Source organism: Labilibaculum euxinicum (assembly GCF_963678175.1).
Taxonomy (GTDB): domain Bacteria; phylum Bacteroidota; class Bacteroidia; order Bacteroidales; family Marinifilaceae; genus Labilibaculum; species Labilibaculum euxinus.
Window position 1 is genome coordinate 4,036,999 of the sequence record NZ_OY782756.1, and the last position, 57,671, is coordinate 4,094,669.

At 36.4% G+C, this 57,671-nt stretch carries 46 protein-coding genes, 1 other RNA gene and 2 pseudogenes (2 of these 49 only partly in view); 15 read left to right on the forward strand and 34 right to left on the reverse strand.

The annotated features are described in order from the left end of the window. Both ACY0M5_RS16190 and ACY0M5_RS16195 read left to right on the forward strand, forming a co-directional pair. A protein-coding gene (locus tag ACY0M5_RS16190) for a DUF3857 domain-containing protein (RefSeq protein ID WP_461629844.1) crosses the window boundary here: on the forward strand, positions 1-235 show its end. 1,382 nt of this gene lie to the left of the window's left edge; only the last 235 of its 1,617 coding nucleotides appear in the window; the start codon falls outside the window, past its left edge; it ends in the stop codon at positions 233-235. A 108-nt stretch (positions 236-343) separates the two neighbouring features. Further along, positions 344-697: a four helix bundle protein gene (locus ACY0M5_RS16195; RefSeq protein ID WP_461629845.1), complete on the forward strand. Its 354-nt coding sequence runs from the start codon at positions 344-346 to the stop codon at positions 695-697. A gap of 125 nt (positions 698-822) precedes the next feature. Here ACY0M5_RS16195 and ACY0M5_RS16200 read toward each other — a convergent pair whose 3' ends face one another. Continuing rightward, entirely contained in the window at positions 823-1,992 is a 1,170-nt protein-coding gene (locus tag ACY0M5_RS16200; protein WP_160463523.1) for a hybrid sensor histidine kinase/response regulator, read from the reverse strand. Between the two features lie 689 nt (positions 1,993-2,681). Between ACY0M5_RS16200 and ACY0M5_RS16205 the strand changes: the two genes are divergently transcribed. Both ACY0M5_RS16205 and ACY0M5_RS16210 read left to right on the forward strand, forming a co-directional pair. Beyond that, entirely contained in the window at positions 2,682-2,819 is a 138-nt protein-coding gene (locus tag ACY0M5_RS16205; protein WP_154675814.1) for a hypothetical protein, read from the forward strand. A gap of 1,791 nt (positions 2,820-4,610) precedes the next feature. Further along, entirely contained in the window at positions 4,611-5,525 is a 915-nt protein-coding gene (locus tag ACY0M5_RS16210; RefSeq protein WP_461629846.1) for a carboxypeptidase-like regulatory domain-containing protein, read from the forward strand. An 896-nt stretch (positions 5,526-6,421) separates the two neighbouring features. On the opposite strand, the gene ACY0M5_RS16215 is transcribed toward ACY0M5_RS16210, so the two are convergent. The 24 genes and pseudogenes from ACY0M5_RS16215 to ACY0M5_RS16330 form a co-directional block, all read right to left on the reverse strand. After that, a complete protein-coding gene (locus ACY0M5_RS16215; RefSeq protein WP_461629847.1) occupies positions 6,422-7,678 on the reverse strand; it encodes a mannose-1-phosphate guanylyltransferase in 1,257 nt (418 codons plus the stop codon). Between the two features lie 325 nt (positions 7,679-8,003). Further along, positions 8,004-9,113 carry a GDP-L-fucose synthase family protein gene (locus tag ACY0M5_RS16220; protein ID WP_461629848.1) on the reverse strand — a complete coding sequence of 370 codons (1,110 nt, stop codon included), beginning with the start codon at positions 9,111-9,113 and terminating at the stop codon, positions 8,004-8,006. An 82-nt stretch (positions 9,114-9,195) separates the two neighbouring features. Continuing rightward, positions 9,196-9,615 carry a GxxExxY protein gene (locus ACY0M5_RS16225; protein ID WP_461629849.1) on the reverse strand — a complete coding sequence of 140 codons (420 nt, stop codon included), beginning with the start codon at positions 9,613-9,615 and terminating at the stop codon, positions 9,196-9,198. Between the two features lie 10 nt (positions 9,616-9,625). Beyond that, positions 9,626-10,786, reverse strand: coding sequence for a GDP-mannose 4,6-dehydratase (gene gmd / locus ACY0M5_RS16230; protein ID WP_461629850.1), 1,161 nt, complete (start codon positions 10,784-10,786; stop codon positions 9,626-9,628). 13 nt (positions 10,787-10,799) lie between these two features. Further along, positions 10,800-11,681: a hypothetical protein gene (locus ACY0M5_RS16235; RefSeq protein WP_461629851.1), complete on the reverse strand. Its 882-nt coding sequence runs from the start codon at positions 11,679-11,681 to the stop codon at positions 10,800-10,802. Positions 11,682-11,683: 2 nt separating this feature from the next. After that, positions 11,684-12,727, reverse strand: a complete 1,044-nt coding sequence (locus ACY0M5_RS16240; RefSeq protein ID WP_461629852.1) for a Gfo/Idh/MocA family protein — start codon at positions 12,725-12,727, stop codon at positions 11,684-11,686. Next, positions 12,714-13,460: a WecB/TagA/CpsF family glycosyltransferase gene (locus ACY0M5_RS16245; protein ID WP_461629853.1), complete on the reverse strand. Its 747-nt coding sequence runs from the start codon at positions 13,458-13,460 to the stop codon at positions 12,714-12,716. Before ACY0M5_RS16245 ends, ACY0M5_RS16240 begins: the two co-directional genes overlap by 14 nt. Before the next feature lie 279 nt (positions 13,461-13,739). Beyond that, positions 13,740-13,940 (reverse strand): annotated as a pseudogene (locus tag ACY0M5_RS16250) (DapH/DapD/GlmU-related protein); the annotation flags it as partial. A 126-nt stretch (positions 13,941-14,066) separates the two neighbouring features. Further along, positions 14,067-14,276, reverse strand: a pseudogene (locus ACY0M5_RS16255) (hypothetical protein); the annotation flags it as partial. A 1-nt stretch (position 14,277) separates the two neighbouring features. After that, positions 14,278-15,453 carry a glycosyltransferase family 4 protein gene (locus tag ACY0M5_RS16260; RefSeq protein WP_461629854.1) on the reverse strand — a complete coding sequence of 392 codons (1,176 nt, stop codon included), beginning with the start codon at positions 15,451-15,453 and terminating at the stop codon, positions 14,278-14,280. 38 nt (positions 15,454-15,491) lie between these two features. After that, on the reverse strand, positions 15,492-16,736 hold the full coding sequence (locus ACY0M5_RS16265; protein ID WP_461629855.1) for an O-antigen ligase family protein: 1,245 nt from the start codon (positions 16,734-16,736) through the stop codon (positions 15,492-15,494). A 48-nt stretch (positions 16,737-16,784) separates the two neighbouring features. After that, positions 16,785-17,831, reverse strand: coding sequence for a glycosyltransferase family 2 protein (locus tag ACY0M5_RS16270; RefSeq protein WP_461629856.1), 1,047 nt, complete (start codon positions 17,829-17,831; stop codon positions 16,785-16,787). A 15-nt stretch (positions 17,832-17,846) separates the two neighbouring features. After that, complete coding sequence (locus ACY0M5_RS16275) at positions 17,847-18,653, reverse strand: alpha-1,2-fucosyltransferase (protein WP_461629857.1); 807 nt, start codon at positions 18,651-18,653, stop codon at positions 17,847-17,849. 42 nt (positions 18,654-18,695) lie between these two features. Next, positions 18,696-19,979: a lipopolysaccharide biosynthesis protein gene (locus ACY0M5_RS16280; protein ID WP_461629858.1), complete on the reverse strand. Its 1,284-nt coding sequence runs from the start codon at positions 19,977-19,979 to the stop codon at positions 18,696-18,698. Beyond that, a complete protein-coding gene (locus tag ACY0M5_RS16285; RefSeq protein WP_461629859.1) occupies positions 19,972-20,550 on the reverse strand; it encodes a CatB-related O-acetyltransferase in 579 nt (192 codons plus the stop codon). Before ACY0M5_RS16285 ends, ACY0M5_RS16280 begins: the two co-directional genes overlap by 8 nt. A 20-nt stretch (positions 20,551-20,570) precedes the next feature. Then, positions 20,571-21,242, reverse strand: a complete 672-nt coding sequence (locus tag ACY0M5_RS16290; protein WP_461629860.1) for a CatB-related O-acetyltransferase — start codon at positions 21,240-21,242, stop codon at positions 20,571-20,573. A 61-nt stretch (positions 21,243-21,303) separates the two neighbouring features. After that, on the reverse strand, positions 21,304-22,350 hold the full coding sequence (locus tag ACY0M5_RS16295; RefSeq protein ID WP_461629861.1) for an NAD-dependent epimerase: 1,047 nt from the start codon (positions 22,348-22,350) through the stop codon (positions 21,304-21,306). A gap of 4 nt (positions 22,351-22,354) precedes the next feature. Continuing rightward, the gene (locus ACY0M5_RS16300) at positions 22,355-23,644 is read right to left on the reverse strand and encodes a nucleotide sugar dehydrogenase (protein WP_461629862.1); all 1,290 of its coding nucleotides are present in this window, start codon (positions 23,642-23,644) and stop codon (positions 22,355-22,357) included. Between the two features lie 7 nt (positions 23,645-23,651). Then, entirely contained in the window at positions 23,652-25,106 is a 1,455-nt protein-coding gene (locus ACY0M5_RS16305; protein ID WP_461629863.1) for a UDP-glucose 6-dehydrogenase, read from the reverse strand. A gap of 242 nt (positions 25,107-25,348) precedes the next feature. Further along, positions 25,349-26,542, reverse strand: coding sequence for a GNVR domain-containing protein (locus ACY0M5_RS16310; protein WP_461629864.1), 1,194 nt, complete (start codon positions 26,540-26,542; stop codon positions 25,349-25,351). A 304-nt stretch (positions 26,543-26,846) separates the two neighbouring features. Further along, entirely contained in the window at positions 26,847-27,143 is a 297-nt protein-coding gene (locus tag ACY0M5_RS16315; protein ID WP_461629865.1) for a GIY-YIG nuclease family protein, read from the reverse strand. A 337-nt stretch (positions 27,144-27,480) separates the two neighbouring features. Beyond that, the gene (locus ACY0M5_RS16320; protein WP_218972163.1) at positions 27,481-27,750 is read right to left on the reverse strand and encodes a nucleotidyltransferase domain-containing protein; all 270 of its coding nucleotides are present in this window, start codon (positions 27,748-27,750) and stop codon (positions 27,481-27,483) included. 202 nt (positions 27,751-27,952) lie between these two features. Further along, on the reverse strand, positions 27,953-28,366 hold the full coding sequence (locus tag ACY0M5_RS16325; protein ID WP_461629866.1) for a nucleotidyltransferase substrate binding protein: 414 nt from the start codon (positions 28,364-28,366) through the stop codon (positions 27,953-27,955). Between the two features lie 125 nt (positions 28,367-28,491). Continuing rightward, entirely contained in the window at positions 28,492-31,041 is a 2,550-nt protein-coding gene (locus ACY0M5_RS16330) for an SLBB domain-containing protein (protein ID WP_461629867.1), read from the reverse strand. A gap of 530 nt (positions 31,042-31,571) precedes the next feature. On the opposite strand from ACY0M5_RS16330, the gene ACY0M5_RS16335 reads away from it, so the two are divergent. Further along, positions 31,572-32,660 carry an MraY family glycosyltransferase gene (locus ACY0M5_RS16335; protein ID WP_461629868.1) on the forward strand — a complete coding sequence of 363 codons (1,089 nt, stop codon included), beginning with the start codon at positions 31,572-31,574 and terminating at the stop codon, positions 32,658-32,660. A gap of 411 nt (positions 32,661-33,071) precedes the next feature. Here the strand turns inward: ACY0M5_RS16335 and rnpB are convergent. The 5 genes from rnpB to ACY0M5_RS16360 all read right to left on the reverse strand — a co-directional run bounded on the left by rnpB (position 33,072) and on the right by ACY0M5_RS16360 (position 39,438). Next, an RNA gene (gene rnpB, locus ACY0M5_RS16340) (RNase P RNA component class A) lies at positions 33,072-33,421 on the reverse strand. Positions 33,422-33,582: 161 nt separating this feature from the next. After that, positions 33,583-33,930, reverse strand: coding sequence for a four helix bundle protein (locus ACY0M5_RS16345; RefSeq protein ID WP_461629869.1), 348 nt, complete (start codon positions 33,928-33,930; stop codon positions 33,583-33,585). A 72-nt stretch (positions 33,931-34,002) separates the two neighbouring features. Next, complete coding sequence (locus ACY0M5_RS16350) at positions 34,003-35,190, reverse strand: SPOR domain-containing protein (RefSeq protein WP_461629870.1); 1,188 nt, start codon at positions 35,188-35,190, stop codon at positions 34,003-34,005. A gap of 519 nt (positions 35,191-35,709) precedes the next feature. Next, complete coding sequence (locus ACY0M5_RS16355; protein ID WP_461629871.1) at positions 35,710-37,596, reverse strand: OmpA family protein; 1,887 nt, start codon at positions 37,594-37,596, stop codon at positions 35,710-35,712. Between the two features lie 606 nt (positions 37,597-38,202). Continuing rightward, positions 38,203-39,438: an S-adenosylmethionine:tRNA ribosyltransferase-isomerase gene (locus ACY0M5_RS16360; protein ID WP_461629872.1), complete on the reverse strand. Its 1,236-nt coding sequence runs from the start codon at positions 39,436-39,438 to the stop codon at positions 38,203-38,205. Between the two features lie 162 nt (positions 39,439-39,600). On the opposite strand from ACY0M5_RS16360, the gene ACY0M5_RS16365 reads away from it, so the two are divergent. Further along, positions 39,601-40,629 (forward strand): Smr/MutS family protein, encoded by a 1,029-nt coding sequence (locus tag ACY0M5_RS16365; protein WP_124992886.1) that lies wholly within the window; start codon positions 39,601-39,603, stop codon positions 40,627-40,629. Between the two features lie 215 nt (positions 40,630-40,844). Here ACY0M5_RS16365 and ACY0M5_RS16370 read toward each other — a convergent pair whose 3' ends face one another. The 3 genes from ACY0M5_RS16370 to ACY0M5_RS16380 all read right to left on the reverse strand — a co-directional run bounded on the left by ACY0M5_RS16370 (position 40,845) and on the right by ACY0M5_RS16380 (position 44,461). Beyond that, entirely contained in the window at positions 40,845-41,495 is a 651-nt protein-coding gene (locus ACY0M5_RS16370; RefSeq protein ID WP_197092799.1) for a LysE family translocator, read from the reverse strand. A gap of 54 nt (positions 41,496-41,549) precedes the next feature. After that, positions 41,550-43,355 carry a lysophospholipid acyltransferase family protein gene (locus ACY0M5_RS16375; RefSeq protein ID WP_124992887.1) on the reverse strand — a complete coding sequence of 602 codons (1,806 nt, stop codon included), beginning with the start codon at positions 43,353-43,355 and terminating at the stop codon, positions 41,550-41,552. Between the two features lie 266 nt (positions 43,356-43,621). Further along, a complete protein-coding gene (locus ACY0M5_RS16380; RefSeq protein WP_461629873.1) occupies positions 43,622-44,461 on the reverse strand; it encodes a histidinol-phosphatase in 840 nt (279 codons plus the stop codon). Positions 44,462-44,661: 200 nt separating this feature from the next. Between ACY0M5_RS16380 and ACY0M5_RS16385 the strand changes: the two genes are divergently transcribed. After that, a complete protein-coding gene (locus tag ACY0M5_RS16385) occupies positions 44,662-46,497 on the forward strand; it encodes a YgiQ family radical SAM protein (RefSeq protein ID WP_461629874.1) in 1,836 nt (611 codons plus the stop codon). A 101-nt stretch (positions 46,498-46,598) separates the two neighbouring features. Then, on the forward strand, positions 46,599-47,327 hold the full coding sequence (locus ACY0M5_RS16390; protein WP_124992889.1) for a tetratricopeptide repeat protein: 729 nt from the start codon (positions 46,599-46,601) through the stop codon (positions 47,325-47,327). Here the strand turns inward: ACY0M5_RS16390 and mnmL are convergent, their stop codons facing one another. Beyond that, complete coding sequence (gene mnmL / locus ACY0M5_RS16395) at positions 47,328-48,281, reverse strand: tRNA modification radical SAM protein MnmL/YtqA (RefSeq protein ID WP_461629875.1); 954 nt, start codon at positions 48,279-48,281, stop codon at positions 47,328-47,330. Positions 48,282-48,589: 308 nt separating this feature from the next. On the opposite strand from mnmL, the gene ACY0M5_RS16400 reads away from it, so the two are divergent. The 7 genes from ACY0M5_RS16400 to ACY0M5_RS16430 all read left to right on the forward strand — a co-directional run. Continuing rightward, positions 48,590-50,146 carry a DUF4301 family protein gene (locus tag ACY0M5_RS16400; protein WP_461629876.1) on the forward strand — a complete coding sequence of 519 codons (1,557 nt, stop codon included), beginning with the start codon at positions 48,590-48,592 and terminating at the stop codon, positions 50,144-50,146. 150 nt (positions 50,147-50,296) lie between these two features. Then, positions 50,297-51,700, forward strand: a complete 1,404-nt coding sequence (locus ACY0M5_RS16405; protein ID WP_124992892.1) for a tetratricopeptide repeat protein — start codon at positions 50,297-50,299, stop codon at positions 51,698-51,700. 42 nt (positions 51,701-51,742) lie between these two features. Then, positions 51,743-52,681 (forward strand): polyprenyl-phosphate transporter, encoded by a 939-nt coding sequence (locus ACY0M5_RS16410; RefSeq protein ID WP_461629877.1) that lies wholly within the window; start codon positions 51,743-51,745, stop codon positions 52,679-52,681. Between the two features lies 1 nt (position 52,682). Then, positions 52,683-53,423 (forward strand): shikimate dehydrogenase family protein, encoded by a 741-nt coding sequence (locus tag ACY0M5_RS16415; protein WP_461629878.1) that lies wholly within the window; start codon positions 52,683-52,685, stop codon positions 53,421-53,423. A 251-nt stretch (positions 53,424-53,674) separates the two neighbouring features. Next, positions 53,675-56,035, forward strand: coding sequence for a DUF2339 domain-containing protein (locus ACY0M5_RS16420; RefSeq protein WP_461629879.1), 2,361 nt, complete (start codon positions 53,675-53,677; stop codon positions 56,033-56,035). A 60-nt stretch (positions 56,036-56,095) separates the two neighbouring features. After that, positions 56,096-57,337, forward strand: a complete 1,242-nt coding sequence (locus ACY0M5_RS16425) for a DUF3999 family protein (RefSeq protein ID WP_461629880.1) — start codon at positions 56,096-56,098, stop codon at positions 57,335-57,337. 88 nt (positions 57,338-57,425) lie between these two features. Next, positions 57,426-57,671: the beginning of a helix-turn-helix domain-containing protein gene (locus ACY0M5_RS16430; RefSeq protein ID WP_461629881.1), read on the forward strand. 330 nt of this gene lie beyond the right edge of the window; only the first 246 of its 576 coding nucleotides appear in the window; its start codon is at positions 57,426-57,428; its stop codon lies off the right edge, out of view.

The window sequence follows — 57,671 nt, forward strand, 5'->3', positions numbered from 1 at the left end:
GCCGGAAGGTTACAAAATAGAAAGCCTTCCTGAGGGAAAAATTATCGAATCGGACTTCGGATACTATCAAAGCAATGCTGAATTGGTTGGCAATAAAGTTTACTACACACGAATTTTCCGCAAAAACAAAAACACATTCAATGCATCCCGCTACGAAGAGTTTCGGTCATTTAGGAAAAAACTCGCAAAAGCTGATAAAGCAAGTTTGGTACTAAAAAAGATTACAAAGTCTTAAGGTCGAAAAAGTCTTGAAGAGTCTGGAAGGGTCTTGAAAAGTCAGAATAGTCCAAGAGGCTGGAAAAATCCAGAAGTTTAAAAGAGTAAAAAAATACGAAATAATTATATGAGTACAATTAAAAAATTTGAAGAACTGGTGATTTGGCAAAATGCCCGGAAATTGATTAATGAGATATACAAAGAAATGAATGGGATTAAAGATTTTGGATTCAAAGACCAAATTCAACGAGCTTCAGTTTCTATCATGAATAATATTGCCGAAGGTTTTGAAAGATATTCAGACACTGAATTCAGACGTTTTTTGGACATTTCGAAAGCATCATGCGGTGAGGTTCGAAGTATGCTTTATCTAGCCGAAGATCTCCATTATCTTAATAATTATACAGCTGAAAATTTACGGAAAGACTGCAGGCTGATATCAGGTAGTATTCAGAATTCAATTAACAGCTTAAAATCCTAATCAGTCAATCATAAGCCACTTCCATACTATTTTAACCTTTCGACCTTCGGACTGTTCAAAACTGTTTGACATTTCGACTTTTCAAGACCCTTCCAGACTCTTCGATACTTTTCCAGACTTTCAAATCAGTACACCGGAAGCTGAAATGAAACCCGAACACCGCCTTCGCTAAGATTCTCCACATCAACAATGGCCTTGTGCAAATCCATAACCAATTTCACAACTACCAAACCAGCGGTAAAACGTTTAAAATCCTGTCTTCGGTCTTCTTTGTTTAGTTCAAAAAAGTGGAATGTGTAATTCACTTCGGATGGAGTAAATTGCACTCCTAAATCCTGAACAAAAACCTTGACACTTTGACCTTCCAACGAAGCGCCAACCAAAACTTCGGAACGCGAAGGTGCATTGGTAACAGCATTTTCAATAACTTTCTCCATGCTGATGCCAAACAATTTCTCATCACCACGAATAATATAATTCTTAGGGATCTCTACCTTTACTTTAATCTTTCGTTCAGCGATCAATGGTTTCAATTTTTCGATGCTGTCTTTGACCACCTCGTAAACAGAAATTCCCAAAATTTTCATTTCGTAACGATCGAAACGCAAAGCGGAAAGAAGTAAGGCCATATCCGAAACACCAGTCAGTTTTTCACAAGCCTGAATAATGTAACGCACATATTTTAAATTGGTTTTATTTTTAATGGAAAATTCCAACATTTCAGCAAACCCCACAATACCATTTAGCGGCTCTCTCAGTTCTGTTGACATGAGTGACAGAAAATCGTTTTTAGCATCCTCGAGAGTTGAAAGCTGATGGTTTGCATGCTCAAGACTTTGGTTTGACTCAACCAACTCCATGGTTCGGGCAGCAACCCTCTCCTCCAATTCCAGATTCATCATTTTCAGCTTCTGATTTTTACTTTTTAAATCAAGATGCGTATTCACTCTGGCAACTAATTCCTGAGGGTTGAATGGTTTAGTGACATAATCCTGAGCCCCTGCTTCAAAACCTTTAATTATGGATTCTTCATCAACTCTGGCAGTAAGGAAAATTACAGGTATATCTTTTGTTTTTTCTTTTGATTTAAAATACTCACAAACCTCATAACCATCCATCTCAGGCATCATGATGTCCAGCAAAATCAAATCAAAACTTTTTGCAACACACAGCATTATGGCATCTTTGCCATTTAATGCGTAACTAATTTCGTAGGAGTCGTCGGAAAGAATGGATTGTAATACTTTAATGTTATCTGGTATATCATCAACGATTAAAATCTGGTATTTCTTCATTTCCGGCAAATTATATAAGTAGTCAGTAGTCATTGAAACAGAAAATGTAAGAATCAGAATATTTAACATTCACATACCCTCACAATATTAACGCATAAATATAACACATAATTCTTTACATAGAAACCTAAAAACTGTTTTTTTTTGAATGCTTGTTTATTAGATTGGATCATCGAACATTCTAAATGTAGAAAGTCTAAAAGTCTGGAAAGGTTGAATGGTCAAAACAAATACCTTTTTTGACTATTGGATCTTGTGGCACAGAAGAAGGTTTACTTTTTAAAGACACTTCCAGACTTTTGTCCCTTTCAACTGTTAATTCACTGGCTAAAGCCAAGTGGCAATGAATTCACCATCTCTTTAAGCTCAGACAAATCAGCCTTACATCGATAAAAAACAAAATAATGAATATTTCGACTGTTCAAGACTTTTAGACTTTTCAAGACCTTTCCAGACCTTTCACCTTCAAACACCCCTCTGCCTGTCGGCATCTCCCTTAAAATGGGAGAATCATTAGAATAAATATGGAATCTTCGACTCCTCTCTCATTCCACGAACGAAGCCAAATTCATATTCAAAGCTCGTGAAATAAAGACAAACAAATTAACTTGACAAGTTTGACAGCTTGGTTTTTCAATTTTTTGTTTAATTTTACAGCGAAATTATACACTACTACAAATTTTTTACCAATGGACAATTTACCAAAGGAAATCGCCGATGCGATTAAAAATGGCATGGAAGAAAACCAACTGATTAAAATAGCAACCCGCCTTTTGGAAAAAGGAGATCAGGAAAATGCCGCTAAAGTATTGGATTTTTGCATCTAAGAATCCACGACATGCAAAAAGCTCCAAAAGATTATTTCTTTTGGAGCTTTTGTATTTATGCTTTTACTACCCCTAAATCCCCTAAAGGGGACTTTTACATCTTTCAAGACTCTTCAAGACTTTTGTCTTTCTATTTTTAATCCACTGGCTGAAGCCAAGTGGCAAAACAAATCCATCTTTATTTATACCATGGGCTAAACATGTCGGAATTCACGATTTTTCTTTTTTAGACTATTGATTCCTGCAGCGCAGAAGAAGATGCTCTTTTTAAAGAAACCTATTCACCTGCGCCAATTTGTAATGTCCCATTCTTAGCCCAGGGTGACATTCGCTTCGCTCATTTACCCCGGGCTATTCATATTTGAGTCCTTACGACTCAGACAAATCAGCCTTATATCCATAAAAAACAAAATAATGAATATTTCGACTTTGAATCCACTGGCTAAAGCCAAGTGGCAAAACAAATCCATCTCTATTTATACCATGGACTAAACTAAACATGTCGAAATTCAAGATTCTCTTTTTTAGACTATTGGTTCCTGCAGCGCAGAAGATGATGCTCTTTTTAAAGAAACCTATTCACCTGCGCCAATTTGTAATGTCCCATTCTTATCCCAGGGTGACATTCGCTTCGCTCATTTACCCAGGGCTATTCATATTTGAGTCCTTCAGACTCAGACAAATCAGCCTTACATCCATAAAAAACAAAATAATGAATATTTCGACTTTTCAAGACTTTTGGACTTTTAGACTTTTCAAGATTTTCAAGACCTTTCAAGACTTTTGGACTTTTGGACTTTCGACTTTTTGACCCTTCAAGACTTTCGACTTTCGACCACACCAACAATGGATGAACAGATCAATTATCCTGACAAATAAGTGATTTTTAACGATTATTCACATTTGTTTTGGTTTTTTATTAAACATTGGACGGGATTATATAAATAATTTTATTTACATTTATTTTACAATTATGTTACAGCTGTTTTAATTCTTTGTTTGCAGATTGATATGTCAAAGAAAAATATCAATTTGAATGTGATGCCGTATCGAAAGAAAAGCTTTCCGGTATAAATCCGGACAACCAGCGTCTCCTGATCAGCATGGAAAATCAGGACTCAATCGGATGTCTCCCGATACAAGACCCAATTATTCTCTGGGTTATTTGCCAACTAATTTGTGCAAATCAACCCGCATCATCTGCACGAAGCTTTTTCTGCAAATGACTTACTTTCAGCAATTGTCTTTATCATTAAACACTCAAAACTATTTTTTCAACAATTAAAACAGCTTCGTTTCATTTATTTTCAGTTAAAAATTCTTTATAAATCATTGTTAGATTACAGGAACGGAAGTGTTCCGGACAAGGATGAATCTCCCGCAAGGAATAATGCTTCCTTGTAGCTCCATTTCTGATCAGTGAATAAACAAAAGCATATTCCGGCATCATTTGATGACCTGATGAAGTTTAAGAACAGCTTTGTGTTTTCATTTGATCAGTTGATGAAGTTTAAGAATCACCTGGTAAAGTTCAGGAACCACATTGTATTTTCATTTGATCACCTGATGAAGTTCAAAAAGCACTTTGTTTTTTCATTTGATCAGTTGATGAAGTTCAGGAATCACTTGGTGAAATCCGGGAATCACATTGTATTTTCATTTGATCACCTGGTGAAGTTCTGGATTGACTTTGTTTTTTCATTGAATCAAGCCCTGTTTCATTTTTGAGCTGTACTTCGCTCAAGTGCCCGGAGTCCTGTTCCTGTTTTCTAACATTTAAAACAAAAAATCATGCAAAAATTATTAGAAACTCAAAAAGAAATGCAAAGAACATTTCGAGGTTTTATAAGTGATAATCAAGGTAAACTGGATGCAGTCCCTGTTGTGAAAGAAATCATTGATCTGCAGATCGATAAAATGGATCGGTTCGATGTTCTGTGGGAGCTTACCCAAACGAATTACAGTGGTACCACCATCACCAAACGCAACACGAAGGCATTGGCAGCCAATTATCTCAACCGCATTAATCTTCTTTTCTACAATTATTGCCTGAAAAGCAACAAACTGGAAGATCTTCCCAATTTAAAGGGCAGTGTTTCGTTTTACCTGAGCCTGTCCGATGAAAAATTCATCAGCAAACTGGACTTTACCTGCAGATTTGGTGACAACTTGGGCGATCAACTGGCCGAAACAGCTGTGAGTACAGAAGAATTGGCAGATATTAAGGTGCTGCGTTCTAGCTATATCGATCTGGCTCCAAGGCCGAGAGAAGTAAAGAGCAATACAAAAATTTCGAATCAGGAACTGAAAGATGTGGGGGCAGAAATTCTCAACATCAACAAAACCAGACTGGACAATGTGATGCAATCTCTCTTTGCCAATTCCGATCCTGAATTTTATCAAAGTTATCTGGAAGCTACAAATATGGTGAAAGTTGGCCATCGAAAAACGGCTGTATCCGGAAGCATTATCGATAAGGAAAGCAAACTAGCGGTTCTTCAGGCACACATCCTGATTCCTGAAGCGGGAATTGACCATTTGTGTACCAGTAAAAAAGGAGGATTCCGAATTGATAAACTGAACCCGGGCACCTATCAAATTCAAATTAAAGCCGTAACCTATAAAACCATTAGCATGGAATTGGTGCACCGTTACGGTGAAACCAATGTGCTTCAGGTGGAAATGGAAACTAAGAACGGGCAATGAACAAACGGCCTGTGGCAGAAGTGCCGCAGGCCTGAGTTTTATACCGTATTTGTTAAACACCTCACCCCTGCCTTTCCTCTATTAAACACCTCACCCCAACCCTCTCCTGAAGGTGAGGGAGTTTTTTGGATAAACCCTTAGTAAAACCAAATGCAAACAATTAAAAGTGCATCCATTAAAATAGCCCAAAGAATTCAATTTCTTTGTTTTTGTTTATGCTGTTAATTCCTCATAAATAGTTTAGACCAAATGGAAATACTGCACTTATGGTCATCCTGCCCCGATAGCTATCGCAGGGGAGGATCCCGTCCATTTCGGCTTTTCATCAGTGCTTGTTAAAAACACCTCTCTTCTGCCTTTTCTCTTTTAAACACCTCTCCCCAGCCCTCTCCTGAAGGCGAGGGAGCTCAAAATGTGCAATCAGAGGAATCTCCCTTTCTACTTTAGCTACTCTTTATACACAAATATCCACTTTCCCAGACAATCGTTTAATTGTAAACATAAACACCCCTCTGCCTGTTGGCATCTCCCCTTAAAATGTGAGAATTCACTACTTTAATTTTTGCATGTATTTTCAATCGGCTTCGCTGCCAAGCTTTCGGGATCAGTAAAAGTTATAACAGCATTGAATTATATTGAAACAGATCCCTCGATGCCTCGGGATGACAGCCCGACGGATGGAAGGATCTGAACTTTGAGTCCACTCCGAAAAGTCAAAAACCCCTAAATCCCCTGAAGGGGACTTTGAGGAGCAGACTCAACTTTGATCCTTGGAATTTGGTTGTTGGTGGTCAATGGTAAATGGTCAGTGGTCAGTGGTCAATAGTCAGTGGTTGGGCTTTGGATTTTGGAATTTGGTTCCTTGTTCCTTGGAATTTCTCCTTTCTCCTTGGAATTTAAGCACCCAACACCGCCGTCCGAAACTCTTTTATTCTTTGCTCTTCTTCCTTTTTGCAGATCAACAATACATCATTATCCTCAACAACAATGAAATCCTGCAAGCCTTGAATGACCACTTTTTTATCCTTTGGCATGTTCACAATACAATTGCTCGATTCAAAAACATGAACCTTATCGCCTACCACGGTATTCCCTTGCTCGCAACGCTCGCGTTTTTCCCAAAGCGATCCCCAGGTGCCCAAATCAGACCATCCAAAATCAGCTGGCTGCACATAGATGTTGCCAGCTTTTTCCATCACCGCATAATCAATGGAAATATTGGTACAGGTAGGAAACATCTCATCAATAAAAGCCTGTTCCTTTCCTGTATTGTAGAACTCCTCACCTTTTTGGAAGATGGCAGCAACCTCTGGTACATAGGCTTCAAATGCATTCAATATGCTTTTCAATGACCACAGGAAAATTCCTGAGTTCCAAAAGAAATTTCCTGCAACAAGATATTGCTGAGCGGTTTCTAGATTTGGTTTTTCTTTGAAGGCGGTAACCCTACTCACAGCCCCTTCGAAAATACCCCCTTTGATTCCGCCTGAAGGGGGAAAGTTGCCCAACGCGACCTCGGAAATACCCCTCTCTGTCTCCCCTTTAGGGGAGAAGTTGCCACGCTGATTATCAGTAGATCGTTTGGATTTACCTTCTGTACCTATCTCTGCTGAACTATTAATTCCTTCCCGATAGCTATCGGGATCATCATTCGTAACTGAAGGCGAAGCCGCTTGAATGTATCCATAACCTGTCTCAGGACGATGAGGCTGAATGCCCAATGTTAATAGAGCCTCGTTGTTGGCTGTAAATTCCAATCCGTTTTCGACGATGCGAACAAACTCAGCCTCATTGGTAATCAAATGATCCGATGGAGCTACCACCATATTGGCTTTGGCGTTTAATCCTTTTATCTTGTATGCAGCATAAGCAATACAGGGTGCTGTGTTGCGCATGCATGGCTCTAATAAAATATTGCTTTCCAGAAGCTCAGGGCACTGAGCTATTACCAGTTCCTTATATTTCGAAGATGTTACGATCAAAATGTTCTCTGCCGGCGCTATTGTTTTGAAACGGGCTACAGTTTGCTGCAACAGCGTTTTCCCAATGCCCAAAACATCTAAAAACTGCTTTGGCTTTTCTTCTGTACTCATGGGCCAGAATCGGGAACCGACTCCCCCAGCCATGATAACGATATAGTTGTTGTTGTTCATATTGTAGTTTTTTGTAGTGTGTTCATTTTCTTCTGTCATTGCGAGAAGGAAGTATGACGACGAAGCAATCTGTTTCCCTTATGCAGGATGTTAATTGGCATTCATTTCTTGTATTGACGGATTGCCACGGCTTTCCAGATGCTCGGGACATGCTGTTCCTCAGCCTCGCAATGACACTTATAAATCCTCAAACAAATCCTTCCACTCAGGATTGAATTTATTTATCAAATCCAATTTCTTCTGTCTGGATCCTGCCTTTACTTGTTTTTCTCTGGCTACCGAGCTTGCGAGATCACTGAAAGTAAAGACAGTTTCTTTTAAGATCTTATTTTAGATAATGCTCATACATCAACTTGATCCCTTCTTCCAACTCAATGGTATGCTTCCATCCTAAGCCGTGAAGTTTGGAAGGATCAGTTAGCTTACGCATTGTTCCATCAGGTTTTGTAGTATCGAAATCAATCTTACCTTTGAAGCCTATTTCTTTTTGGATTGTTTCCGACAAGAGACGAATTGATATTTCTTTACCAGTTCCAATGTTGATATGCGTATTTACAACCTCGTTGCCACAATCCGCTTTGACATCATCAAAATTACGATTCTCCAATAAGAACACACAGGCATCCGCCATGTCTTCCGACCAAAGGAATTCCCGCATTGGTTTTCCTGAGCCCCAAAGGTCAAGTTTTACGGAATTCGGGGAGATTGCCGCGGTCGTTCCTCCCTCGCAAAGACAAATCCCATATTTGTTTAGGATTTTTAGTATATCCACCTCACTTGCAGAACCATCAACTCCCTCAACAGGTCGTTTGTTCAGATCTTCTCGAATTCCTTCCCAATTGTTGTCCTCCAGGCATTTTGCCAAATGGATCTTACGAACCATGGCTGGTAATACATGAGAGGTTTCCAAATTGAAATTATCATTAGGACCGTACAAGTTGGTAGGCATCACCGAAATAAAATTGGTGCCATACTGCAAATTGTAGGACTCACACATTTTCAAACCTGCAATTTTTGCAATCGCATAAGGCTCGTTGGTGTATTCCAAAGTATCTGTTAACAAACAATCCTCGGGCATTGGCTGTGGAGCCATTTTCGGATAAATACAGGTTGATCCCAAAAACAAGAGTTTCTTCACTCCATGCACATAGGCTTGATGAATCACATTGTTCTGGATTTGCATGTTCTCGTAAATAAACTGCCCCCGGTAGGTGCTGTTAGCGACAATACCGCCAACCTTAGCTGCTGCTAAAATTACATATTCCGGTTTTTCCTCTTCAAAAAAAGCAGCTACTGCTGCCTGATTGATTAAATCCAACTCATTCAAAGAACGAAACACCAAATTGGTATAACCTTTTGAACGTAGATTTTTGGTAATGGCTGAACCAACTAATCCAAGGTGGCCGGCTACATATATTTTACTGTCTTTTTTCATTAGTTACTATTTTAAAAGACTAATTAATTTTTCAATCCAATAAGTATTATTCAACGTCACAATTAACTCGAATTATGACGAATTAACACGAAGGATTAATGATGCGCTTATAAGAAAGAGATTGGCTCCCAAAATTAATCAGAATTCCCAATCTCTTATTAGTCGCTTTTAAATAATTATGTAGTTGCTTATACTGTGAATCGGATAAGTATTTTGATACTTTTAATTCAAGTATAATTGAATCAAAACAAATAAAGTCAGCGATGTAATATTTACTCAGTTTCTGACCATCAAAAAATACAGAGAGTTTCTTTTGACGTTCAAATAGAATGTTTCTTTTTCTAAATTCCTTTTCTAATGCCTCCTGATAAACAGCTTCAAGAAAACCGACACCCAATTCAGCATGTACTTTCATACAAGCTCCAATTACGGCATAGCTTTCCTCTTTAAACAGAATATCAGTCATCACATTCGCTTTAATTCGTTTTATAATTCGCAACAATTTGTATCATTTACTCGAAATAATTCATCACCTGATACCCACCTTCTTTCAAATAAGCATCTTTCTTGAACAATTTGATGTCTGATTGCATCATGTCTTCAACCAAACCTGCCAAATCGTATTCCGGTTTCCAACCCAATACAGTATTCGATTTTGTTGGGTCCCCAATTAACAAATCCACCTCGGTAGGACGGAAATATTTAGAATCAACACCCACTATTTGTTCTTCCTTAGCAACACGTTCTTTAATAGCCTCCAAATATTGAGCTCCAACTCTTTCGGAAAAAATAGCTTCATCAACGGCTACCAAAGATCCTTTTTCTTCTACACCTTCTCCTCGGAATTCAACAGTTAAACCGGCTTCTTTTGCTGCCAAAAGAACAAAATCACGAATAGTAGTGGTAATTCCTGTTGCAATTACGTAATCAGATGGTTCATCCTGCTGAAGAATAGCATGCATGGCACGAATATAATCTTTAGCGTGTCCCCAGTCGCGTTTAGAGCTTAGGTTCCCCAAAAAGACTTCTTTCTGCATACCCAAAGCAATACGGCTCATGGCACGTGTCACCTTACGGGTTACGAAAGTTTCCCCACGAATTGGCGACTCATGATTAAATAAGATTCCATTGGAAGCATGCATTTTGTATGCTTCCCGGTAGTTTACTGTAATCCAATAAGCATACATTTTTGCAACTGCATAAGGTGAACGTGGGTAGAAAGGTGTGGTTTCTTTTTGTGGAACTTCCTGCACCAAACCATACAACTCTGAGGTAGATGCCTGATAAATACGGGTTTTTTCTGTTAAACCCAACAAACGCACTGCTTCCAAAATACGAAGCGTTCCCAATCCATCCGCATTACCAACATACTCGGGAGTTTCGAAACTTACCGCTACATGACTCATAGCGGCCAAATTGTAAATCTCATCAGGTTGAACTTCCTGAATGATGCGGGTAATGTTCATAGAATCAGTCAAATCTCCATAGTGCAAGATAAAATTTCTATCCTCTACGTGTGGATCCTGATAGATGTGATCAATTCTATCCGTATTGAACAAAGACGATCTTCTTTTTATTCCATGTACTATGTATCCTTTTTTCAATAAATATTCTGAAAGGTAAGCTCCGTCCTGGCCGGTAACTCCTGTGATTAATGCTACTTTTTTTGACATATTATTACTTGTTTTATTTTAGATCAATTAAACTAACTGTTTCTTCGATATGCTTTTGAGATGAAGCACCAAAAACAACAGATTGAATATCTCTTTTATTAATATAACTATAAGCATCTTTTGCTGATATTGCTCCAGAAGCTAATGTTGACATCGCCATCAATTGATATTTTGAAGAATCATTATTTTTTGCTGCTTGTTCATAACTTTCAACATTAGGAGACATCAAATATCCTATTTTATTGAAAGAGCTACAGATGACAACCTCTTCAACACCCCATTCTTCAAGTTTAGCTTTCAGGTGAGGCATGTTTTGAGTAATTAATCCTGGAAGAGCATTATATTTTTTCTTGATATACTTACAATATTCAACAAAGACCTCTTTGACATCATATCCTAAAATCAAATCAACTACAATATTTTGAAGAAAAACAACTTTAACATTTAATCCCTTAAACATTTTCATCTCAACATCAATGAGCATCTGCATCAATTTAATAGCATCCTTAGTTAATACAGCAGCACTGCCCTTAGCAATCATACCTAATACTCCACCCGCTGAATTATCCTTAAAAAGAACTTCGTTAATGGTTGGCATAATTCCTTTTTCAGCTACCATGTTAGCATACTTGTGAGGATAAGGAATTGATGGATACCAGTTTAAATGACCATACTTATCCTTATTTTCTCTAAAGTAATTACAAATATCTTTTGCTCTGTCATTGCTATTCAGCATAATACCTTCAATACCAGCATCGATAGCCTGATCATAAACTTTAAAAATATTATTTATATCAAAAAAGTTTTCAGATAACTGTTGAGCTTTTTCTTGAGACATATGATTGATACCAAAGAATTGGTTATCACCAAAAATTATTTTATCTATTTGTTTCATTTTTAAATCTTTCCGTTGGTTTCGTAATCTTTGAAAATTGAATCAATCACTTCAAGTGTTTTTGCACCTTCACTAAAATTACAAAGACAATCTTTTTTCTTTCCTAAAATACAATCTGCAAAATCAAATAATTGTCTGGTGAATTCGTTTCCTCTCACATAAAATGGTACAGGAGTAAAAATATCAGTTATATATAGTGTATTCCAACCCTCTCTTAACTTTAATTCTTTATTTTCCTTTTTCAAATAGATTTTAAGACTATGCTGATCAGCTAGAATTTTTCCCTCAGAACCAAATATTTCCATCTTATTAGTTGGCTTGCGATAACTCTCATCACTCCAATTGACATAAATAGTTCCTGATTTACCGCCTTTGTATAGGAATGTTGATGAGATAGCATCCTCAACATTTTTTGAAAAGATATTATTAAGACTTGTACCCGTGACTTTATCTGGCTTGCCAACCAAATAATTAACAAGATCAATAGCGTGAGAAGCCATTTCAAATACTGCCCCTCCTCCATTTTCTCGTGAGGCTCTCCAACCAGACCCTTCATCGGACTCAATAATTGTACGAGAGAACATTTCAGATTTGAAACGAATTACCTTACCAATTGTGCCGTTATCGATCAGTTCTTTTGTCTTAACAAAAACATCATTAAATCGATTCACATAGCCAACTTGATTAACCAAATCTGTTGATTTATATAATTCTGCAAGTTCTGATGCCTGAGAATAGTTCGTTGTAAAAGGTTTTTCAGCAAAAACATGAATACCCTTTTCTGCACATTTTTTGATGATTGGATGATGTAAAGAAGGAGGTGTACAAACCAAAACAGCATTCACCTTACCGCTATCTAGTAATTTCTCATAGTCTTTAAATGTCTCTAAGCCATTCAAATACTTTTCCATTAAGGAAAGAACAACACCAGAAGGGTCCGCAATAGCAGTCACCGTAACATCAGGATGACTATTAATAATGGAGTAATGGGTGATTCCCATTCTACCAGCTCCAATTATTCCAAGATTGATTTTAGAATTTACCATATTTATATTTTTTATTCCCTAAGATTGATAAAAAAAGATGCCAAAAGAAGATACCAATATTTGGATATCGTTTTAGTATTTCTGGGCGATGTATTGTCCTAACTAACCACGCTAAACGAAGTTTCCACCAGATGGGAGAAATTGGTTTTTCATTTCCCGCGTACCAATCGAAAACCGCACCTATAGAGCAAATTAGTTTCGCATTAATTTTTGTTTTATTCTGAAACGACCATTTTTCTTGCTTTGGGCAAGTCATGCCAACAAAAAGAATATCTGGCTTAAAAGCATTAACCGCATTAATCATTTCACAATTATCTTGTTCGCTAAATTCACTTTTAAAAGGCGGTGAATAATAACCTGCAGTTACGTTTGGATATTCCTGTTTAAGTTTAATCTTAATTTTATCCAAAGTCTCTTGACTAGCACCTAGAAAAAACACTTTGCCGTATTCCCTATTCATTCTGTTTATGAAGCTATCATAAACGTTAGGACCTTGATTCTTTTGTATATTTTTCTTGTTGAAAAAAATGGACGCTAAAGCAAAATAAACGCCATCTAAAACAAGAATATCTGACTTCTTTAAGGCATCTCTAAAATTAGAATCCTTAGTTGAAATACCATATGAATTAGGGCTTATCGTATTTAACAACAAAGGGCTTTCTTTGTCGGATATATTAATATTTTCCAGATCATCTGAAAAAACTTTAAAACCAAAAGTTTCAATCTTATTCATTACCTATTATTCGATTAATTATATTCTTTTCGATTTAATTGTTTTCTAAGTATTTGACAACTCCACTTAATTAATGTAAAAAAATCAATAAACAATATGCAAACCACTTATCAATCTATTGCAAGTTTGAAACACTACAATATTTTGAAAAGATTTGTTTCTACAGTTACTTACACTTTGTTATAGGAAATAGTAATTCCCTGCTAGATTTTTCCTATTATCTTTCTACAAACAACTAATAAACCATGTGTAATACACGGACAGAAAGCTAATTACATATCAAATCATTTTCTTATCATGCAGAATTTGTTCTTCTTTCGTAAATCTTGACTTAATAAATCTAGCAGGATTACCGCCAACAATTGAATAAGGACTAATATCCTTTGTAACTACAGAACCTGCGGCGATAACGCTCCCCTTACCAATAGTTATTCCACTCATTATGATAGAACCATACCCGATCCACACATCATCCTCGATTATTACTTTAGATTGCAATCCCTTCCAATTATAATCGACATCTCTGATTTGAGATGCTAATCTTGTTGGAACACCTATTTGCTCATAATGATGATCATAACGACCTACAAGAGCAACACAATTGGCAAGCATCACATTATTCCCAATTTCTACATCACATTCAATTTGTGAATAACGCCCTATGTAAAAATTATTTCCTATACTAATATTATTCTTAGCCCAAAAGAAGACTTTACGCCCTGAGTGAAAATTCTTACCTATGCTATAACGTCTCCACTTATATTGAGCTAGATAATAATTCCTTAACTTTTTTAAGATTTTTATTATTTCTAACATATCAAACAAGTTTCCAATTGTGTAGTATTGCTTCTCTCAAATTATCAGATGAGTACCTTTCCATTTCCTTCGATTTGCCTAGCAAGTTTTCCTTATTAATATTCAAAGCCCTTAGCATAGCTTCTGTGAACTCGTCAACATCGTGATCATCTATAACAAAACCATTGACATCATTCAACACAAGCTCCTTTGCACTACTAAAATTTGTACATACAATAGGTTTCGCGCAAGAGATTGCTTCAACAAGTGCAGTAGACCATCCCTCGATATAAGACCCCATAACATACATATCGGAAGCATTTATATACTGTGACAATTTCTCATGTGGAACCCTTCCTGCTAATAAGATATTCGATGTAAGCTTCTTGATTCTAATTTGTTCTTCAATTTTAAGTCGGTCTTCACCATCTCCTAAAAAAATCAAAAGGCAATTCGGGTGATATTTTTTTAATTCTTTAATACAATCTAAAAGAAACTCCCACCCCTTCAATTTACTTAATCGTCCAGAAGTTGAGATAATCAGTTGATTCTGATCCAAATTTAAAATTGTTCGGGAATTCTCTTTTTTAACAGGATAAAATATAGATGTATCAACTCTTGTTGGAAATTGAATAAGCCTATCGTCAGGTAAAACACCTTTCCCCCTTTTTATGAAATTATTTATTGCATTTTTATCAGCAGAAGCTAAAATGACTGAAGATTGATTTATAGTTTTATAGAAAAGAAAATCATATAGTTTTGCAAAATATTTACCGTACCAGTACCTAGATATACTCATAGGGTTTTCAACACCAGGTATGCGTGTACAGATATTTTTAATACCACTTTTCTTGAGAGCAAACAAAACTTCTGGAGTTTGTATAAAAACATTATCGACTTCTTTTGATAAGATTTCCTTACGATATTTTCTTACTGCTATATACGATTTTAATCTTTGTGGAATAATAGTTCGACGATTACTCTTAACGACCTTTCTAACTGAAAAAAAATCGAAAGTAGTACCATTAATTTCCTTTTTAACCCATTTACCAACTGGAGTATCATCAGTCGATAAACCAACCAATAGAAGCTGATTATTAAAGGTCGTCACCATTTGTTTTGCAAAGGATAGATATCCACCGATGGGGAAATCTATAAAATTACAAATCTCAATAAATAAAATCTTTTTATGCTGCATGGCTACTTATAATATATAGTGATATAAATCAAAAACGATTAAACTATTGGTTGTTGTATCAAACTAACATCCTCATTTTCAAACTCAAGCCTATTGAATGCAATAACTCCACCAAATAGTACATCCGCCCAAAGTGCTAATCCATGAGAAGGCAAAAGCGCTAGAAGCATTATTAAAAAAAGTGATAGGGACAAGATGTATGCTACCCGTTTTGATTTTCTTTTATGAATTTCCTTGTACATCTGAAACAAGTAGAATAAATATAGGAATACAGAAACTAGACCACCAAAAGTAAAAATCTCAATAAAGCGATTATGTGCCAATGCTCCATAATTCTTTTCTAAAGCATATTTCCTACCTAGTCCAAAAAATAATGACATGTTATTATCTTCAAGCACCGAATTAATTGCAAGAGCCATCAATATAGTTCTTCCAGAAGAAATATTATCAATATCTCCAGCTTGACTTGTTTTATTAATATTATTACCTAGTAGTCTATTTTGGATAGCAACATTAGATTTAAAAACGAATGCTAAAGCAAAAACTATTGACGTAATAAAGAATATTTTTTTGAATGAAGATTTACTCTTATTTAGGAATATAAAAATAAAAATAAATGCAATCAGCATAATCCACCCTGTTCTTGTGAAAGCAAGGTAAACATCATATAAACCAAGTACTAAAACGATTAAAAAGAATAACCGATTGGTGACTTTACCTTTTACCATATAAATACCAAACATCCCAACAATAACTGTACTAAAAACAAAAACTTTTGAACTCAAAGCTGGCTGCTTAAAAAAACCAACTAATATATTAGAGTTAAGCTCATATCCTTCTACAAACTTTGCCCTACTTTCATTAAAATCACTTACAGGTTCAAGGATCCCCAATAAAAAAGGTATTGTTGTTAACAATAAAAAAGTTGCAAAAATAAGTAAGTCGGATTTTAACTTATCAGGTTTATTTCTATACAAATAATAGAATGCATTATAGGAAACTGGAAATATCAGTATCAATATTACTTCTTCAATATCATCCATAGTAAAAAAACCATGTCCATTAATTAAGAATGATAATGACAAAAATAAAACGGAAATATCAAAATAACTTATTCCCAAACTTATTTTTTTCTTACCAATAAACAACATTAAACATGCAATAACAACAATCTTCCAGATATTGGATAAGGATATCCCCATTAGAAAAACTCTATCCTCAAGGAAGAGCAATAGAAATAGGAATGCAAAAAAGAAGTAATATCTTAATAATTGAGATTTCATTTTAATATTAAATGATAAATTTATTCTTACAATTCAACTGTAGTTGAATTATCTATATCTAATTGGATTAAACATGATCCCCTTTAAGTTATATCTCCATTTTTTGTTTGAGAACCACAAAGGTAAATGACAAATAACAAAAATAACTACACCAATTTTATTGGTCCAAGGAGCACGTTTTAATGCCATAAAAGAGGAAACAAACATCAAATTCTTCTTCCAAAAAACCAAGTCCGAAAATCCATTCTTACTAATACCTTTATTCTCTTGTATAAAGGTTAAATGATTTGATAAACTTTTATTTAAGCGTATTAACTCACTTCTATTTGCAGTATCAAACTTACCCAAAATAATCTTAAGACTATTTTCAGTAAAATATGATTCATATTCAGTCTCCAGTATATTTTGACAATACTTAAGCCTTTTTGCTAATCTTCCAGTACGAAGCGTATTCGTCACTCCAGTTGGCGTATTTCTATAAAGGAGCAAACATTCATCAATAGTATAACAATAATACCCATGATTCAACAACCTATTCCACAAATCTACATCCTGAAATGGAACATCTTTCTCATTTTCACAGTATTCATGTAATTTTAAAAGATCTGCTTTAACCATTACCCCTGGATGGGATATCAAGTTTTGCAGAAAAACAATATGTTTATGAACATCATGATTTACCGTAATAGTCGAATTACTCCTACGATAAATTGCTCCATTCTCAGACATAAGAAAAGACCTAATATTTATAATATCGACATTACTATCTCTCTTAAATACTGCTAATTGTTTTTCAAACAAATTCGGTAAAGCAATATCATCCGCATCCATTCGTGATATATAATATCCTTTTGCAGTACGAATTCCTTTATTTAAACTTTTTATTAACCTTAGATTAATATCATTTTTAATATACACAATCCTTTCATCATCATATGACAGAATTATATTTTCAGAACCATCAGTACTTCCATCATTAATCAAAATGAGTTCAAAATCCTTAAAAGTTTGGTTTAAGATGCTTTCTATAGACTCCGCAAGGTAATTTTCAGCATTGTATACTGGTAATATGACAGATATAAGTGGTTTTTTCATTGACTTCATAATTGTTTAAATTCCTATCCAGCTGGATTTGAAGATTTCTGGTGCAGCTTCTTCGTTGTTAAACCATTTTTTAGGATAAATTACTTTTGAGCTACTTCTATTCAAATAGGCTCCCCAATAACTAAATGAACTATTGGCAATTATATTTGCCTTACAATGGCTCATCAAATACATATCAAGATAACTCTTATTACCTGAGTTATTCGAGACATAAACCGCATTCTCTAAAAGTAAATTAGCCTTAACCCATTCCATATCATCCGAAAAGACGTAAAATTTGGGCTTATTAAAATTTTCGCCTATAATTTGAATGGCCTCTTTATAATATTCCTTCGTACAAACACCACCATATTTATTTACAAATTGATTTGTTATATAGTCACCCCGACGAATATGTAATGCTATTGATTCAGATTGTTGTATCCCTTTCAAGTGGCCAATATTAATATCATCAAGCTCAAAACCTTTAAATTTAATCCAGTTATTTTGTTCATTATAAAACAATTTATTCTGCCACCATCCATCAAAATAAACTGATTCCATTTTTAATGAATTCTCAGAGCTAATGAAATGGGTATTTTTAAAAAAACGATTAATGAATCTAATGATAATAGCTATCAGATTTGCAAACACTGTCGATTTCGGTAATTCTACATCAAAAACATTCTGTATTTCTAAACCATTGTGCCCTTTTAACCATGTTTTATTGTAATACCCATATACATTTTCGTTTGTGTGACTTTTCAAATACAGGTAGAATGCATATTCAAACATCTGATTACCAAGCCCTCCTTTAAATGTGATTATTTTCATTAATATTAATTTTTCTTATTACACAAGTAATAATAGTCCTTTTTATTCGAGTGTTAACTCTTTATTGGCCTTCTTTGGCAATATTTTGAAATGATAATTAACAACAGTTATCAATGTTAATATCAAATACAATCCATAAGTCGTAACAAAGTTTATAACTGCACCATATACACCATAATACTTAATTAAAAAATACCCTCCGACAACAGACCAAATTCCCGGGAGTATTGTTGATACCAATAGTCTTCTTGTTTCTTTAAGTGCAAATATTTCATATGTTAAGACCTGACCAATTGCAAAAAAGCCAGAACCAATTATTAAATTAGGAAACATCCAAGAGGAATTAATATATTTTTCAGAAGCTAATACCGTTATAACTAAAGGTCCTAAATAAATAAAAAACACAATTAAACTGAGATAAAAGACTATCTGAAAAAAAACCGTTTTTTTTATTATTATCCATGGATACATAATATCCGTATTAGCTCTTTGGTAAATAATCGGCAATAAAAAGACTCCTAATATTCCAGTTATCGTAGTAGAAGGTAAAAGTGAAATAGAACTAATCAAGGAGTATTCTGCTACATTTTCTTTAGTTAAAAATAAGTCAATTAACCATCTATTTGCCATATTCAAAAACCAACCAAAAATTGACCAAACAAGTAAAGGCCAAGAGAAAGAGGATAGTTTATTAAATACAGAAAGACAACTGTTCTTATTAATTAGATTGATTCTATAATTGTTCTTCCTTTCAGTTACACTCCATGCTACAACTAAAAAATTAGATATAAATAAAACTACAAATATCAAATTTATACTTAACGAAGAATAAAAAGCTACTAAAGATATTAGTAATATTTTTATAAAAAATTCTAGCAAAGTTGATTTAGCTACAAACCTTCTATTTCTATCATTATTCTCAATTTTTCTAGTAGCCCTCTTTAAAATTTCAAAGAAAACAAAAAGATTTAGTACAATTAAAACCTTTCTCCAATTTTCATCAATAAATGAATACGCTATTAAACTTATAACAATGTATGGAATGTAAAATAATGAATATATTACACCTACATTACTAAGCATATTAGAAAGCAAACCTTTTTCCTTATAAATAGATAAAAATCGCCCAATACCTTCATTAAATGCTGAAAAGGGTAATAAAGTAACAACTGCAACCAAAGACATTGCTAAAGAGTAATATCCATAACTCTCCTTTGTTAAATAAACAGTTAATATTTTTGTAAACAAAATAGTACCTAGAATTTGAACAATTTGGCTAGCACTAACTAATAACAACTCCTTATTGGATAGTATTTTTTTAATCATTTTGCAATTCTTTTATAATACTTGCCGCTTCACAATAATCATAATTCCACCATTCGGTTTTTTTTATTTTGTTGATTTTCTGAGCGTCGAAACGTTTTTTTAATATTCGAACAGGGCTCCCTACAGCGACAGAATACTCAGGAATATCAATATTAACTACAGAATTCGCTCCAATAACCGCTCCATCACCTATTTTGACACCTCGTAATATAATTGCATCCGTTCCAATCCAAACATCATTACCTATTTCACATTTTTTCTTTGTTAATTCTTCATAGGTATTTTTATAAAAAATTGAATTTGTTGAAACCCTATCCAAATCATGCTCTCCATGACCAATTTTAACAAAACTAGCTATTGAACAGTAATTACCAATTCGTGAAGATGTTATAGTAGAATATTGACCTATATATGTATATTTTCCTATACTTGTTTTCGAATCAATTTCAACATCTTCGCAAATTTTCACATTTTCTCCTAGACTAGATTTGATAGAAGTTTTAAAGCTTTTGACATTTGATCTACAAAATAAATTATAAAAAAAAACAAACACATATCTAATTATTCTCATAACATAAATTCTTCATTCTATTAATTCTTAATAATCCGTCTAAGCTCATCAATATCATTAAAATAAGAGGAATATTTCTCAATTTTGGCAAATTTCCAATCCCACCATCTTAGATCATTTAAAAATTCTTCATTTTCTAGACTAAACCTATTTCGGATCACCTTTCCTGGTATTCCACCAACAATTGAATATGGCTTTATGTCCTTAGTAACAACAGTTCCTGTTGCGATAATGGCACCATTACCAATTCTGATTCCTTGAAGGATTTTAACATCATTCCCAATCCAAACATCATTCCCAACATCAACTAATATTTTTTCAGTTGAGATAGCCCAATTGATCTCCTTAAATTTTCCCTCTTCAACAAAAGTAAAACCTGCCTGTTTTTTGTTTGAAAAAAATGCAGGATGGGTGGAAACAAAACGTTCAGTGGGATGTGCTCCAATTACAATCTTTACATCCGACGCTATAGAACAATACTTTCCAATCCTCGCATGAGGTAAATAACAATTATCCCCAATATAAGATGCAAATCCAATACTTGAATTCACAATATTACTTTTATTGCCTATTGCATTACTACCCTCTAAAACAGTTTTATGGTTTAAAGTAGTATTCTTCAGCCTATACTTTACACCCCTATGTCTTTTATAGAATAAAATATACTTAACTATTTTTCTAATGTATTTCACAATAGTATAATATTGATTTATTAATCTTTGGACTTTTGATTATAACCTTCTTGTCAATTAATTATACGTTATAAATATTTTTATACCATTTAACAAATTCTTCAATCCCTTTTTGCACCGTGGTATTGGGTTTATACCCTAAGTCTGATATCAAATCGGACACATCTGCCTCAGTACGAGGAACATCACCAGGCTGCATTGGGTAAAATGTTTTTATTGCTTCTTTCCCCAAGTTGTCTTCAATGGCTTTAATGTAATCTAAGAGTTTTACTGGGTTAGAGTTTCCAATATTGAAAACTTTGTATGGCGCAGTATTACTTCTTGAGGCATCAACAATTCCTTCAGCACTTGGTTTTGGAGGATTATCAATCACCCTTGTAATTCCTTCAACAATATCACTCACATATGTAAAATCACGAACCATATCACCATTATTAAAAACTTTAATAGGTTCCCCTTTTGAAATAGCCTCTGTAAAAAGGAAGAGTGCCATATCCGGTCTCCCCCAAGGTCCGTATACCGTAAAGAATCGTAAACCTGTAGTAGGAACTCCAAACAAATGAGAGTAAGTATGTGCCATTAGCTCATTGCTCTTTTTTGTGGCAGCATATAAACTTATAGGGTGATCTACACTATCAGCAGTACTTAAGGGCATTTTGGTGTTATTACCATATACACTAGAAGAACTCGCATAAGCTAAATGTTTAATATTGTGATGTCGACAAGCTTCTAATATATTTATAAAACCTACAATATTACTTTCAATATAAGCATAAGGATTTTCCAAACTATATCTCACCCCAGCTTGTGCAGCCAGATTACAAACCCTGTCAAATTTTTCTTCTTGGAATAATTGATTCAACTGATTACGGTCTTCCAAATTCATCCTTACAAAACGATAATTTGGATATTTTGTCGACTGCATAGTCGTGTGCCAATTTTCAGCTTCTTTGGGAATTCCTGTTTCTGCTAACCTAGCATATTTTAAATTAACATCGTAATAATCATTAATATTATCTATACCAACGACCTCATCACCTCTATCTAATAATTTCTTTGCTAAGTGAAATCCAATAAAACCAGCTGTTCCTGTTATAAGTACTTTCATATTCTTACAATCTCCCGTCAATTAATTCTTTATTCCAAATTCCTTTAATGTCGTAAATTACAGCTTCGTGTCCGTTACGCAACTTGGACAGATCAATGGTTTTGAACTCGTTGTGTGCTACCGCTAAGATAATAGCATCAAATTTCTGCTCCAAGTAACTATTTACGAGTGACAGCTTATATTCAAGCTCAACCTCTTTTGTATTCGCCCATGGATCGTAAACATCAACATTACAACCGTATTCTTTCAACTCATTAATCACATCAATAGCCTTAGTATTTCTAATATCAGGGCAATTTTCTTTGAATGTGATACCCAATACTAAAACCTTAGAATTACGAACTGCATGCCCCTTCTGAATTAACAATTTCACAATTTGAGAAGCTACCCAACTTCCCATTCCATCATTCATACGGCGACCAGCCAAAATAATTTCAGGATTGTATCCTGATTCTTGAGCTTTCTGTGCCAAGTAGTATGGATCCACACCTATGCAATGCCCCCCAACCAGTCCCGGCTTAAAGGGTAAAAAGTTCCATTTAGTTGCAGCAGCCTCTAATACATCGTTGGTATCAATACCTAGACCATTGAATATTTTAGCAAGTTCATTCACAAAAGCAATATTAATATCTCTTTGTGAGTTTTCAATAACTTTAGCTGCTTCTGCAACTTTTATAGAAGGAGCCAAATGAGTACCAGCAACAATAACTGATTTGTACAATTCATCAACCTTAAAGCCAATCTCATAAGTAGATCCTGATGTTACCTTTTTGATCTTAGTTACAGTATGTTCTTTATCGCCAGGGTTTATTCTTTCAGGAGAGTATCCGACGAAGAAATCTGTATTGTATTTCATGCCTGACACCTTCTCTAGGACAGGAACACAATCTTCTTCAGTAGCACCAGGATACACTGTTGATTCATAAATAACAATATCATCTTTAGATAAAACAGCACCTACCGTTTCCGAGGCTTTAACCAGAGGAGTTAATACCGGACGATTATTCTTATCTGTTGGGGTAGGTACAGTAACTATATAATAGTTACAATCTTTTATTTCATCTTTATCAGTTGTCAATAACATTCCTATCTTATCAGGTTGATCTGTCAACAAAACGGTTTGCAAATTTGCATCATCGATCTCTAAAGTAGAATCAGTTCCATTATTTAACTCATCAACTCGAGATTGATTAATATCAAAACCTACAACGGGGTACTTTTTTGCAAATTCAACAGCTAATGGAAGACCCACATAGCCAAGGCCTATTACAGCAATTTTTATATTTTTTTTCATTACAATTTTATTTTCCTTTACCAATATTGTATACCTCAAATCCAGCTTCTGACAATTGCTTCTTGTCAACAATATTCCTACCATCAAAAACAAAAGCAGGTTTTAACACTTCCTTGTACACCTTTTGCCAATCGTAGTTTTTGAATTCATCCCACTCCGTCAAAATCGCTGTTGCATGTGCAGCTGCCATGGCTTGATAAGGATCATTATGAACAGTCACCAAACTTCGGATTTCATCCGAAGATAATTCCGCGAATTTTGGCGAATTACACGAATGTGAGTTCATGCGATTTGTTTGTAAATATTTCAGATCCGCAAAGATTTGCTCCTCTGTCACCTTTGGATCGTAAATATGAATTTCTGCCCGATCCTGTAATAATTCGTCCGCAACATAAATGGCTGCAGATTCACGGGTATCGTTGGTATCTTTTTTGAAGGCCCAACCTAAGAAGGCAATCTTTTTGCCTGAAACCGTATTGAACAGGCTATCGATGATATTTTTTGCGAAACGGTGTTTTTGATAGTCGTTCATTTTAATCACCTGCTCCCAGTAATCTGCTACCTCAGGCAAATTGAAATGACGACAAAGGTACACCAGATTTAGAATGTCCTTTTGAAAACAAGAGCCTCCAAAACCAACGGATGATTTAAGGAATTTAGAACCTATTCGAGAATCTGCACCAATGGCACGAGAAATCTCATCTACATCAGCTCCTGTTTTTTCACAAAGAGCAGAAATAGCATTTATGGAAGAAACCCGCTGGGCCAAAAAAGCATTGGCGGTTAGTTTGGACAATTCAGAAGACCACACACGCGTCGTGATGATATTCTCACGAGGCACCCAATTTTCGTAAACAGCAACTAGAGTTTCCATAGCAGCCTGCCCCTTTTCAGTTTCTTCACCCCCGATCAATATTCTGTCGGGCTGATGCAAATCGCTGATGGCAGTCCCCTCGGCTAAAAATTCCGGACTCGATAAAATATCGAAATTCACGCCATTTCCCGTTGAATTTAAAATCGTACTCAACGCTTCTGCCGTACGAACCGGAAGGGTTGATTTTTCAACAATAATTTTATCATCTTTAGAAACTCTGGCAATTTGACGGGCACACAATTCTATGTATTTTAAGTCAGCGGCCATTCCTTTCCCCACACCATAAGTTTTGGTCGGGGTATTCACCGAAATAAAAATCATCTGCGCTTCAGTTATGGCCTGATCCACATCCGTAGAAAAGAACAAATTGCGGCCACGGGCTTCTGCCACCACATCGGCTAATCCTGGTTCGTATATGGGTAATTTATTTACATCCGTATCGTTCCAATCTGCAATGCGCTGCTCATTTAAATCCACTACTGTCACCTTAATGTGCGGACATTTTTGAGCAATTACGGCCATGGTTGGACCACCTACGTAACCGGCGCCTATGCAGCAGATGTTTGTTATTGTTTTTACTTTGGTCATTTCTAGTTTGTCTTGTATGTTGTGTTCAATATTTCCTTTACTAATTCACTAACTGTTTGAGATCCTTCGTTCCTCAGGATGACAATCCTTTTTTTAATGACTGCTCAATGAGTAGTGTCATTCTGAACGGAGTGAAGAATCTATTCCTTCCTGCATTAGATCCCTCGGCAAGCTCGAGATGACATCTGCTCATTCATTGCCGTCATCCTGAACGGAGGAACGCAGTGAAGGATCTGTCCACTTTATTGTTGAGATCCCTCTCCCGATTCTCGGGATCGGGATGACAATTCCTGAGAAACAGTTTCATCCTCCTTCCACTTATCCTTTATACCCGAAAAGAATTCCTTCCCAAACACCATCCCCACACCGACAATACCTCCGAGGAAAGTCCAGATCACCAAGATCATAGGACGTTTAGGTTTTGATTTTTCGATGGGAATGGCTACCGGTTCGATGATGGTGAATACCGGCGTATCTTCTTTCACCTGTATTTTTTGCGTTTCCAACTGTTTGGCCAGTTCGGTGTACACCGATGAAGCCATTGAAAAATCCGATTGCAGGCGTTCCAATTGGGTTTGGGCTACTGCCGTGCTCACATTTCGGTTCTGATCGCGGAAACGGGCCAGTTTATCCTGCACCGCATTAAAAACTGCTTCCTTTTCAGCATAACGTTCCTCAACAAAAACCAACTGGTCTTCGGCCTTCTGTATTTTAAAATCAGTAATGGCCTGCTGCAGGAGTTCCTGAGCTTTTTTGGCCAGTTGAGCGGCGGCTTTGGCTTCGGGCATGCGGGCAGAGAGGGAAACGTAACCGTCTTTGTCGTTTACATCCAAAGATAGTTGGGCTGTTAGTATATTGATGAGTTGCTTTTCCTCTTCAGTAATGCTTAACAATTGGTCATTGCTTTGAGACACAAGCATTGCGTCTGTACGTTCGCCTTTAATGGCTTTGATAATAAGACCAGGCAGGCCGATGGTGTATTTTTTGATGGTTCCCAACAAACCAGGCTTTTTGATTTCCAGATAGTAGTCTGCAAATGTTACCTGTCCGCTTTGTCCTTCGATGCTCAAAGGCGTTTGCATCAATTCTTTTTGAAAGGGAATGCTGCTGATGATTTTTGGGTATAATGTTGGTGGAATAGATGATCCTCCGCCCATGCTTCCCAGATTGATTCCTGCCATGGCGGCCAATCCGCCCAGACTGCCCCCCAGTTTTGATCCGCCTTCGGCAGATTGCGGCACCATGGTGGTGGAGGCTGTGTATTCTTTTGCCGAGAAAATGGCGATGAACAAACCCAGCACCATAAAGATCAGGGTGGTACGGATTACGGTTTTACGGCCTTCCCAGAGGGTCTTGGCGAGAGCGATTAAGTCTATTTCGTCCTCATGGTCAACACGAGTCGTTTCTGTTTGATTGGGTTCCTGTATTGTGTTCATTATCTATTTTTTCTTTTTTACTTCATCTTTTTTTAGATCCCTCGGCAAGCTCGGGATGACACTCCTTTACGGTTGAGATCCTTCGACAAGCTCGGGATGACTACCACCCCTTATTGTCATTCTGAACGCAGTGAAGAATCTGTCCCTCTACGGTTAAGATCCCTCGACGAGCTCGGGATGACAGTTCAACTGAAAGTCATCCTGAACTGAGGAACGTAGTGAAGGATCTGCCCATCTTTGTCTGGCTCCTTTTGTATGAGATCCCTCGGCAAGCTCGGGATGACGTTCAACTGTAAGGATCTGTTCAAACAAAGAACTCACTCTCTAAAAACTTCCATTCCGGATTGAATTCCAAAATTAAATTATTCTTTTTCTCTCGTCGCCATCCTTTTAATTTCTTTTCTCTCTCAATCGCCAAATTCACATCATCGTGCTCTTCAAAATAAATCAAATGATGACAATTATAACGTTTTGTAAAAGCGTTTATGTGGTCTACATGACTCACATGCTCACTTAATCGTCTTTGTAAATTATTCGTAACACCTACATATAAAACAGTTTTGTTTTTGTTTGTCAATATGCAGACGTAATATATTTTCATCTCAACATTCTGCTTTTTAAAGATCCCTCGACAAGCTCGGGATGACAACGCTCCTTCTTTTGGTCATCCTGAACGGAGGAACGCAGTGAAGGATCTGTTCCCAACTGCTTCGTACCTCTTATCAAGAGATCCCTCAACATCCCGATAACCATCGGGACAGGGTGACTTACAACAGTTCCAGATGACTTCGTCAATTCGCGTAATCTGAAGTTAAACCATACAAGCCCCAACAATCGCATAACACTTATCCTTATGTAACAGTCAACCATTAGCGTAATTAGTTTAAATTCGTGCAATTCATAATTAAGAGATTGCTTCACCACTGACCATTGACTATTTACAACCTCTTTCCCTTTTCATCAATGTGCCTTCTCAGTTCTTCATTTGTGATTTGCTCATAATGAACTACATCAAAAAAATAGGGCAATGAATACTCTTCCTCCAGCAATTCCCGCAAAGATAAAACGATTTGACTGTTTATCTTACTTCCTTTTATACATAGATCCACATCAGAAGCTATTTTATAATTTCCCATGGCACGGGAACCAAACAAAATCGCTTCCTGAATTTCCGGCAATTTCTTTATTGCTTCTTTAATCCATATCATATCCTGTTGTGTTAGTCCGTACATATTCTTTTTTGTTACCGGCTAATTGGTCATTGGTTAAATCGTCATTCGTCACCAGTTAATTGGTTGATTCGTCATTGACTATTCCCAACTGACTATTGACCTTTTTATAAACCATTGACAATTCTCTGCTGACCATTGACCTCTCTTCTTACCATTGACTATTCCCTTTCCCAACTTCCTACAGCCACTCTTTCATTTTCACATACAAACATTTAATAGCCGGATAATAATTGTTTTTTATTTTTAGTCCCATCTCCTTTGCAAAGGCTTCATCGTATGTATGTACAGTTAAATTTCTATCTTTTAAGGCATCCATCCAAACATGACCATCCTCTACCAGTTTTACCTGAAAAGCATGCTTTATTGTTTCACGGGGAGATTTGGGATCAAAGCCCTCCGACTCCAAATAATCTTTCATCACCTTCCATGCCAATTCAAAACTCAATTCGAACGCCTGAATAACAGCCATAATTTCAATTTCGGAAGGAGAAATAATCTTCATGGTTTTATCCAGCACGGTATACGCTTTTTCAAAATTCTGAAAACGCTGTCTCCATCGTATGTCTTTTTCCTGATTCATATTGTTTGTCATTCGTTGATTCTTCACTGGTTAACTGGTCATTTGTCTCTGATTAACTGGTTGATTCGTTGGCTAGTCATTGGTTAATTCTTCATTAACTATTGACTATTCCCAATTGACGATTGACCACTTTACGCCTACCTTGTTGCCACCGCAATGGCGGTAATTAATGTTGCAAAAGTAGATGCTATGGCCAACCATTTGCTTGCCTGTCCGGCTTTGTCTACCTCTGGTTTTTCAGGCACAATAATCTCGCAACCTGGTTCTACCTTCGGAAAACGACGGCCAAACAATCCTCCTTTTGTTGCCTGAGTGGTTCCATTGGCATACAGAACATATACTTTCCCTTTTTTGGCCCGTTCGGCAAAACCACCGCTGCTGTACACGTAATCTTTCAATTTTTTCTTCTTTGTAAAAGTATGAGCCACCGGACTCAATACAGAACCGGATACCATTACCGTCTCTAATTTGGAAGGAACTAAAATCTGATCTCCAGCTTTTACCTGCAAATCTTCCACACCACCAGGATGACCTAAAATGGCTTGTAGATCAATTCCTACAATCTGATAAGCTACCTTTTCAATATCCGCTTCGGTCATGGTGGTATCCTGAGCTGCAATGGCTACTTTGGCCTGATATTCAGCCTCACTCAATTCTATTCTCCGGCGCAAAGAAGCCCCTTTCACATAAGCCTCTGAAGTGATCCCTCCTGCTCTTCTGATGATATCCGATATTTTTTCGTTCTTATGAGTAATTCCGTAATCCCCGGAATATTTAACTTCTCCCTGAATGTTGGCAGCTCCCTGAGGACGAAACCCCGGAGCGCGACGCACATACACTTTATCGAAAGGTTTTAATAAAAAGGCTTCATCTTCCTGATTCAATTTCAGATTTCGGTCCAGTGAAAACTGAAAGGTATGCAGCAGTGATTTTGTCAATTCACTGGTCTCCTTGTAATCCAACACGCGGCTCACTTCCAATCCTGCCACCTCAGCATCCTCTTTGAAACCTCCTGCCTGAAAAATCAGATCTCCTATGCGTAAATTTTCTGCCCAGGCATAAGTTCCTTCGAACTGAACTTCCCCAACAATTTCAACCGTTCTGGCTTCGCGCATATCAAATATGGATGAAATCTGAATCCGGTCTTCTTTCTGAAGCTCAAAATCTATCTTTCCATTCACAACATCACGAACCGAAAAGGAAATGGCTTTCAAGCTCATGTCCTCCAGCTTTCTTGTAATGACTGCCCGTTCCATAAACGCTTCTTCTTTGAGTCCTTCCGCTTTTTTAATCAATTGGGACAACTGCAGACCTTCTGTCAATTCATAATTGCCCGGACGGTACACCGCGCCATCTATACTTACCCGGTTTTCGAAACGTTCGGTGAGCATTCCTGCCACCAATGAGTCACCGTTCATCAGTTGAACCTGATCGTATTGATCTGCTGAAACGCCTTTAAAACTAAGAGTTCTGGAATTGTTTCGATACAATTCCAAACGATGAGTATAGGCTTTATCTGTAAAGCCACCTGCAAAACGCAGCAGATCAGCTACTGTTTCCTCTTTTTGAGCCTCAAACAATCCGGTCCGTTTAAATTCTCCTGCTACTTTCACTCTTTTTGCGTAAGGACGCACCAAAACCACATCCTGATCGCGCAACTGTATGTTGTTTTGGGTTTTTCCATCGATTAAATAAGCGTAAACATCTATACTGCACACCAATTTACCATCGCGCTGCACGTCGATACTTCGGAAAGATCCATTTTCATTGGGTCCCCCTGCAAGGTATAAGGCATTAAAAACCGAAGCCGTTGCCGGCAAAGAATAGGTGCCCGGCAAATTCACCTCCCCAATCACATTCACTTTAATCCCTTTTAAGCTTCCCATACTTACATCAGCAAAGGTATTTGGCCGGTCGCCACCCATGCCGTTGTAAATCGAAAGCAATCTGCTTTTAATTTTCGCCTGCGCTTTGGCAAACGAAATGCCATACACGTGAACCGGCCCTAAATCAGGAATGGTTATGGCTCCGTTTTTTTGAACTGTTAACTGATAATTTTGCTGAGAAGCACCATAAACAGATATATTAACTTCATCTCCTATTCCCAATGAGTAAGATTCTGACACAGGCACATCTATTGCCGGCTCGAAACTTAAATTTTTTGAGTTGAAAAACTGAAACCCAAAAATCTCTTTGTTTTTTTCTGTGGCTTTAAACGCTGCTTTTTCCGAAAGCTTCACCTCCGGCACCATAGTCTCCTGAGAATCATCTGCCGGAGCTTTTACATTTCTCTTTCCACTTTTGTACTCGTTGATTTTTTTCACCATTTGATCAATCTGCACTTGAGAAGCTCCTCTGGCCCGTGCCAGTGCCATTGCCTCTTCCAGACTCATGCCGTTTTTTTCCATTTCGGAAATCAGCTTTTCAATCTGAGCATCACTCAAGGCTTCCACATTTACACTCGCTGGATTGATATTTGTGTTTTGAGCGTTTGCTGTCCCGATGAATAAAACCGCAAACAAACAAACCAGAAACATTTTTTTTACCGACCAAATCATAATTTCAATAACATTTATATAGTATGTACCTTTATTCCTATCCTCTATATCCGTTTTGTTGTGACAAAACCCTATTTCAATAAGACGAAAGATTTTTTTTCGCAGCACAAAAATAAGGAACGAATCCACAATTCCCTAATTTTTGAAGCATTTCCTTCCTATTTGTAACAAACATATTCAACAGGTACATCAATTTGAATGCAATAGTAGTACTTTTTGATCTTTCTACCATCTGTCAAATGTGCCAAATTACGAAAGGTATTATTCAGCACTCTCTTTTTAGAAAAATGTCACTTAACAATACATCACCATACCAGACTGAAAAGATGATTGTTACACAAATATATCCGCAGTAAAAACAGACTGTTTCAATCGATTCCACAAGAATAGAAATAAGGATTAATAAATTCAAGTTGGTGATTAAACAATCTTTTGGGGACATAAAAGAGAAAAAAAAGCCAAAAAAGGAACAAAAATTATATTCATCAAAAATAATTCCGTATTTTTGCGTAGGGTAAACAACTGCAGATTCGGTCAATTACTAAAACCTGATGAATTTATAAAACTTGGCAGGTTTGACAGGCCTATAATAAATCTATTTATTCTATTTTTGCAAAACATACTATAACAGTCAACTCTATAAATAAACAAAATATTTTATGTACCCTTTTACACACTACTTCTACATCATTGCAAGCTTCTTGTTTTCGCTTATCGTTTGTTACCGAGTCATACCTTCAGTAATAAACCTTGCGCGCGCCAAGAAACTTTACGACGAACCCAATCACAGGTCTTCTCACACAACTGTAATCCCTTCACTTGGAGGAATTGCAATATTTCTAGGCTTTGTTTTATCTGTCCTGATATTCAGCAACGGCTTCATGCTGCACGAACTAAAATATATCGTTGCTGCTACCATAATCATGTTTGGCTTAGGTATCAAAGATGACTTAATGGACATCTCACCTAAAAAGAAACTTGTTGGACAAATTTTTGCCGCCCTCATCGTTATTGGAATGGGCGATATTCGATTTACTAATTTTCATGGCATCTTCGGGATCCATGAATTAAATTACTTTTCAAGTGTTTTGTTCTCTGTATTTGTTATTATTGTGGTCACCAATGGGTTTAATTTAATTGATGGCATAGATGGTCTGGCATCAGGAGTAAGCGGTTTGTGCACCTTAGTTTTGGGACTTTGGTTTTTACTTACAAAGAACTATGAATATGCAATTCTGGCAGCCAGCTTGCTGGGAGCACTAATTGCCTTTTTCAGGTTTAATGTTTTTGGAAAGAAGAACAAAATATTTATGGGCGACACCGGCTCTATGATTTTAGGCCTGTTGATCTCCATATTAGTGATCCGCTTTAATGAGCTTAACATTACTCACGATTTTACTTATGCGGTTAAAGCTGCCCCTGCTGTATCAATAGGTATATTGGCAGTCCCATTATTTGATACAATTCGCGTTATGCTGATTCGCATTAAAAATAAGAAATCTCCGTTTCAGCCAGATAAGAATCATGTTCATCACAGAATGATTAGTTTGGGATACAAACATGTAGCCGCCAGTGTTAGAATTATGGCAATCAATGCTCTTTTTATTGCAACTGCTTTTCTCTTAAACTGGACTAATAATGCATTTCTGCTTTCTCTGATGATTATTATGGGAGCCTTTTTCTCCTGGCTTCCATCTTACTTATTAAAAAGAAAAAATAAAAAAGAAGAAATATTACAAACGACATAAAATACTCCACTACAAAAACGCCTTCATGAAAAAGAAGGCGTTTTTTTTTATAAGATAAGAACACAAATAAAAGGCCTTCCTGTTAAACAGCTAAAGCTGTTGACATTTCGACTTTTCAAGACCTTTCCAGACTTTCGATTCCACACCCCTCACCCTGTCGGGATCTCCCCTTAAAATGGGAGAATTGCTGCAACAGATCTTTTCTCACAACAGTTAAAGCAGTTGGCAATATATCTTCACAAACCATGGACTAAAGCCATGTAGCAATTAAAACCATAAAACTGCAATTGACTTTTTTTGACCTTTCGACCTTTCGCCTTTTCAAGACCCTTCCAGACTTTTCCAAACTTTCACTATATCACACACAAAAAAAAATGACCAACTCAATCATGAGTCAGTCATTTGTATTTTAAAAAAGGCAAACCTGTAAGCCGGGTCCTGTATTCTCCGAAAAGAATTTCTATCATTTATCTAGAACATTTGTCACCAAATGTCTCGAGCAATCCACCCCCCGAACATCAGCCGAGTCAGCCTACATACGCCGGTGTACTTGATCTTGCAACACATAAGGTACACAGCCACCAATGTCACCATCAGTGCTGGTGAGCTCTTACCTCACCTTTTCACCCTTACCCGAAGGCGGTTCTTTTCTGTTCTACTACTAAAGTCTTTCGACCTTCTTCCCGTTAGGAAGTATGTTACTCTATGTTGCCCGGACTTTCCTCTCCTTTTTACAAAGCAGCGATAGAACGGTTTGCCGGCGCGAAGATAAGGAGAAAGGAGAAAGGATACAAGGAGAAAGTAACAAGTTTCAAGGAATAAGAAACAAGGGACAAGCTTCAAGGAAAAAAAACAAGTGATAGGTTTCAGGAAACAAGGAATAAGGGGTAAGGAAAATCAAGGGGCAGGTTTTAAGGATTTATCATTTTTTCTTCGCAGTCTTGTTATAAATGGCGCCCAGTATTTTAATTAACTGATTAGATTCTTTTTCCAAAACAGCCCAATTCATTTTTTGATTATCAATGGCAATAATAATCCGGATCCAATAATTGGTTTCACGGATTTCTTTCAGAGAGATAGCCACTTTATTGGCAAAGTCAGCTTTTGAGACAGCCCCTTGAGCTTCTTCATAATTTGCCCCGACAGAAGTTGCAGATTTAAGAATTTGGTAGGATATTACCTGATATTCTTTTGAATTTGGAAGATTTCGGACTTCTTTAATTATATCAATTGAAAACTTAAAAAGACGTTTTTGTAAATTATTCTCCATCTTCTTTCTTTCTATTTTTTTTCCTTGCTGCCCAACACTTGTCACTCATTCCTTGTTACTTCTTCCTTGCCACTACAACTTTACAATAAACGCATCGCCGTATCCTTTTTTTCGAATTTCGCGCAATTCCCTGCGACAGACCCAATAATTGTCGTAATTCCCGTAAAAATAACGATACAACTCGTCCTGCGGATCGAATGTCCGGGTAAGATCTTTAATCGTTATCCGCTTAAGGTTCATTTCAGATTTACTTGCAAATATCTGAATGGTAAAATGAGCATCTGCAGAAAGACTTTCCTGAACAGCTGCTGACTTTAAACCTGATGGAGTTTTAATTTTTGCCTGAGAAAAACCAAGGTCTTTTAATTTTTGAACCGCCTCATTTGCAAGCTTTTTATCGTTATAGTCTCCTATTTCAATAACATAAAGCGGCTTTTCAGATATCTTTAAATGTCCCAACTCATAATAGTAGGCAACATATTCTTTTCCTCTCATTTTTCGCCCCATATTATAGGATCCTGCCTGATTCGAAGCCATTTTCACATCGTTTTTCCTTTCTGCCTCTACTCTAACTGCCGCCAACTCTCCTTTATTAATAACGGCAACACTTGCATGAGGAAAACCTGCCAGCACTTTTTCCTGCAAATATTTCTTAGCATCACCCACATCCTCAAATCGCCCCAACACATATTGAAACATTCCATCCGCCTCCAGTACTTTCACTGAGTTGAAAGGAGAAAAACTTTCTGCATTTAGACTATTTTTGCTTTTCTGAAGAAGAATGGTGTAGTAGTAATCATTACCAATATTAGTCAGTTTACCAATTGCAGTTTCAGCATCCTGATTCTTTTTAGCGGTTTGACTGGTGATTTTCTGCGTCTGAGTTTTATCCTGACCACCCTTTCCATTCGTAAGAACTGCTGAAATCTGCTCCGATGTGAACTCCTCATTTAAATCCAAAACCTTAGCATCAGCATATCCAAAGGACTTTATTTCCTCCACCCGAGTCTCTGCTTCACTCTTAGAATTGCTAAGACCGGATAAATAATGATACTCTCCATCTTTTCCACTCAACTCAACAACATCATTCAATTCTTCGAAATAATCGGTATACACCGGATATTTAAACTTTGCAATTTCTACACCATAGGTTGAGCCTCCAGCAGTAGAACCGGCAAAGTTAATATCGAAAAAAGGAGAAAAGGAACCAATTGTCCCGGCGATCAAGAAAAAACAGATTAAAAAGTAGATATTCCTCATAACAGATAGCAGAATAGAGTGTCAGATTAGTTCTTAAAAATAACAAAAATTAACAGTAGTAAATACAAGAAACTGTTTAAAAATTTATCCTTTAGCTTTTTTATAAGCCAAAAACCTCATAATTGCGTTAAATTATCACTAAATAAAATCATTAATTAATGAAAATAAATATTACAAAAGACAATCCCTCTTCCCAAGCAATTCTTTATACACATCTTGTTGGTTGAAAAAATCAAGAGCAACAAGATCTGTAAAAAGGATAATATTAAGAATTAACACCCTTTTCCCGCCGTGTCGGGATCGGCACCTTGTTCACAATATTATTTCAAATTGCGTTCATAATCTTCACTGCGTTACGGTACCCTCAAGAAGGGAAGATTCTGTTTGTGAACGATTCTCCCATTTTAAGAGGAGATGTTCGAAGAACAGAGGAGTACTTATGTTTATAATTAAACTATTGCCTTGGAAAGCGAATATTTGTGTCTAAAGAGCAACTTCCCAAGACGAATAACAATTGATTTACAATACAAAAATTAATTCTATCCTTCGATTCTCATGATTCTCATTTTCAGAACATCCCGAATCATCAAAACACCCATTCAAAATAAACTCCTCGCCCCATGCTCCAACCTCTATCTCTGATACATCCACACCCTTTTTTACCAAATATTCTTTTGCTTTTTCAGCTTTCTGAAGGGAGATATCCAAATTCATTTGTTCCAACCCTTTCGAGTCTGAATGGCCGTTTATCTTAATTCCCAATTCCGGAAATTCTTTCCAAAACCGATACAAACGATCCAATATTTTTTTAGCTTCATCACTAAAATCATCCTCATTCTTCTCGAAATAGATGTTTCTAAATGTAATCTTCTTCTTAGGATAAGCCATTGGCTTGAGTTCCGACACAAAAGAAAACTTAGGTTTTTCGCTGATTCTGTCCAAACTTACTTCAATATTCATTTTTTGAGAAGATGGGTAATATTCAATCACCCGATCCATATATCCTGATTTTTGAACAGTAATTTCGTATAATATTCCTCCATCCAGTTCAGATTCCGGTATTTCAAAAGAAGTTTCTCCCTCAATCATCCCTTCATCTGCAACAATCACTTTATTTTCCAGAGCTTTCAGAACTGAAAATTTCACGTTTTTAATAATATCATTGGAATGCGCATCTTTCACAAAGATCTGAACACGTTTTTTGTCCTCTTTTCTCAATTCATAGATCCGGTCCCTCAAACCTCTATCTTCCCGGTCTGATACAAATATCTGCATTCCTGTCTCAGGGATATCCTGAATTGAATACTCTGAAAATGCAGAATTATACGGTTCTCCCGGATTTATAACCGGCCCCCAGCTACCATCCTCATTCCTGGAAGTAAAAAACAAATCCAATTTTCCATAACCTGCGTGTCCATCGGACGAGAACCACAACTGATTGTTCGACAGCACCCGTGGATAAATCTCGTTTTGTGCTGTATTAATTGATTTTCCTAAATTTTGAGGTTCCGTCCACTTCCCGTTCTCCTGCTTACTAACATACAGATCCATCCCTCCATATCCCCCCTCCATATCTGAAGAAAAATACATTGTTTTCCCATCGGGGGATAAAAAAGGATAGCAGCAGGAATACTTTCGACTGCAAAATGCCAGACTTTCCTTAGAACGCCATTCCCCGTTTTTCTTTTCAGCAATCGCAATCTCCATTTGTTGTTTTCCCTTCCGAATGTACCAACGCGTGTAATAAAGTGTATTTCCATCAGGAGAAATACAAATGGCTCCAATATCTGTTTTAGGTTCCAGTTTGCCGGCAAAAGATTTGGTTTCATTATACTCTGAATTTTCATCTGCAGCAAGAAACAATTTGTAATTTTTATCCGATTTTATTTTTCCGGCACCAGCTTCTGAGTAAACAATTCCTTCGGGCAATAGGAAGATACCTAAGCACTTTCCCTGGGGCTGAACTTTAATCTTAGTGATTTTCAAATCTTGATTTGCCTTTCGCACCTCGGTGTATTTACGAACAGCATCCAAGCGTATTTGAACTTCATTTGGATCCGCACCCAATTCACCGGCTCTTTCTGCCAGCAGAACAGCTGCGGTAAAATTATCATTAGCAAGGTTTATTTGAGAAAGGTGAAGTAAATCTGCAGAATTCTTCTCTTTTTCCTGAATACTGTTATAAAAATTCTCTGATTGATCGTACTTGCCCAAAACAAAATAGCACTCTGCAATCTTACGGTTGACTTCAGCATTTTTATTCTTTATATTCTTGAATTGAATAATAGCCTCCGGATAATCTCCTTTCAGAAGTGCTTTATCTCCTTTTTTCTCAAATTTACTTTGACTGAAAAGTGCAGCAGGAAGCATTAGGAATAAAACAAGCAGTTTTATCTTATAAATCATATTCGAATGGATTTAGAATGAACATAAACTAAAATTAAGGGTTTTAAGGACAATAACAAACAGTGATTTATAAAAACTTAACTTTTCAAGACTCTTTGATTATTTCACCTTTGACATTTGGACATTTGGACTTTTCGACTCTTCCAGACTTCTACACAACAGATAAAGAAGTTGGCAATGCATAGATTCAAAAACACGACAGAAATCATCTGAAAATCAAAATCTGTCCGGATTACCTATTACTTTTTGACTCTTCGACCTTTGGACTTTTTGACTTTTCCAGACTTTCCGAGACACTTTTTCTCCTAAAGCCAAGTGGTAATTCAATACCTATGCTTCTTTTTACCTTACATCTTGTGGCGCAGAAATAAAATCCTGTTTCAAGAAAACATTTTCACCTGCGCCAATTTGTAATGTCGAATTCTTATCCTAAGGTGACATTCGCTTCGCTCCTTTACCCCGGGCTATTCATATTTGAGCCCTTCAGGCTCCGATAAAATGAGCAATCACTTTATCAACCTTACTTTTGTTGATCTTTTCACTTTTGACCTTTCGAAACTCTTTGACTTTTCGACTTTCAAGACTTTCAAGACTTTTAGGACTCTTCTATCCTCTCATCAGTAAGGAGCTGTCTCCATAACTTAGGAAACGAAAATCATTATCCAGCGCGTACTGATATATGTCCCTCCAATTATCACCAACGAGTGCCGAAATTAAAAGAAGCAACGTACTTTGCGGCTGGTGAAAGTTTGTCACCAAACCCGAAATAACTTTAAATTTATATCCCGGAGCGATAATAATCTGAGTTGCGACATTAAATAAAGTCAAACCATTCTCCTGCATATAGCTGCAAATTGCCTGATACGATTCCTGCCTGCTGTAATTAGCCGGTAACTGATAAGCCTCCCACTGTTTCAGCAAATGAGGATTTTCCTTTTGGGTCAGAATTTTAACACCCATCCAATACAAACTCTCCAAACTTCGCACAGATGTTGTGCCCACCGCAATAATTTGTCCGCTAAGCTTTATGATATTCTGAAGACTCTCAAGGGTAACCTGAATATGTTCTGTGTGCATTTCATGATCGCCTATCTGCTCCGATTTCACAGGCTTAAACGTTCCAGCTCCAACATGCAGTGTCAATTCTTCCCGATTTATTTTTTTTCCTTCCAAGCGTGAAAACACATCCTCAGTAAAATGCAGTCCTGCTGTTGGCGCAGCCACCGAGCCTTCGTATTTTGAATAAACGGTTTGGTAACGAAGCAAATCTGTTGCTTCCGTGTCACGATTTAAATAGGGGGGAATTGGAATTTTACCAGTTTGTTCCAATACCTCACTAAAACTCAGGTCCGGATGATTCCAGGAAAAAAAGATTTCCTGAGCTCCTTCCAATGCCTCCTGCTTCTCTGCTTTCAGGAAATACTCCTTATCATCAACATAGAAAGGCATTTTTAACATCCCGGACTTCCATTTTCGTGCATTTCCTACGATACATTTCCAGGATGAAGAACCACAAGCCTGGAAAGCCAGGTTGTAATCAGCCGGCTTCAAAGGTTCCAGGCAGAATATTTCAATTCGTGCTCCTGTTTCCTTATGAAATATCAATCGTGCCTGAATCACTTTGGTATTATTAAACACCATCGTAGTTCCAGAGGCAATCTCCGAAGGTAAATTCTCAAATACAGATTCCGAAATCAATCCGTTCTTGTAAATCAGTAATTTTGACAAATCCCTGTTCGCTAAAGGGTGTTTGGCAATTCTTTGATCGGGAAGATCGTAGGTGAAATCTGAAATTTGAATTTGCTTGGCATCCAAACTATTTATATTGATATTACAATCCATCTATTTCTTAATTAATCAAGCTTTATTCCTAATAAAGAAAGGGCTTTGCCTTTTGATCGGCAAAAATAGCTAACTTTGTCGGGAATAGAAAACCTGTTGACTGTTTTAGATTTTTGAAGTAGAAACGAATGCCAAAACAGCCAACCCAAATTAGATAATCCGATGCAAATAAATATAGGAGATAAAGTCCGGTTTTTAAATGAAATTGGTGGTGGTATTGTGACCCGAATAATTGATGCTAAAACTGTTATGGTTTTAAATGACGAGGATGAATTTGAGATTCCAAGTCTGAAAACCAATTTGGTTGTGATTGAATCGGTAAACACAGGAACTTCCCCTCAATCCAAACAAAGTAATTCTTCAAGTTCAGGTTCCTCATTACCATCAACAAAACAAGCACTATTTGTTGAAAAAGAGGAAGTTTACGTTGCTTTTGCTCCCAAGGAATCGGCCACCCAATCGGAAAGCCCGTTGGAACTATTTTTAATTAACGATACCAATCAAATTCTTTTGTACACTTTCTGTGATGAAAAAGGAAATGGACTGGAAGGAATAACTGCAGGAACTCTTGATCCCAAATCAAAAATTCTTTTATCAGAATACGAAATGAAAGACCTGAACGAATTGACCTGCTGTCATTTTCAAATCATTTTTTATCAGCAAGGAAAATGCTCACCTAAAAGACCTTTGGATCGTACGCTCAAAATTCAGGCTGTAAAATTCCACAAATCTTCAAGCTATAAGGATACTGCATACTTTCATCAGGGCGTTATACTTTACAAACTTACAGGTGAAAATCTGGAGCAAAAAATAGAAGAATTAAGCAATAAAGATTTCCAACAGGCAATTCGTGAAAAAGAAGATTCAGAAAAAGTAAAACCGACACCAAAAAACAATAATTCTGATGATAATTTAATCGAAGTTGACTTACACATTAATGCATTAATTGACTCTGTAACAGGATTATCAAATGCCGACATCCTTGAATTTCAACTTAATAAATTTCATGAGGTATTGCGTCAGAACCAATATGAGAAAGGCAAAAAAATTGTATTTATTCATGGTATCGGCAATGGCACATTAAAGCAGCATGTTCACAATGAACTCAAAAGAAAATACAGAAAACACTATTCTCAAGATGCCTCGTTTAAAGAATATGGATGGGGAGCAACCATGGTTACAATACGATAAAAAGTCTGGAAAATCCGAAAGATCGAAAAGTCTGGAATACAAAAACTTATTGTAATAATGATCTCAGAATTAAATTGCCACGTGGCTTTAGCGGGTATAGTATTGAAAGGGAAAATATTTTTTGCAGCCTCTTTACCTGTGGATTAAAAAAGAACTAAATAAAAAAAGACGCAAATGCGTCTTTTTTTTATATCCTGATATCGCCTTGAGCAATTTTAAGTATGAATAAAGGATTTGATTGGCTCGAAACAGGCCAGAAAAGCAAGAAATCCTAATGCTGCAATTACAATTCCCGAAATTTTATTGATCCAAAATAATTGTTTTAATCTGAATTTCTTGCGGAATATATTAATAATGGTCGACAAGGTATACCACCATAAAGCTCCTCCCAACAGCACACCTAAAATCAAGAACAATTCAATTCTCAAAGTCGGATTGCTTCCAAAGATAGATGCTCCGGCAAAAACTGCAACAAAAACAAAAACTGCAATCGGGTTCGATGCAGTAAGAAAAAATATAGAAACGAAGTCACCCAGCATTCCCTTTTTACCCGTTTTCTTTGCCCCTCTAATCTGCTTTATAGGATTTGTAAGGAAGATTCGCAACCCTACATACACCAGAAAAATACTACCGATTAACTGCAGGTAGAATTCCTGTGTTTTAATAAAACTAAGCACCATTCCCAAACCAAAAGCGGCAACTGTAGCATAAAACATATCTGCAACAGCAGCACCCAGACCCGAAATAAAACCGGCCAAGCGACCTTTCTGAATGGTTTTTTGAATAATTAACACCCCTATCGGACCTAATGGTATCGAAACCATTAACCCCACAACTATTCCTTTAAATAAATATTGAAAATCCAACTACTAAATCTTTTTCAGTTAACAAAATTGCTTGCAAAGGTGGTAAAATATATGCTAAAATCTGACATCTTCCGATGAAAATCTTTTCATAATGGTGTCATCATTGAATTCCTTCGACAATGATTCAATCACTTTAATTGGCACATCAAACAAATCAACTACGATTAAACCATCCAGACAATCATTAAAATTTGGGTCTATATTAAACCCCACAATCCTCGCATTCAGAGAAATGTATTTCTTAAGAAGCACCGGCAACTTATCATTAGTTATCTCAAAATCGCCAATTAACTTATCTAGTTTATTGATATCATTCTTAGCCATTTCCAATAAAATATCCACATCCAGATCTTTTATTTTGACCTTGAATTTCTTTCTTGATTTAATGTACTGTCCTAAATCGTAATTGAAATAATTCCGCATAATAAATTTAATGATCAAATCTTTCGACAAATCAGAATACTTATTGCTGATACTCACAGGTCCTATCAAATAACGCGACTGAGGATTCTTAAGCAAGAAATACAGAATCCCTTTCCAAAGCAAAAAGAGAGGCATTGGCTTTTTTTGATATTCCTTCACAATAAATGAACGCCCCAACTCCAATGATTCATGAAGAACAGGCTGGAATTTTTTGCTCATACGGAACAGGCTCTGCAAATAAAAGCCTTTCAATCCGTACTCCGAAAGAATTTCATTTCCCTTGCCAACACGATAGGCACCTACTATCTTTTTCAGTTCCTCATCCCAAATAAAAAGCTGATGATAATACAAATCATACTCATCAACATCAATCCCCAGATTTGTTCCTTCACCAACTTCCCGAAAGGTAATTTCCCTTAACCGACCAAGTTCGGTCAACACATGAGGCAACTTAGAAGAAGGTGCACAATACACAGTAAAATTACTGCTTTTAAACAGCAAATATTCCTGAGGAAGACTTTCCACCTCACTTTGAATAATCTCCGGGCTTACAGAAGGTACAATATCCTCAACCTTTGCAATTTTTTCCTTGCGCTTGAATTGATAAAACTTTTTTACTTCAATTGGAGTTCCCAGCATATAAGTCTTTGCGCGCAAAAACCGACCATACTGATTGATATCTGTGAAGCCTTTCTGATCTTTTACCGAAATTGGATTTCCAATACGGATCCGAACCGTTTTATTCTTTTTATTTAATAATTCTGATGGCAATTTCACTGTCCTAAGTGTAGGATGAATCATTCCCAGTAAATGGAATATCAAACTATTGCTTCCCTGAAAATAAATAGGCACAACAGGTACATCAGCTTTCTTAATAAACTTAAGAATAGATGGCTGCCATTGCTTATCGGTAATATTATTTGTGTGGGACTGATAAGACGAAACCTCTCCCGCTGGAAATATTCCCAAGGGAAAACCACCGCTTAGATGACGAAGTCCTTCTTTAATGCCTCCTGTACTGGAAGCTACCCCCTTTCTTTCCTCAAAAGGATTTACACCCAAAAAATAATCTTTTATGGGCTCAATCTTTTTCAGTAAGAAATTAGCCATTGCCTTAAACTCAGGGCGCACCATACAAATCAGCTTAATCAGAATTAAGCCGTCAATTCCTCCAAACGGATGATTTGATATTGTAATAAACGGACCTTCTTTGGGAATACGCTTTAATTCTTCCTCGTCAAATTCGAATTTAATCCCTAAATCGTCTAGTAACGCATCAATAAAATCAATGCCATCCTTGCCACAATTTGCAGAATACAAATCATTCAATTTATTCAATCGAAGAATATACATCAACAATTTGGCAAAACTTTCCCCACCAAACCAGCTAAGGCTCTCATTTGCCTTTAATAAATCTTTTGGATCAACCAACTTCATATGTCAATACGTTCTAAAAAGGTTGTCCCGACAAATATCGGGAGTGACAAACTAAATCAATTAACATCTGTATTAAGACTGTATCATGAATCAGTATTTATCTATGTTTTTTGTTTCAAAGTCATTCCTATTTTCGAAAAAGCCCAGATTATTCAACCCCACTAACCAAACCAAAAGTATCAGACCTTTTCAACCGGATAAAAATAGTATTATTTATCAATACTCCAGTCCAATATTCAATTAAAAAACTTAACAATTACTGTTAATTACAAAGTTTGATCGAACCAGCCCCCATTATCAAAAACACAAACCGACTCAAACCCAATATCTTTGAGCAGACTCACGGCTATATCGAATCCTGAAACTAATTCATCCACATGATGAGCATCGGTACTGATTGTAACAGGTACCGCATATTTTTTACATTCTCTCAAAAAATACAAACCGGGAAAAAATGAATCAGACTTTTTCTTGTAAATCCCTCTGGTATTGACTTCAACAATAGTACCGGAATTCTTAATCACTTTAATTGTCTCATCCAGTAAATCAATATACCATTTTTCATTTTCAGAAAAAAAACGGCCTTTATTGTTCATTTTCACCTTATCTACATGCCCAACAATATCCGGTTTTTGAGTTTCAATCATTTCAATTACCTGATTGTAATAGGCAGTAACTGCTTTTTGCACATCCCCGTCAAACAAAACCTCAATACCATGAATATAATTTGTATCCGGTCCATCGAGAAACCAATATTCCGAATCAGATTTAGCCTTCACCAAATGGACCGAACCGATTGTATAATCTAACCCAGCCTCTTTTTTCAACTCCTTAAAAGATTTTGTCACTTCAGGAATATAGTCAATCTCCAGAGACAGGTAAATTTGTATTTTAGACCGGTACTTTAGCTTCAACCTCTCCGCTTCAGCTGAATACTCCTTTAAGCTTTGCAATGGCATACTCCATGGTTCATTTTGCACCAATGGTGCATGAGAAGAGAAACCAACTGCACTCAACCCAAGATCTATAGCTCTTTCAACAAACTCTTCCGCCGTGTTTTTACCATCGCAAAAGGTCGTATGAGTGTGATATGAAAAATAATTCATTTGTCCGATTTTAGTAAGGCAAAGATACTTCAAGACACCAATATCACAAAATCCTTTCTCAATATGCATCAATTGTCCGGCTTTAATCAAACAACAAAAGAAGCTTTTTATTATCCGTTGAAAATTTATTATTTATTGGGATGATAATCCTTCTTTAAAATCTTTATAAATAATACTATCTTTGCAATAATTTAAAACATATGACTGAGAGCAACAAATTACACATAGATAAATGGCTTCCTACATCGGCTAAGGAAGTAAAAGAAAGAGGTTGGGAAGAATTGGATGTAATTCTATTCAGCGGTGATGCCTATATTGATCATCCTTCGTTTGGAGCTTCTGTGATAGGAAGAGTTCTGGAAAACGAAGGCTTGAAAGTTGCCATTGTACCACAACCAAACTGGCGTGATGATTTGCGCGACTTTAAAAAACTGGGACAGCCTAAATTATTCTTCGGTGTAACCGCAGGTAATATGGATTCGATGGTTAATCATTATACTGCCAACAGAAGATTACGGCATGATGATGCGTATACTCCCGACGGCAGACACGGCCAAAGGCCTGATCGTCCCACAATAGTTTATTCTCAGATTCTGAAAAAACTATACCCTGACACCCCCATACTAATTGGAGGAATTGAAGCTTCATTAAGGAGAGTAACTCATTACGATTATTGGGATAATGAACTGAAACCAAGCATCCTTTGCGAAAGCAATGCCGATTTATTGGTTTATGGAATGGGCGAAAAACCATTAAAAGAAATTGTTCGCCTAACAAAAAAAGGAGTACCATTTTATTCTTTGACTAATATTCCACAAACGTCTTTTCTTGTTGCCCAAGATGAAGCTTATCCTACAAAAAAAACATGGCAGGATCAGAAACTCTATTCACATGAAGATTGCCTGAACGACAAGAAAAAATTCGCAAGTAACTTTCGGTACATTGAGATGGAATCGAATGCAATGATGGCAAAGAAACTCACTCAAGACTATAAAGATCAGACCATTGTTGTGAATCCTCCGTACCCGGTGATGAACGAAAAGGAAATGGATGAAGTTTACGACCTTCCCTATACCCGATTGCCGCATCCGCGATACAAAGACAAAAAGATTCCTGCTTTTGATATGATTAAATTCTCGGTAAACATGCACAGAGGATGTTTTGGAGGCTGTTCATTCTGTACCATATCTGCCCATCAGGGAAAATTTATTGCCAACCGATCTGAAAAATCGATATTGAAAGAGGTTGAAAACATTACAAAGATGCCCGATTTTAAAGGTTATCTTTCAGATTTAGGAGGCCCTTCTGCCAATATGTACCAAATGAAGGGGATTTTCGAATCTATTTGCAAAACCTGCAGAAGACCTTCGTGCATTCACCCGGATGTTTGTCCAAATCTGAACACAAATCATCAGGCAATGCTTGACATTTACAAAAAGGTTGATCAAGTTCCAGGAGTTAAGAAATCGTTCGTTGGCAGCGGTATTCGTTATGACCTTATTCTACATCAGACTAAAGATGATAAAATAAATAAATCGAACCGGGAATATGCTACCGAATTGATTAAAAATCATGTGTCGGGAAGATTAAAAGTTGCTCCGGAGCATACTTCCGATGACGTTTTGAATATGATGAGAAAACCATCCTTTAATTTATTTTACAAACTGAAGGCTTTATTCGACGACATCAATAAAAAAGAAGGTTTGAACCAACAATTAATTCCATACTTCATTTCAAGTCACCCGGGAAGTCAACCAACCGATATGGCCGACCTTGCTGTGAAAACAAAAGAACTTGATTTTAAGCTGGAACAAGTTCAGGATTTCACACCAACACCAATGACGGTTGCTACAGTAATCTACTACTCCGGCTATCACCCTTATACTTTAAAGAAAGTATTTACGGCAAAAAGTGAAAAGGAGAAGTTATCGCAGCGGAAATTTCTATTCTGGTATAAAAAAGAGTATCGGGAAGCTATAAAAACTGAATTAATAAAAATGGGCAAAAAAGATATGCTGACCAAACTTTTCAAATAGTTAAGCAACTATTAACAGATATTCATAACAAATATGAAGAGGTTTGAAAACCTCTTCTATTTATTTGCGTATATTGGAAAAACCAACTCTAACTACTTTGCATGACTAAATTTTACCTACGAACTACTGCAGTTGTCATACTGATCATTCTCGTTTTTATTGTCTTCGGATGCAACAAAAACAGGAAAGACAGAGCTAATGAGAATGCCATTGAATTAATAGGAAAACAGAAATACGCCGAAGCAATTAAAGAATTTTCCACAATTGTTAAAGGCGATAAAAACTACCTTCCAGCCTATTACAACAGAGCAATATGTTACTCTTTTCTTAATAAGAACAGAGAAGCAATTAATGATTTGAATTTTGTAATCTCGAAACAAAAATTCGATGAAGAGGCCTATTTAAACAGAGCAATTCTCTTTGAAAATCAAAAGAAATATAAGGACGCTATTAAAGACTACACTCATCTACTCACCATAAATCCCAGAAACATTCAGGCATTACATTTTCGTGGCATTTGCAAATACTACATTAAAGATTACGCCGGAGCAGTAACTGACTATAGTCTAGCAATAAAGTACGGACTAAACTCTTCGGGTGTTTACTACAACAAAGCAGTTGCACTAGATTGCCTGGAACAATACCCCAAGGCAATAAAATATTACGACAAAGCAATAAAAATTGACGGAAAATTGGAACGGGCCTACTTCGCCCGGGGAATTGCTAATTTGAAAAACGGCAACAAAGAAGCAGCTATTGCAGACATTAAACAAGCCGAAAAATTAGGTTTCAAGAAAGCGACTCACGTACTCAAGGAAATTATTGGTTGATTATTCAATCTCTTTAAATAATTTTCCCTGCCAAGAATCTCTTTCCACCAATCTCTTGTCCAGTTTATCTACGAATTCGAAATTTTTGACTCCCCATTTCGGAGCGATCAACCATCCTTTTGGTGCCTGATTTATGAACCGTTCCAAACTTACCCTTGGATTGATTCTCTCAATCACATCGACAATAAAATCCAAATACTCTTCCATTTCAAACAAGTAGAACTTCTCAGGTTCCACCTCATATTCTTTGGCCATTATTGTATGATTGAGAATTTGCAGCTGATGCATTTTAAGCGTATCAATTGGCAGGTTTGATAATTTCACAGCATGCTCAATCATCATTTGCGGTGTATCGAACGGAAGGCCGTTCACCAAATGGGCTCCAATATGAATTCCACGCCCCGAAGTTCTCATTATTGTTTTTTCCGCTTCCTGATAGGAATGCCCACGATTTATAGCTTCCAAAGCACGGTCATTCAATGATTCGACACCATACTCAATACTGATATAATAATCTTTTGCCAATTCTTCCAGATAATCTAAAAGAGAATCGGAAACACAGTCGGGTCGGGTACCAATTACCAAACCAACTACTTTCCCGTGAGACAAAGCCTCCCCGTAAATTTGCTTTAAATGATCAAGTGATCCATAAGTATTTGAATAAGCCTGAAAATAAGCCAGATAATACTGAGCTTTATATTTGGTATTGAAGAAGTCTATTCCCAGTAAAATCTGCTCTGTAACTGTTTTTTTAGGACTGCAGTAAGCTGGATTAAAACTATTGTTATTGCAATATGTACAACCACCTACGCCTTTGCTCCCATCGCGGTTGGGACAAGTAAAACCAGCATCGATTGATATTTTTTGAATTCGTTCCGAAAACCGTCTTTTAAATGAACTTGGAAAATCATTATATCTCTTATTGTTTCCCCACTGAAATTGCTTATCTGTCATACCTGTTCTAATTTATCGTAAAAATACAAAAGAAATTGATTCCAGTAAATTGATTGACATTAATTGGAATTCATCAAGATAAGCTGCAGGCTTAAAATCAAACAGAAGACAAAGTTAAAATGCAGCGGTATAGGTTTTTTACAAATATTACTATAATATTGAAACAGTAAATCTCCTACTATATTTGTATTTTTACATGCAAAACTGCAAAGCATTGCATAAGTATTTTCTTTATTTAATAGAATGAGCGTTTCATTTATTGAAAGTATTCTTTATATTGCCTTTGACACTTTATTAAAACTTTAAACATGTTTTCAAAACAAGACCAATCTCAATTCAAGGCCAAAGCCATTGATATTAAGACCATTGAAGAACAGATAAGCAACTTCAAAACTGGTTTTCCTAAAATGAAATTGAAGAAGCCTGCCACAATTGATGACGGAATAATGCAAATTTGTGATAATGAACAGGATATTTATCAAGAAGTATTTACGGCACACGCCAAAAGCCTTTCATTGCTAAAATTTGTTCCTGCTTCGGGCGCAGCAACAAGAATGTTTAAATCGCTGTACGATTTTTTGAACACCTATCAGGACACGGAAGACGAATACCTAAAATTCCTTTGTAACAAAGGACCGGAAACCATGTTTAACTTCTTTGACAGAATTGAAGATTTTGCTTTCTATGGGGATCTTCGAAATATTGTTTCGGAAAACAATATGGATTTGGAAAAGATGATTGATAAAAATCAATTCAAACAAATCCTGGCCATGCTCCTAACAAAAAAAGGGCTTAATTATGCCAGTCTTCCTAAGGGACTGCTGAAATTCCACAGGTACAAACATTTTTCCAGAACAGCTTTTGAGGAACATTTGGTTGAGGCGCTAAATTATGCTAAAAACTCCAAAGGAGATGCTCAAATTCATCTTACCGTATCAGAAGATCACAAAGAACTATTTGAGGATCGTTTAGACAAAACCAAGGAAACTTTTGAAGAAAAATATAACGGCAAACTAAATGTTGCTTACTCTGTTCAGAAATCCTCTACCGACACCATTGCTGTTGATACAAACAACGAACCTTTCCGAAACGAAGATGGTACAATACTATTCCGTCCGGGTGGACATGGTGCTTTAATTGAGAATTTAAATGAGCTGAATGCTGATATTGTTTTCATTAAAAATATTGATAATGTTGTTCCTGATCGTTTAAAGGAGATTACTTACAAATTCAAGAAGGTTTTAGCAGGCATTCTGTTGGAACGCCAGTCATTTATTTTTGACTATTTAAAAATTTTGGAAGAAGACAAAGACATTTCGCAAAATACTCTTGACGAAATGCTTGCCTTTTTAGAAGATAAACTTTGCACAAAAGCGCCTGCAAGTCTTAAAATTGAAGATCCTGAAAAACTGAAGAAATACCTGTTTTCCAAATTCAACCGTCCTATTCGTGTCTGCGGTATGGTTAAGAACGAAGGTGAACCTGGTGGAGGACCATTTTGGTCAAGAAATTCGGATGGATCTGTATCTCTTCAAATTGTTGAAGGATCGCAAATTGACAAACAAGACGTTCGACAAACAAATATTTTTGAACGTTCTACGCACTTTAATCCGGTAGATTTGATTTGCGGTATTAAAGACTATAAAGGAAATAAATTTGATCTTCCTTTGTTTGTTGATAAGCAAACCGGTTTTATCTCTCAAAAATCACACAATGGCAGTGATCTGAAAGCAATGGAATTACCAGGTTTGTGGAATGGTGCCATGTCTGATTGGAATTCTGTATTTGTAGAGGTTCCAATTGCCACTTTTAATCCTGTGAAAACAGTATTTGATTTACTTAGAATTGAACACCGCAATTTATAATTAACAACGGCCTCCTTGCAAGAGGCCGTTTGTTTTGGGCAAAACCCCGTAAAAACAGAAATAAGGATTAACTTTTGTTAATATCTTACATCTTGAATATTTTAAAATTAATCCTATTTTTGCAGTGCAATAATCATTTTAATTTGATAGATGATAGAGAATACAGAAAACTATCTTGATGATGATGCGCTTACTTTGGTAGGCCGGTTCGAAGAAATGATTAAAGCTGAGACGCTTTACTACTTCGATGTTCATGAATTTGAAAGCATTATTGATCACTATATTGAGAAGGGCAATCTGTTGGAAGCTGTTAAAGTTTCTAACATTGCTAATAAACAGCACCCCGGTGCTATTTCTCTCCAAATTAAAAAAGCTCAGATTTTAGTTGATCGGGAACAGCATCTCGAAGCACTTTCCATTTTAAAGGATATACAGGGTATTGAATCTTCGAACAAGGAGATTCTTCTACTTAAAGGGAACATATATAACCACATAGGAAAACCTGAGCTTGCAAAAAAACAATTCGATAAAGCTCTGCAGGTCAGTTACGAGAATCGTGAAGATTTACTTTTCAGAATTGCACTTGCTTTCGAGCAATTGAGTCAATTCAGCCTTGCGGTAGAATATCTGGAAGAAGCACTGGAATTAGACGAAGAAGATTCGGAAGTTCTTTTTGAATTGGGTTATTGTTATGAGAAAATTGGGGAGGATGATCAAAGTATCATGGCTTATGAGCAATTTTTAGAGCTAAACCCATTCTCCGACAACGCCTGGTACAATCTGGGAATCATTTTTAACCGCATGGGGAATTTCCCGAAAGCTGTTGAAGCCTACGAATTCACACTGGCGGTAAATGATCAACATAGTAAAGCCTATTTTAACAAAGCCAATGCTCTGGCTAATCAGGGACTTTTCGAAAAAGCGATAAAATGCTACACCGAATATCTGGAGTTTGATGATGATCACGCTTCAACCTATTCCTATATTGGCGAATGTTTTGAGAAAATGGACGAATACGAACAAGCCTTAATCAATTACGAAACAGCCATTAAAACGGATGAGAATTTAGCGGATCCCTGGTTTGGAATGGGATTAATTCTCATGTATCAGGATAAAATTGATGAGTGTTTGGTTTATCTTGAAAAAGCTAAAAATCTGGATGATACAAATTCAGACTATTGGTTTGCCTTGGGATCGGCTTACGCCAGAGCCAATTCACCTCAAAAAGCAGTTCAGGCATTCAGAGAGGCTATTGATCTGGATCCTTACGATACCACTTATCCAATAACTCTCGCTGAATATTATCATCAAAATGAAAATGAAGAAACCGCTATTGATGTGTTGTTGGAAAGTCTTGTTCAGACTCCAAACTGTCCTCAATTACTAAGTAATTTAGCTGCTTACTATGCAATTACGGGAGACATCAAGTCTTCGGAACATTATATCAGACAAGCGATCGATATCGATTCTGAAAACATTAATGACATCTTTATTCAGTTTCCTGAATTGAAAAAAAATAAAATCTTCACCAAACTAATCAAAGCAAACCAATAATTGCATTTGAAACCAGTAAAGTAAGCGCAACAAAATTATACTATGCCCAGAAAAATGAAAGACTACCTTCTTATTGCCTTTAAAGGAATGGGAATGGGAGCAGCAGATGTTGTACCAGGAGTTTCCGGTGGCACAATCGCATTTATTACCGGTATTTACGAGGAATTAATTAACAGCATAAAATCCATTAACGGAAATGCGGTAAAACTTCTCTTTCAATTCAAATTCAAAGAATTCTGGCAGGCAGTTAACGGAAACTTTCTATTGGCATTGATCTTCGGAATTTTCCTAAGCTTTTTGTCATTGGCTAAGCTGATTAAGTATTTTCTCGCCGAACAGCCTATTTTAATCTGGTCTTTCTTCTTTGGGTTGATTGTTGCATCTGCAATTGTTATTGCCCGTAAAATAACGCAGTGGAAACTACGCACTATTATAGCAATGCTTATTGGTATCGGAATTGCCTATATGGTAACTGTTGTTACCCCGGCAGAAACCCCTACCTCCTACTGGTTTCTCTTTCTTTCGGGAGCATTAGCAATTTGTGCGATGATTTTACCTGGAATATCAGGCGCCTTCATATTGCTCCTTTTGGGCAAATATGAATACATCCTAAATGCCATCAGTTCTTTTAAACTGGATGTTGTTGCAGTGGTTGGTGCGGGAGCTGTGATAGGTCTCTTAAGTTTCTCAAACCTGCTAAGCTGGCTGCTAAAAAAATACCACAACATGACTATCGGTCTGCTTTCCGGATTCATGATCGGATCTTTAAATAAAGTTTGGCCCTGGAAAAACACAATCTCAACCTTTATTGACCGGCACGGAGTTGAAAAACCATTGCTGCAGGAAAATATACTGCCAAATACTTTCACTAATATTCTTGGGCAGGATTCACAATTGATATTTGCAATTCTTTTGGCCATTGCCGGATTTCTATTAATTTGGATGATGGAAAAATTTTCTCCGGAATCTAAAACAGAATAAAATGAATACATTCGGAATTCTTGGTTTCCCTTTGGGACATTCTTTTTCAAAAAAATACTTTACGGATAAATTTACGGAAGAAAACATAGATGCTTCTTTTTTAAATTTCGAACTTTCCAATATTCAGGATTTCCCTACTATATTGGAGCAACATCCCGACTTAAAAGGATTCTGTGTTACCATTCCTTACAAACAGGATGTAATCCAATTCCTCGATGACATTGATCCTTTGGCAGAAAGAATTGGTGCTGTAAATTCCGTACAAATTATCCGTGAAAATGAACAATTTAAATTAGTTGGTTACAACACCGATATACACGGATTTACTGAATCGCTGCGTGTTTTTTTGGACGGAGCGAAACCAAAAGCATTAATATTAGGAACTGGCGGGGTTTCAAAAGCTGTAGCCACAGCATTTGAAGAAATGGAGATTGAATACCAATTTGTATCCAGAACTGCTTCTGACAAATGCATCAGCTACGAGATGCTTTCCTCTAAGGTTATCAGCAATTACCATTTGATTGTGAATTGTACTCCGTTGGGAACTTTCCCCAAAGATGATACCTGTCCGGATATCCCATACGAATACCTTACAAAGGATCATTTTCTGTACGATGTTGTTTACAATCCTGCCGAAACTCTTTTCATGAAAAAAGGAGCAGAAAAAGGAGCTAAAACTCATAATGGTTTAAAGATGCTTCACTTACAGGCCGAGAGAAACTGGGAGATTTGGAATAGCTAACTCAAAGAATCTCACATTCCATTCCTTTGTATTGTAAATTCACAATACAATTCGTCATAATATTATTTGATCAAATGTTGGGTTGGTGCGACAGCAGCATTAAAACATACATTTTGTTTATGTAGAATGCTTTTCATAAATTCACGAGCTAAAGTAAACAATTCCTTAATCAGGCAAACTAAAGATTTCCAATTTTGGATATTTACAATTCAACAAGGAATTATATTTGCAATACTTAGTAAGCAGATCATATGTCAGACAATAAAGACAAAATAAATCAGCTTTTCGAGATACAAGAAAAGCTTCATAAAAAACAAGAGACTCTGTCGAATGAGATTAGTGAATTACGACATGAAATAATTCGTCTGAAGAACAGCGAAACCAAACCTCTTGCAGATAAAGAAGAGACGCAGATTTTGAATGAAAATCTTCTTGATAATCTGAAAAACATAGCATCTCCAGCAGCGCAGGAGAAACTCAAAATTGAAACTGCAAAAACAATTGTAACTCCTCCTGTAACCAATCAACCTCCAAAATCGAAATCCGATCTTGAGAAATTTATTGGTGAAAATCTGATCAATAAAATTGGGATTGCCATTACCATTATTGGTGTGGCGATAGGTGCCAAGTACTCCATCGACAATGATCTTATCAGCCCTTTAACCAGAATAATCCTGGCTTATTTAACGGGAATTGGTCTGTTGGGTTTTGGAATAAAACTAAAAGCGAAATATAAAAATTACAGCGCCGTTCTGGTGAGTGGTGCCATAGCAATTCTATATTTCATTACCTATATGGCCTACAGTCTGTACGATCTGTTTCCGCAGGCATTTGCTTTTATTCTGATGCTGATTTTCACCGTATTCACTGTTGTTGCTGCGATCAATTACAACAAGCAGGTAATTGCTCATATCGGTTTGGTGGGAGCATACGCAGTTCCCTTCCTGCTAAGTGACGACTCAGGAAAAGTGGCTGTACTTTTTACCTACATGACCATTATTAACATTGGCATTCTTTTTATTGCATTCAAGAAATACTGGAAGGCATTGCATTATTCTTCTTTCGTGCTTACCTGGTTGATTTTCTATTCCTGGTTCCTGGGAAAATACGAAACCAGCGAACACTTTGTACTGGGAAGCAGCTTTCTAATCGTATTCTTCACGATCTTTTACTTGCTGTTCCTTGCTTACAAATTGGTTCGAAAAGAGAAATTCAACACAGGCAATTCTCTGCTTATCGTATCCAACTCCCTTATCTTTTTTGGCCTGGGATATTCTATATTATCCCTTCACGAAACAGGACAACATTTATTAGGATTATTCACCCTTATCAATGCTGTTATTCACAGTATTGTCAGTGTAATTATCTACAAACAAAAGCTTGCCGACAAAAATGTTTTCTATTTGATATCAGGTTTAGTTCTCATATTTATCACCATCGCATTTCCTATTCAACTAGACGGAAATTGGGTAACTTTATTATGGGTCAGTGAAGCCGCTCTGCTCTTTTGGATTGGCCGAACTAAAAAAGTTTCCATTTACGAAGCAATGTCTTACCCTTTAATGGTACTTGCTTTCTGTAGTATTTTGCAGGATTGGACCACCATGTATAACACCTACCTTGTGGATGATCCTGAAACCAAAATCACTCTATTTCTTAATGTTAATTTTTTAAGTTCATTACTATTCATTTTTTCTTTTGGACTCATCAACAGATTGAACAGCAATATCAAATATCTTACTTTATTAGGCTCATGGCTAAAGGTCACAAAACTATTATCCTATGCCATTCCTGTTATTCTCGTATTTACGCTTTACTATTCAATCCGATTGGAAATTGGCAATTACTGGAATCAACTAATTAAGGAGTCGGCATTAAGCATTCAGGCAACCGGAGAGGAATATGCCAGCTACTATAACAACTACGATTTAAAAGAATTTAAAACAATCTGGATCATCAATTATTCCTTACTGTTTTTTTCAATTCTTTCTTTTGCGAATATCCGGAAATTCAAAAACAAAAATTTAGCTTATGCCGGTATTGGATTAACAACGATAACTTTGGTCGTATTTTTAACCCAAGGATTGTACTCCCTAAGTGAATTAAGAGAAAGTTATCTTACTCAAAGTTTGTCGGAATATTACCACCGGGGAACATTCAATATCATTATCAGATACATCTCATTAGCCTTCGCTGCGATTGCACTGGCAAGTATATTTCTTCATGTAAAAGAAGAATTTAATACAAAAAGGTACAGAATAGCATTCGAATACCTACTTAGTACCTCCATTCTATGGATATTTAGCAGCGAGTTGCTGAATTGGATGGACATAAGCGGGTCAACTCAATCCTATAAACTTGGATTAAGCATACTTTGGGGTTCCTATTCATTACTCCTGATTGCTTACGGCATCTGGAAAAACAAGAAACATTTGCGAATTGGTGCTATCGGATTGTTTGCACTTACATTGGTAAAACTCTTCTTTTACGACATCTCGCAATTGAGTACAATCGCAAAAACCATCGCATTTGTTTTATTGGGAATACTTCTTTTGATTATTTCGTTCCTGTACAACAAATACAAGAGCAATATGACTGAGGAAGAAATCTAAAACAAAGAACACAATTTATTTTAGCTGGTTTCGCATAAATATACTATTAAACTTACTCTCATGAAAAATAAGGCCTGTTTCATACTATTGCTTTTTGCATTTACCAATTCCTTTGGCCAGCAGAATAATTTCAACTTCAAAAGAGAAATTATTGGTACAAATGATCAATGGCACAAACTGGAACTACCGAATGAAATTCTAGCGAAGCTTTCCCCAAACCTGAACGATATTAGAATTATTGGCATCTCTGAGCAAAATGACACGCTTGAAGCACCCTACATTATACATTCCACCGAAGATCAAATAAAAAATGTAAATGTTGACTTTAAATTATTGAATCAATCGAGGGATAAAAACGGCTATTACTTCACCTTTAAAGTTCCCACCTCAAATTCAATAAATCAAATTCAGTTGAATTTTGAACAAGAGAATTTCGACTGGAAAACAAGTCTTGAAGGAAGTCAGGATCAACAAAATTGGTATACTCTTGTCGAGGATTACAGAATACTCTCCATTAACAATGCACACACCAATTATCAGTTTTCGAAACTTAATTTTCCCAATGCCAATTATGCTTTTTACAGAATAGGAATCAAAAGCGGGGAAAAGCCTAAGCTGGAAAGTGCAGCATTATCTCTTACAGAGATTGTAAAAGGAAAATCCCGCAATTACAAAATAAAGAAAATCAACACCATTGAGAATAAAAAGCGCAAACAGACAGAGCTTGATATCGATTTGGGTTCTCCTGTTGTGATAAATGATCTTAAAATCAACATTCGCGAATCGTTTGATTATTACAGGCCGGTTCACATTCAGTATGTAACGGATAGTACCAAAACCGAACAGGGATGGAAATACAACTATCAAACCCTTGCTTCGGGCACGCTCAACTCCATCGAAAAAAATGAGTTCAAATTCAGCAATACCATTGCTCAGCATGTAAAAATCATCATCAAAAATTCGGACAATGAAGCGCTTAGCATTAGCAATATTGAAATAGGAGGCTCCATTTATGAGTTACTGGTTCGGTTTTCGAAACCTGCCAAATATTTCCTTTATTATGGAAATAACAATACCCGCAAACCAAATTATGACATCTCCCGATTTTCAGACAACATCCCTAAATCGATTACAACACTTGCCCTTGGTGATGAAGAAACAATTAGAAAATCAGAATCACCTAAATCGGACCCCCTTTTTGCCAATGAAAATTGGCTGTGGGCGGTTATGGCTCTCATCATACTAATTCTTGGAGGCTTCACTCTAAAAATGATTAAAAAAACGGACGAAAGAGAAGTTTAAATTTCACTTGACAGCTTACTAATAGAAAAAATTACAATTGAACGGAAAGAAAACCACAATACCTGCGAAACGTTTTTAAAACAACAGAATGTCCAAACTTAAAAGCATAAGAGAACAACAAAATCTGACTCAAGAAGAATTGTCGAAGAAATCTGGTATTTCAGTAAGGACAATTCAGAGGATTGAAGCAGGAACAGATCCAAAAGGATACACGCTTCGAGTTTTGGGAGAAGCATTAGGCGTCCAGGAAAAAGAATTGCGAAGCAAACAACCCGAAATTGAAAATAATGAAGACAGCAACGAAAAAACAACACCAAAAGAAGAAGACAATTTA

Excerpts from the sequence above, each read along its gene's own strand:
- ACY0M5_RS16195 (WP_461629845.1), top strand. The coding sequence starts at position 344 with ATGAGTACAATTAAAAAATTTGAAGAACTGGTGATTTGGCAAAATGCC.
- ACY0M5_RS16200 (WP_160463523.1), bottom strand. The coding sequence starts at position 1,992 with ATGAAGAAATACCAGATTTTAATCGTTGATGATATACCAGATAACATT.
- ACY0M5_RS16205 (WP_154675814.1), top strand. The coding sequence starts at position 2,682 with ATGGACAATTTACCAAAGGAAATCGCCGATGCGATTAAAAATGGCATG.
- ACY0M5_RS16210 (WP_461629846.1), top strand. The coding sequence starts at position 4,611 with ATGCAAAAATTATTAGAAACTCAAAAAGAAATGCAAAGAACATTTCGA.
- ACY0M5_RS16215 (WP_461629847.1), bottom strand. The coding sequence starts at position 7,678 with ATGAACAACAACAACTATATCGTTATCATGGCTGGGGGAGTCGGTTCC.
- ACY0M5_RS16220 (WP_461629848.1), bottom strand. The coding sequence starts at position 9,113 with ATGAAAAAAGACAGTAAAATATATGTAGCCGGCCACCTTGGATTAGTT.
- gmd (WP_461629850.1), bottom strand. The coding sequence starts at position 10,786 with ATGTCAAAAAAAGTAGCATTAATCACAGGAGTTACCGGCCAGGACGGA.
- ACY0M5_RS16235 (WP_461629851.1), bottom strand. The coding sequence starts at position 11,681 with ATGAAACAAATAGATAAAATAATTTTTGGTGATAACCAATTCTTTGGT.
- ACY0M5_RS16240 (WP_461629852.1), bottom strand. The coding sequence starts at position 12,727 with ATGGTAAATTCTAAAATCAATCTTGGAATAATTGGAGCTGGTAGAATG.
- ACY0M5_RS16245 (WP_461629853.1), bottom strand. The coding sequence starts at position 13,460 with ATGAATAAGATTGAAACTTTTGGTTTTAAAGTTTTTTCAGATGATCTG.
- ACY0M5_RS16260 (WP_461629854.1), bottom strand. The coding sequence starts at position 15,453 with ATGCAGCATAAAAAGATTTTATTTATTGAGATTTGTAATTTTATAGAT.
- ACY0M5_RS16265 (WP_461629855.1), bottom strand. The coding sequence starts at position 16,736 with ATGAAATCTCAATTATTAAGATATTACTTCTTTTTTGCATTCCTATTT.
- ACY0M5_RS16270 (WP_461629856.1), bottom strand. The coding sequence starts at position 17,831 with ATGAAAAAACCACTTATATCTGTCATATTACCAGTATACAATGCTGAA.
- ACY0M5_RS16275 (WP_461629857.1), bottom strand. The coding sequence starts at position 18,653 with ATGAAAATAATCACATTTAAAGGAGGGCTTGGTAATCAGATGTTTGAA.
- ACY0M5_RS16280 (WP_461629858.1), bottom strand. The coding sequence starts at position 19,979 with ATGATTAAAAAAATACTATCCAATAAGGAGTTGTTATTAGTTAGTGCT.
- ACY0M5_RS16285 (WP_461629859.1), bottom strand. The coding sequence starts at position 20,550 with ATGAGAATAATTAGATATGTGTTTGTTTTTTTTTATAATTTATTTTGT.
- ACY0M5_RS16295 (WP_461629861.1), bottom strand. The coding sequence starts at position 22,350 with ATGAAAGTACTTATAACAGGAACAGCTGGTTTTATTGGATTTCACTTA.
- ACY0M5_RS16300 (WP_461629862.1), bottom strand. The coding sequence starts at position 23,644 with ATGAAAAAAAATATAAAAATTGCTGTAATAGGCCTTGGCTATGTGGGT.
- ACY0M5_RS16305 (WP_461629863.1), bottom strand. The coding sequence starts at position 25,106 with ATGACCAAAGTAAAAACAATAACAAACATCTGCTGCATAGGCGCCGGT.
- ACY0M5_RS16310 (WP_461629864.1), bottom strand. The coding sequence starts at position 26,542 with ATGAACACAATACAGGAACCCAATCAAACAGAAACGACTCGTGTTGAC.
- ACY0M5_RS16315 (WP_461629865.1), bottom strand. The coding sequence starts at position 27,143 with ATGAAAATATATTACGTCTGCATATTGACAAACAAAAACAAAACTGTT.
- ACY0M5_RS16320 (WP_218972163.1), bottom strand. The coding sequence starts at position 27,750 with ATGATATGGATTAAAGAAGCAATAAAGAAATTGCCGGAAATTCAGGAA.
- ACY0M5_RS16325 (WP_461629866.1), bottom strand. The coding sequence starts at position 28,366 with ATGACAAACAATATGAATCAGGAAAAAGACATACGATGGAGACAGCGT.
- ACY0M5_RS16335 (WP_461629868.1), top strand. The coding sequence starts at position 31,572 with ATGTACCCTTTTACACACTACTTCTACATCATTGCAAGCTTCTTGTTT.
- ACY0M5_RS16345 (WP_461629869.1), bottom strand. The coding sequence starts at position 33,930 with ATGGAGAATAATTTACAAAAACGTCTTTTTAAGTTTTCAATTGATATA.
- ACY0M5_RS16350 (WP_461629870.1), bottom strand. The coding sequence starts at position 35,190 with ATGAGGAATATCTACTTTTTAATCTGTTTTTTCTTGATCGCCGGGACA.
- ACY0M5_RS16355 (WP_461629871.1), bottom strand. The coding sequence starts at position 37,596 with ATGATTTATAAGATAAAACTGCTTGTTTTATTCCTAATGCTTCCTGCT.
- ACY0M5_RS16360 (WP_461629872.1), bottom strand. The coding sequence starts at position 39,438 with ATGGATTGTAATATCAATATAAATAGTTTGGATGCCAAGCAAATTCAA.
- ACY0M5_RS16365 (WP_124992886.1), top strand. The coding sequence starts at position 39,601 with ATGCAAATAAATATAGGAGATAAAGTCCGGTTTTTAAATGAAATTGGT.
- ACY0M5_RS16375 (WP_124992887.1), bottom strand. The coding sequence starts at position 43,355 with ATGAAGTTGGTTGATCCAAAAGATTTATTAAAGGCAAATGAGAGCCTT.
- ACY0M5_RS16380 (WP_461629873.1), bottom strand. The coding sequence starts at position 44,461 with ATGAATTATTTTTCATATCACACTCATACGACCTTTTGCGATGGTAAA.
- ACY0M5_RS16385 (WP_461629874.1), top strand. The coding sequence starts at position 44,662 with ATGACTGAGAGCAACAAATTACACATAGATAAATGGCTTCCTACATCG.
- ACY0M5_RS16390 (WP_124992889.1), top strand. The coding sequence starts at position 46,599 with ATGACTAAATTTTACCTACGAACTACTGCAGTTGTCATACTGATCATT.
- mnmL (WP_461629875.1), bottom strand. The coding sequence starts at position 48,281 with ATGACAGATAAGCAATTTCAGTGGGGAAACAATAAGAGATATAATGAT.
- ACY0M5_RS16400 (WP_461629876.1), top strand. The coding sequence starts at position 48,590 with ATGTTTTCAAAACAAGACCAATCTCAATTCAAGGCCAAAGCCATTGAT.
- ACY0M5_RS16405 (WP_124992892.1), top strand. The coding sequence starts at position 50,297 with ATGATAGAGAATACAGAAAACTATCTTGATGATGATGCGCTTACTTTG.
- ACY0M5_RS16410 (WP_461629877.1), top strand. The coding sequence starts at position 51,743 with ATGCCCAGAAAAATGAAAGACTACCTTCTTATTGCCTTTAAAGGAATG.
- ACY0M5_RS16415 (WP_461629878.1), top strand. The coding sequence starts at position 52,683 with ATGAATACATTCGGAATTCTTGGTTTCCCTTTGGGACATTCTTTTTCA.
- ACY0M5_RS16420 (WP_461629879.1), top strand. The coding sequence starts at position 53,675 with ATGTCAGACAATAAAGACAAAATAAATCAGCTTTTCGAGATACAAGAA.
- ACY0M5_RS16425 (WP_461629880.1), top strand. The coding sequence starts at position 56,096 with ATGAAAAATAAGGCCTGTTTCATACTATTGCTTTTTGCATTTACCAAT.